Here is a 56335-nt window from a genome sequence, read left to right on the forward strand (position 1 = left end):
GCCGCGCACGCGCATCGGCGCCTTCAGCGGCAGGTACTGCGCCGCCGCGCGCTCGAACGGCGGCAGCCCGCACCCGGCGCCGCGCGCCTGCTCGTACGCCCAGCGCGCGGCCGACGGATCGACGAACCACGCGCCAGGCGCGGGCGCCAGCCGGTCGTCCGCATCGGGCAGCACGAGCGCGACGCGCACGCCGAGCAGCGGCGCGATCGTACCGGTGCAGATCGACGCGATCTGCTCGGTCTCGATCGCGGCCGACAGGTCGTGCGCGACGCGCGCGAGCGCCGCCGAGCGTTTCTCGTTCGCGCGCGCGGCACGCGCCTCCGCGCGCAGCCGCGCCGCGAGCTGGCCGATCGCGAGCGCGACGGCCAGCATCAGCGCGAACGTGAACACATACTGCGTATCGGACACCGCGAACGACAGCCGCGGCTCGACGAAGAAGAAGTCGAAGCAGCCGACGCAGACGAACGCGGCCCACGCGCCGGCCAGCCGGCCGAGCCGCAGCGCGATCAGCACGACGGTCATCAGGAACAGCATCACGACGTTCGACAGATCGAACACGCGCAGCAGCGCGCTCGCCGCGAGCGTCGCCAGCGCGCACACGAGCGTGGCCAGCAGCAGCGGCACCGCGTATTGCGACAGCCACACGCGCGTGCGCGGGCGCGCCTCGCGCACGGCCAGCGCCGGCCGCGTGTCCGGCCCCGCGCCCGCGATGCGGTCGGCCATCGCCGCGCACGCGCGCAGCGCGGTCCGCCAGCGGTCGCGGCGCGCGCCGGCCCCATCGCGGCGGGCGGCGGTGTCCCGCCGGCCCGATGCCCGTCGATTCGCTTCGTTCACGTTCACATCCATGATCGCTTCCGGCAATTGAAACGCCGAACGGCCCCGCGCGCGCCACGAGGGCGCGCGCGGGGCCGCGACGGCGCGTTCGGTCAGATAAACGGCGTCAACAGCATGTCGATCAGCTTGATCCCGATGAACGGCGCGACGATCCCGCCCACGCCGTAGATCAACAGGTTGCGCCCCAGCAGCTTCTCGGCCGGCTCGGCACGATACTTCACGCCCTTCAGCGCCAGCGGGATCAGCGCGACGATGATCAGCGCATTGAAGATCACCGCCGACAGGATCGCCGACGTCGGGCTGTGCAGCCCCATCACGTTCAGCGCGCCGAGCGCCGGGTAGGTCGCGACGAAGGCGGCCGGGATGATCGCGAAATACTTCGCGAGATCGTTGGCGACGCTGAAGGTGGTCAGCGCGCCGCGCGTCATGATCATCTGCTTGCCGACCTCGACCACCTGCATCAGCTTCGTCGGGTTGCTGTCGAGGTCGACCATGTTGGCCGCCTCCTTCGCCGCCTGCGTGCCGCTGTGCATCGCGACGGCCACGTCGGCCTGCGCGAGCGCCGGCGCGTCGTTGGTGCCGTCGCCCGTCATCGCGACGAGATGACCCAGCGCCTGGTGCTCGCGGATCAGCCGCAGCTTGTCCTCGGGCGTCGCTTCGGCGAGGTAGTCGTCGACGCCGGCTTCCGCCGCGATCGCGGCCGCGGTGAGCCGGTTGTCGCCGGTGATCATCACGGTCTTCACGCCGACCTTGCGCAGCTCGGCGAAGCGCGCGGCGATCCCGTGCTTGACGATGTCCTTCAGCTCGATCGCGCCGAGCACGCGGGCGCCGTCGGCCACGACGAGCGGCGTGCCGCCGCGCCGCGCGATCTCGTTGACGGCCGTCTCGACCGCCTGCGGAAACGCGCCGCCGAGCGCATCGACGTGCGCCCGGATCGCCGAGGCCGCGCCCTTGCGCACCTGCCGCTCGCCGATGTCGAGGCCGCTCATCCGCGTGCGCGCGCTGAACGGCACGGCTACGCCGCCGTCGATCGACGCGCCGCCCAGCGAGAAACGCTGCTTCGCGAGCGCGACGATCGAACGGCCCTCGGGCGTCTCGTCGGCCAGCGACGACAGTTGCGCGGCCTCGGCCAGCACGCGCTCGTCCACGCCCGGCGCCGGCCGGAACTGCACGGCCTCGCGGTTGCCGAGCGTAATCGTACCGGTCTTGTCGAGCAACAGCACGTCGACGTCGCCGGCCGCCTCGATCGCGCGGCCCGAGGTCGCGAGCACGTTCGCGCGCATCATGCGGCTCATCCCCGCGATGCCGATCGCCGACAGCAGCGCGCCGATCGTCGTCGGGATCAGGCACACGAGCAGCGCGATCAGCACGGTGAGGCTCACGGCCGAACCCGACGCGTTCAGCAGCACGCTGAACTGCGAGAACGGCAGCAGCGTCACGCACACGAGCAGGAAGATGATGGTCAGCGCAACCAGCAGGATCGTCAGCGCGATCTCGTTCGGCGTCTTGCCGCGCTTCGCGCCTTCGACCATCGCGATCATCCGGTCGAGGAACGCCTCGCCCGGCTGCGCGGTGATCTTCACGACGATCCAGTCCGACAGCACGCGCGTGCCGCCCGTCACCGACGAGAAATCGCCGCCCGACTCGCGGATCACCGGCGCGGATTCGCCGGTGATCGCCGATTCGTCGACCGACGCGACGCCGTCGATCACCTCGCCGTCGGCGGGAATCGTGTCGCCGGCCTCGACCAGCACGATGCTGCCGGCCACGAGTTCGTCGCTCGGCACGCGATGGCTGGTGCTGCCGTACTGTTTCGGCTCGTCGAGCACCTTCGCGTACACGCGCTTGCGCGCCGCGCGCAGCGCGTCGGCCTGCGCCTTGCCGCGCCCCTCGGCCAGCGCCTCGGCCGCGTTCGCGAACAGCACGGTGAACCACAGCCAGCAGGCAACCGCGAAGATGAAGCCGGCCGGCGCGTCGGCGGCGCCGGTCAGCGCCTGCAGCCACAGCACGGTCGTGACGATGCTGCCGAGATAGACGACGAACATCACCGGGTTCTTCAACTGCACCTGCGGCGCGAGCTTGCGGAACGCCTCGCGCAGCACGGCCGTCCACCGCATCGGCGGCACGCCGCCGACCGGCAGGGCCGTCGGGTTGATCGGGGTTTCGATATGGGACATGAGTGACTCCGTGGTTCCTGCCGTTACCGCGCGCCGGCCGTCTGGCCGAACGCGCGATCGAGCGCGAGATTCAGGTCGAGCACGCGCACGCGCGGCTCGCCGAGCACGCCGAGCTGGCGCGGCGCGGCGATCCGGTCGACCAGCGCCGCGACCTTCCCGGCCTCGACGCCGCGCGCCCGCGCGACCCGCGCCGCCTGCAGCCGCGCGTTCGCGACCGAGATCTCCGGATCGAGCCCCGACGCGGACGCGGTGACGGCATCCGCCGGCACCGGCGTGCCGTCGGCCAGCGCGTTCTCCTGCCGGTACGCGCGCACGCGCCCGGCGATATCGGCGAGCAGCTTCTTGCTGGTCGCCCCCTGGTTGCTCGCGCCGCTGCCCGCCGCGTTGTACGGCTGATCGACCGTCTTCGACGGATCGGCCGGATCGGTGCCGGTCGTCGCGCTCGGCCGCGCATGGAAATAGCCGGCGTGCGTGAAGAGTTGCCCGATCACCGCCGAGCCGACGGTCTTGCCGTTGCGCTCGACGAGACTGCCGCGCGCCTGCGACGGGAACAGCAGGTTCGCGACGCCCGTGGTGGCCAGCGGATACGCGAGGCCCGTGACGAGCATGAACAGCACCGACGATGCGATCACGGGCCGCACGAGGCCGCGCGTCGCCGCGCCGAACGAGGAACCGGGTGCCGGCGCGGCGACGGCCGCGGCCTGGCGATTGCGTTCAATCATGATGTTTCCCTCAGAACAGTTGGCCGCCCGACATCAGCAGGTGCTCGACGACCGGGCCGAGCGCGAGCGCGGGCAGGAACGTGAGGCCGCCGACGACCAGGATCACGAAGATCAGCAGGCCGGCGAACAGGCCCGTCGACGTCGACAGCGTGCCCGCGCTTTCCGGCACGCGCTTCTTCGCGGCGAGGCTGCCCGCCACGGCGAGCATCGGCAGCAGCGTCAGGTAGCGGCCGATCAGCATCGCGAAGCCGATCGTCGTGTTGAAGAACGGCGTGTTCGCGTTGAGGCCCGCGAACGCGGAACCGTTGTTGGCCGTGCCCGACGTGTACGCATACAGCACTTCGCTGAAGCCGTGCGGACCGAGGTTCGCGAGACTGTCCATCGTCGAGTGCAGCATCGACGCCAGCGCGGTGAAGCCGAGGATGCTGAACGGATGGGCGAGCACCGCGAGCATCACGAGCTTCATCTCGCGCGCCTCGATCTTCTTGCCGAGGAATTCCGGCGTGCGCCCGATCATCATCCCGACCAGGAACACCGCGAGGATCGCGAACGTGAACAGGTTGATCAACCCGACGCCGTCGCCGCCGAACACGTTGTTCAGCATCATCTGCGCGATCGGCACGAGTCCGCCGAGCGGCGTCAGCGAATCGTGCATCGCGTCGACCGACCCGGTGGTCGCGGCCGTCGTGACGGTGGCGAACAGGCTCGTCTGCGCGATGCCGAAGCGCATCTCCTTGCCTTCCATGTTGCCGCCCGGCTGCACGGCGCTCATCTGCTGGTCGACGCCGAGGCCGGACAGGAGCGGGTTGCCGTGCTGCTCCGCCGAATAGATCACGGCCAGGAAGCCGACGAACATCACGACGAACGCGCCGAGGATCACCCAGCCCTGGCGGCGCCGGCCGATCATCGTGCCGAGCGTATAGGTCAGCGCGGACGGAATCAGCAGCATCGACAGCATGTGCAGCGTGTTGGTGAGCGGCGTCGGGTTTTCGAACGGATGCGCGGCGTTCATGCTGAAGAACCCGCCGCCGTTCGTCCCGATATGCTTGATCGATTCGAGACTCGCGACCGGCCCCATCACGATCTGCTGGCGCGCGCCTTCGAGCGTGGTCGCCCATGCATCGGACGCGAGCGTCTGCGGCATGCCCTGCCACACGTACACGAGCGCCATCGCGAAGCTGAGCGGCAGCAGCACGCGATAGGTCACGCGCGTGAAATCGACCCAGTAGTTGCCGATGTCGGCCGCGCTCTTGCGGCTCAGCCCGCGGATGAAGCCGCCCGCGGCCGCGACGCCGGTGGCCGCGCTGACCACCATCAGGAACGTGATGACGGCCATCTGCGAGAAGTTCGACAGGCTGCTTTCGCCCGCGTACGCCTGCCAGTTGGTGTTCGTGATGAACGACGCGGCCGTGTTGAACGCGAGATCCGGGCTTTGCGCGGCACGCTGCAGCGCATCGAACGGCAGCGCGTCCTGGATGCGCAGCAGCAGGTAGCCGAGCAGCATCATCCCGGCATTGCTGAGCAGCAGCACCATGCCGTAGCGCTGCCACGACATCGCTTCGTCGGGATTCACGCCGAGCAGCGCGTAGGTGCGGCGTTCGACCCACGCATGGCGCGGGCTCGTGAAGGCGTGCGCGAGCCATTTCCCGACGACGGGCACCAGCGCCAGCATGATCGCGAGGACGATCGCGAATTGAATGAGATTATTGAACATGTCGACACCCGCTCAGATCCGGTCGAGGCCGGCGATGAAACCGGCCGTCAAGGCAAAGAACGCGAGCGTGAACAGAATGAAAAGCAGATCGCTCATGACACTCACCGATATTTTTTTGAATTCCCGTTGAATCGCGCCGATCAATACCGCTCGGGCTTGATCAACGCATGAAACAGATAGGCGAAGAGCGCGAGCGATAACGCGCCGGTGATCCACAACATGGCTTTCCCCTTTATTCGTATGCGCGGCAGTGCCGCGCGATCGTCGGCGCATCGGGGCCTTGCCGCGTCGGCACGGCCCCGGATGACGCCCCCCGTGCACATCTGGCGAACGGGCTGCGACAGTGTAGAAATCCGCGTATCAAAGCGGTGTTCAATTTCTTTACGGGGAATAAAAAAGCTGTAAAGACGCAAGCCGGACCGGACGGCGTTTTTATGCGTTCTTTTCAAACGATCGGCGAGTCTATACACCGTATCGTTATCGCAATTCCTAGAATGGCGGCATGTTCCAAGACGAGATCTCCGCGGTGCGGAGCACGATGCGACCCGGGGATGCCAGCATGAAACCGACCAGAACCGAATCCGCCGCTTCACGCGATCTGCCGCCCGTTCGTTCGCGACGCCGGCACGGCGCCGACGAGCTCGTGCTGCTGTCGATCCACGTGGAATCGGACAATCTCGCCGTCGTGCGGCGCCGGCTGCACCAGGCCGTCGGCGCGGCGCTCAATTTCTATACGGCCGCGATCGACAGCCGCACCGGGCGCGCCTGCATCGAGCTCGAGGTCGCGCGGTCGCAGGCGTCGCCGGCGATCCTGTCGATCCTCCGCCTGCTGCCGGCCGCCGAGTTCGGCACGATCCGCCTGCTCCAGCACTAGCCGGCATCCGCCGCCGCGGCGCGCGCGACACGCGCCGCGCGGCCATCCCCCTTTCATCGATCCGAACGCGCGCGGCCGGCGCGAACGGGTGCGGTTCCTCGCGAGCCGCGCCCGTTCGCGCCGACGCGCGACGGATCGTCGTTCCCGTCGCTACGGGCCTTTCCAGGAAGCACACACAATGAAAAAAGCAGTCGTCGGTACCCTCTCCCTCGCGTTCTTCGGCGCCGCCGCGCATGCGCAAAGCAGCGTCACGCTCTACGGGATGCTCGACGCGGGTATCGCCTATACGAACAACCAGTCGGGCAAGAGCCTGTGGCAGCAAGGCAGCGGCCTGCTGTCGAACACGGTCTTCGGCCTGAGCGGCAACGAGGATCTCGGCGGCGGCCTGCATGCGCTGTTCCGCCTCGAAAACGGCTTCAACCTGAACAACGGCACGCAGTCCTACCGGAACACGATGTTCGGCCGCCGCGCCTACGTCGGCCTGCAGAGCGACCGCTACGGCGCGCTCACGCTCGGCCGGCAATACGACGCCGTGGTCGACTACCTCGGCCCGCTCGCGATGGCGAACAACGGCGACGGCAACAACCTCGCGTCGCATCCGTTCGACAACGACAACATCGACGATTCGTTCTACATCGACAACGCGGTGAAGTACACGAGCCCGACGCTCGCCGGCTGGCAGTTCGGCGGCCTGTACGGGTTCAGCAACGCGGCCGGCGGCTTCGCGACCAACCGCGCGTACAGCGCGGGCGTGTCGTACGCGAACGGGCCGGTCAACCTCGGTGCCGCGTACCTGCAGCTCAATCGCGGCGGGCTGACGGCCGGCGGCGCGCTGTCGACCAACGACGGGGCGAACTTCCCGGCCGTACGCCAGCGCGTGATGGGCGCGGGCGGCAGCTATGCGTTCGACCGGCTGACGGTCGGCGCGCTGTGGACGCATTCGATGTTCGACGAAACGGCCGCCTCGTCGCTGCCCGGTGCGCTGAACGCGCTGCGTTTCGACAACTACGAGGTCAACGCGCGCTACACGCTGACGCCGGCCGTCTCGTTCTCGGGCGCCTACACGTTCACCAACGGGCGCTACGACGACGCAACCGGCAGCCACCGGCCGAAATGGCACCAGGTGACGCTGATGGCCGACTACGCGCTGAGCAAGCGCACCGACGTGTATACGGAAGCCGTGTACCAGCATCAATTCGGCGTGCCGTCGGGCGCGACGCTCGGGTTCGCGAACGTCACGGGGCTCGCCGCTTCGTCGACCAACACGCAGGTGGTCGCGACGGTCGGCATCCGGCATCGCTTCTGAGCGCGCGCGGATCGTCACGGGCCGGCCGCTCTGTGCAACCCCGCATGGACGCGGGCCGGCCGAACGGGGATCATGCGGGGAATCCGGGCCCGTGCGCCCGCGAAACCGGTACACTCGGCGCCGGGCGCGCACCGGATCGGCATTCGGCGGCGGGCCGCCGCCGACTCTGGAACCGTGACCCCATGACCACACCGATCTATCAGGAAATCAAGGACTTCATCCTCGCGCGCATTCATGCCGGCGAGTGGGCGGAAGGCGACCAGGTGCCGTCGGAGAACGAACTCGCGCGCGAATTCAACGTCGCGCGCATGACCGTCAACCGCGCGCTGCGCGAGCTGACCGCCGAGCAGGTGCTCACGCGCACGCGCGGCTCGGGCACGTATGTCGCGTCGCCGAAGTACGAATCGACGCTCGTCGCGATCCGCAGCATCTCCGACGAAGTCGCCGCGCGCGGCCACGGCTATCGCGCGCAGGTGCTGCAGGTCGGCGCGGCCGTCGCCGATGCGAAGCTCGCCGACGAACTGCGGATCGACAACGGCAGCCCGATCTTTCATTCGCGCGTGCTGCACTTCGAGAACGACACGCCCGTGCAGCTCGAGGAACGCTGGGTCAATCCGGCATGCGCGCCCGAATACGCGCTGCAGGATTTCACGGCGACGACGCCGAACCAGTACCTGACGCGCGTCGCGCCGCTGCAGCGCGTCGAATACCGTATCGAGGCCGCGCTGCCCGATACCGAGACGCGCCGCCATCTGACGATGGACGACCGCGAGCCCTGCCTGCTGCTGCATCGGCGCACGTGGTCGCAAGGCATGGTCGCGTCGGTCGCCAATCTCTGGCACCCGGGCAGCCGTTACCGGTTCACCGGGCATTTCTGATGCCGGCGCGCGCCTCGCGCGCGGCCGCTCCTGTCGCTCGATCGCGCTGACGGCCCGCGTCAAGCCGTCCTCCTGCGCGATACGCGCGCCGGGTCCGATTGCGTGCGCCCGCGTCTCGCCACGGTCGGTCCATGCGATGGCCCGCGGCAGCGCCGGGCGCGGCGCGCCCGGATCACGCGCTGGATTCGCCGGATTCGCCGGTTACGGCACGGCAAGCGCCGCCCCCCGGTTTTTGCGGCAAACATACGCACCGGATGCCAAATTCCCCGCGCAGCAGTATGCTGATGTCGTACGGCTGCGCACGGTGCGTCGGGCGACCCCGTCGTTCGCACGTTCTCGCGCCGCCGTCGCGACCGCAATCATGCGTTGCAAGGAGGGTTGTGATGGCTACCACGCATCAGCACTTCCACCTCGAACTGCGGCACGCCACCGTGCCGACCTACTTCATCAGCTACCTGTTTCCCGCCTTGCTGTTCGTCTACGAACTGCTGCGCGTCGGCCAGTGGATCCGCGATCACGGGATGCAATTCGCCGCGTTCAAGCAGATGGGTTACGAGTACCTGCTGATGCTGCTGTTCGTCGGGCTGCAGATCGTCGTCGAGGCGATCTTCCTGCTCGGCGCCGCGATGCGCCGCGACAATCGCGATTTCGAGCACCGGCTGCCGAACGTGATCCTCGGCATCGGCTGCTCGATCGCGCTGCTCGCGATCGACCTCGCGATCCAGCTCGCGTTCTGACGGCCGGCGGGCGCACGCCCGCCGGTTGCAGGGGCGCTCACGCGAGCGCGTCGCGCAGCAACGCCGCCACGGCGGCCAGTACGTCGTCCGTGCGCTCGCGGTGCGGCATGTGCCCGCACGCGCCGAGCAGCAGGTACGACGCCGGCCCCGCGACGCGCGCGGCGATCCGCTTCGGATGCACGTCGGACCCGTATTCGTCGTCTTCGCCGTGAATCGCGAGCGTCGCGCATCGCACGCGCGGCAGGTCGTCGTCGAGGCTCCAGCCGGCAAACGCCGGCGACAGCCACGTGTCGACCCACGCGCGCAGCACCCATTCGGCCTTGTCGCCGTGATAGCGCGCGAGCCGGTCGAGCTGGCCCGGTTCGTCGAACTGCCGCTGCGCGTCGCGAATGCCGGCCAGCGTGCGATCCTCGGCGAACGCCTGCGCGGCGACCGTCACGAGCGCCCGGCAACGCTCCGGATGCGCGGCGGCGCAGCCCACCGCCATCCCGCCGCCGACGCTGTGGCCAAACGCGACGAACGCGTCGACGCCGAGTGCGTCGAGCAGCGTCGCGAACGCCTGACCGGCCTCGTCGCGCACGAACGTCGCGGCGAGCGCGCCGGGATGACGATCCGAGCGGCCGAAGCCGAGGCGGTCGTACGCGATCACGTCGCGCTGCGCGGCACGCGCGAGCAGTTCGGGAAAGTCGCGCCATAATTCGACACAGCCGAGCGAATCGTGCAGCAGCACGATCGGTGCGGCCGGTTCAGGCGCGGCTTGCTCAGGCGCCCCCGCCTCCCCCTGCGCGGGACGCACGCGCCAGCGTTTCGCAAAGAGGCGCCCTTGCGGCGTCTCGACGGTCGTCTCCTCGGTCACGATATCGGTCATCTGTCTGTCGTCTGCATGAAAACGGCCGCACCCGGGCGGCGGCGCAGCCCGCATGGTGTCCCGCGCCCGCGCGCGGCGTCAAGCAAGCCCCCACCGCCCGCGCGCTCATTCGGGCTGCGGCGGCAGGTACTCCATCTGCGCTTCGTCGTACAGCCGGTAGATCAGCGCCTGCATCGCGCGAATGTCCTCCGATTCGTCGAGCATCCGCATGCTCATGATGATCGGCGACACGAGGTTCGGATCGTCGAGCGGCTTGTAGCTGATGTCGTCGCGCTTGAGCCCGTACACGCTGTGCGGCACGACCGACACGCCCTCGCCCATCGCGACGAGGCCGAGCGCGATCTGCAGCTCGCGCGTCTCGTAGATCCGCCGCGGCTGCAGCGCGCGATCGTGAAAGGCCGCGAGCACCTGGTCGGCATAGCTCGGGCGCGGCGCCTGCGGAAAGATGATCAGCGTGTCGTTCACGAGATCGTGCAGCGACAGCACCGGCTTCGCGCTGTCGAGCGCATGGCCGACCGGCAGCGCGACGATCATCCGCTCCTCGCGCAGCACGACGCGCCGCACGCTCGGATCCTCGTGGCGGATGCGCCCGAACCCGACGTCGATGCGCCCTTCCTTCAGCGCCCGGATCTGGTCCATCGTCGACATCTCGTGCAGGCTCAGCTCGACGGCCGGATACTCGCCGCGAAAACGCCGGATGATCTTCGGCAGCATCCCGTACAGCGTCGAGCCGACGAAGCCGACCGACATGCTGCGCTCGATCTTGCCGACCCGCTTCGTCATCGATTCGAGCTCGGTGGCCTGCGCGAGCAGCTGCACCGCGTGCGAATAGAAGAAACGCCCCGCGTCGGTCAGCTTCAGCGGCCGCGCGGTGCGCTCGAACAGCGGCACGCCGAGCGCTTCCTCGAGCTGCTGGATCTGCCGGCTCAGCGGCGGCTGCGCGATATGCAACCGTTCCGCCGCCCGCGTGAAATTCCGCTCCTCGGCAACCGCGACGAAGTAGCGGAGGTGTCTCAACTCCATTCTCAAACCCTCCCGGACAGCGGGCCCGGCGCGCAACCGCGGCCGGATGATGCCGTCACGATACCGCAGGCGGCGCAGGCCGCGCCGCGCGGCCCCGCGCCGCCCAAAGCAAAACGGGAAGCCCGCGGGCTTCCCGTTGCCTCATCGGCGCCGCCGCGCGGCGGCGTCGCGCCCGCCCGTCACACCTCGGTCGCGTAGAGCGCGTCGCGCTGCGCGTCGCTCAGCGTGTCGAGCGGCACGTCCGGCAGCCGGTAGCAGATCATCGTGCCGTACAGCTCGGCGAGGCAGTTGCTGCCGGCATCGAGCGCGTAGCCGTCCTCGCCGTCCGGCGCCGGCGGATACACTTCGCGCCACGCGTTGATCGCGGCTTCGATTCGCACGATGGAAACGGGTCCGGCCTTCCGCTCGGCGGGTGATGCGCTCATGGATTCCTCTGGGTTGCGCGCTCCGCGGGCCGTACCGGCCCGCACGGAACGATGAAAACGCCGGACGCCGCCGGCCGCCGCGCACCGCGCGCGCCGGATGCCGATCCGCGCCGCCCGTCTCGCGCCGGCCGGGCCATGGCCCGGCTGGGTCGGGCAATATAACCGGCTTTGACCCCGTGCAGGCAAAAGCCGGGCAAAAAAAACGGGAAGCCCGCGGCTTCCCGTTTCATCGTACGACGCATACGCGCATGGCGCGCCCGCGTCAGCCCGCGGTCTCGCGGTTCGCCACCGGCTCCCGCTGCGCGCCGCGGCTCGCGGCGATCCACGGCGCAATCTCCATGTCTTCGTAGCGCACGAAACGGCTCTTCTTCAGGAACCGGAAGCCGAGCCACACGACGAGGAACAGCGGGATGCCGACATAGGTCGCGGCGACGCCCGCCCAGTCGATCCGGTTCGCGAGGAACGCCTGATAGTCCTGCCCGAGCGCGATCACGAGGCACAGCACGAACGCGAACAGCGGGCCGAACGGGAACCACTTCGACTGGTACGGCAGCTGGTCGAGCCGGTAGCCCTGCTTCACGTACCCCTTGCGGAACCGGTAGTGGCTGACCGCGATGCCGAGCCACGCGATGAAGCCCGTCATCCCCGACGTGTTCAGCAGCCACAGGTATACGGTCTTGTCGCCGTACAGCGACGTGAAGAAGCACAGCGCGCCCACGGCCGTCGTCGCGTACAGCGCGTTGCGCGGCACGCCGCCGCGCGACAGCTTCGCGAAGATCCTCGGCGCGCGGCCTTCGGTCGCGAGGTTGTAGAGCATCCGCGTGGACGCGTACATGCCCGAGTTGCCGGCCGACAGCACGGCCGTCAGGATCACCGCGTTCATCACGCCGGCCGCGAACGCGAGGCCCGCGTGGCGGAATACGAGCGTAAACGGGCTCACGCCGATGTCGGTCACGTCCGTCTTCAGCAGGTTCGGGTCGGTATAGGGAATCAGCACGCCGATCACGAAGATCGCGAACACGTAGAACAGCAGGATGCGCCAGAACACCTGGCGCACCGCGCGCGGGATCGTCGTGCGCGGGTTTTCCGATTCGCCGGCCGCGACGCCGATCAGCTCGGTGCCCTGGAACGAGAAGCCCGCGATCATCGCCACGCCCATCAACGCCGGCAGGCCGCCCGCGAACGGCGCATCGCCGATCGTCAGGTTGCCCCAGCCGTTGGCCGGCGCGCCCTTCAGAATGCCGAAGATCATCAGCAGGCCGACGCCGATGAACGCGACCACGGTGACGACCTTGATCAGCGCGAACCAGTATTCGGCTTCGCCGAAGCCGCGCACGGTCAGCGCGTTGAGCAGGAACATCACGGCGAGGAACGCCGCGCTCCACCACACGCCCGGCACGTCCGGAAACCAGTAATGCATCACGAGCTGCGCGGCGACGAGCTCGACCGCGATCGTCACGGCCCAGTTGTACCAGTAGTTCCAGCCGAGCGCGAAACCGAAGCCTTCGTCCACGTATTTCGCGCCGTAGGTCGCGAACGAGCCCGACACGGGCATGAACGCGGCCATCTCGCCCAGGCTCGTCATCAGGAAATAGACCATCAGGCCGATCAGCATGTAAGCGACCATCGCGCCGCCGGGGCCGGCCTGCGAGATCGACGCGCCGGACGCGACGAACAGGCCCGTGCCGATCGAGCCGCCGATGGCGATCATCGTCAGGTGGCGCGCCTTCAGCGCGCGATGAAGCTTGGGAGGGTTCGCGGACGAACCGGGTTGGTCGGAGTTCGGGAGTGCGGACATAAACGAGACGAACGTTGAGCGGGCCGGCATCCGTAGCCGGCGCATGCGGAATCGGAGCGCGGCGCGCGTCCTGCAATGCATTCGATGCGGCCCCGATACGCGTTGCGCGACGGGCGCCTGCGGCGAAGCGCGGATTCTACCTGATTCGGCGCGGGGGCAACTCGGGCTGGCGTCGCCCGTCGCCGCGGCGCAGCGTTCGCAGAATCAACGCGTTGGCCGCGCCGCGCCCGGCGCGACCGCGACCGTGGCCGCCCGGCGGCGCAAAAAACCGCGCGGGCGGAGCGATCGCGCGGGTTTCCGATCCGCGCGCCGCACGGGCGCTTGCGCCCGTCCGGTCGAAAGTCGCGCCGGGCCGCAAAATCGCCGGATAATCGCGCCATTATTCCGACAAAATCACCGATATCGATAATTGATTCAAATCAAATCGTTCGTGCACTTAACGGTAATGATACGTAACAGTTTTGAATCACCGGTTCGCATGCATGTTTTGCATGCACAAGCGATTTTCGGAAATTCGCGAGATAATGCGACCCAATTCGAAATAATCAGCGCGCAGACCCGTCAACGATGCGCGCATTCGCCGCCCGCCGCTCCCGAGGATGACGTCACTCCCGCTGCCCGCCACGCTGCGCCGCCATACCGCGTCGATCGTGGCACGCATTCTGTCGCCCCGCGGCGTGCTCGTCGCGGGGATCGTACTGCTGATGTTCAGCTGGGGGCTCTCCACGTCGCTTCTGATCGAGGCACGCCGCGACTCGTATGAACATGCGGTCGAAAACGCGCGCAACCTGATGCTGCTGATCGAGCGCGATATCGCACGCAATATCGAGCTCTACGATCTGTCGCTGCAAAACGTCGTCGACGGCATCGCCGATCCCGAACTGATGAGCCTGCCGCCGCGCCAGCGCCACCGGCTGTTGTTCGACCGTGCGGCGACCGGCGAGTATCTCGGGTCGATCTTCGTGATGGACGCGCACGGCAACATCGTGATCGATTCGAGCGTGTCGCCCGCGCGGCAGGGCAATTTCGCCGATCGCGACTACTTCGCCGTGCACCGCGACGGCCTTGTGCACGGCCTCTACATCAGCCGGCCGTATGCGGCCCGACTGCGCGGCGGCGCGCTGACGATCGCGCTGAGCCGCCGGATCAACCGGCCCGACGGCTCGTTCGGCGGCATCGTCGTCGGCACGCTCAGCGTCGACTACTTCCGCGCGCTGCTCGACGGCCTCGCGGTCGGCCGGCACGGCAGCGCGGCGATCGTCGAGGACAACGGCATGCTCGTGTCGCGCCTGCCGTACGATGCGCGCGTGGTCGGCCTCGACCTGCACGACGCGCCGCTGTTCATCGAGTCAAAGCGCAGCCCGGACGGCGCGCTGACCGGCACCGGCTCGATCGACGGCATCCGGCGCATCTATGTTTACAAGCATCTGGCCGGGCTGCCGCTGATCGTCGACGTCGCCCCCGCCGAGATCGACATCTATGCGTCGTGGCACCACCGGGCGATCTGGACTGTCGTGCTGATGTGCCTGTTTACCGGGTTCATCGCATGGGGTTCGCTGGCGCTGTCGCGCGAGCTGAAGCACCGGCAGATCGCCGAATCGAAGCTGTACCGGCTCGCGCATACCGATGCGCTGACGGGCCTCGACAACCGCGGCACGTTCGACACGGTGCTCGCGAAGGAGACGCAGCGCGCGGCGCGCAACGGCCGCCCGCTGTCGGTGCTGTTCGTCGACGTCGATCACTTCAAGGCGTTCAACGACGACTACGGCCACCCGGCCGGCGACGACGTGCTGCGCCGCGTCGCGCAATCCGCGTCGCGCTGCCTGCGCCGCGACAGCGATCACGTCGCGCGCTACGGCGGCGAGGAATTCGTCGTCACGCTGCCGGACACCGACGCGAAAGGCGCTGCGATCGTCGCCGAAGCGATCCGGCGCGCGATCGCCGGGCTCGCGATCGATCACGCGAAGAGCCCGTACCGGCGCGTCACCGTCAGCATCGGCAGGGCGACGGACGCCGACGGACGCATGAGCGCCGCGACGCTGGTGCGGCGCGCCGACGAGGCGCTGTACCGCGCGAAGACCGGCGGCCGCAACCGCGTGTGCGACGCCGTGACGAGCACGGCCGACGTCTGACGGCTGACGCTGCCGCGACGCGAAGCCGCACGGGCCGCCGGCCCGGCGCGAACGCCCGCGCCGTGGACAGCCCGCGCGCGTTCGGCTAGCGTTATGGCTGCTGCTGCGCATGCGGCGCGGCGCCGGCCCGCGCGGGCCGCCCTGCGCGCTCCGGCCACCCCTGCTCCGTCATGACCACCCCGCTCCCCGCCCGGCTGCCGCCACTCCTGCGCAACGCGCTCCGCCCGCTGCTCGACCCGTACCGCCGCTACCGGCACGCGAAACTGATCCACGCGGCCCGCGTCGCGCTCGCGATTCTCGCGTCGATCGCGCTGTCCAGCGGCCTGAACGTGCCGCACGGCGAGTGGTCGACGATCACCGTGCTGATCGTCGTCGGCGGGCTGCAGCACCACGGCAACATCCGCAAGAAGGCGGCCGAGCGGGCGCTCGGCACCTCGATCGGCGCGCTCGCGGGGCTCGGGCTGATCCTGCTGTATTCCGTCGTGCACGCGCCGCTCGCGATCTATCTGCTGATGGCGATCGCCTGCGGCTTCTGCGCGTATCACGCGATCGGCAAGGCCGGCTACATCGCGCTGCTGTCGGCGATCACGATGGTGATCGTCGCCGGGCACGGCGACAACGAGATCGTCGACGGCCTGTGGCGCGCGGTGAACGTGCTGGCCGGCATCGCGATCGCGCTGGCGTTCTCGTTCGCGCTGCCGCTCTACGCCACCTACTCGTGGCGCTACAAGCTCGCCGACGCGCTGCGCGCGTGCGCGGCCGTGCATGCGCGGCTCGCCGGCGACCGCCCCGTGAGCGACGACGCGCACCTGAAGGACATGGCCGCGCTGAGCGCGCTGCTCGTGCAGCTGCGCTCGCTGATGCCGTCGGTGTCGAAGGAGTGCGAGACGTCGATGGCGCAGCTCGAGGCGATCCAGCGCAGCCTGCGCCTGTGCATCGGCTATCTGGAGATCCTGTCGGGCGCGCTGCCGGCCCGCGACGATCTCGCGGCCCGCGAATACATGCGGATCGGGATGAAGGGCGTCAACCGGCGCATCCGCGACACGCTGGTCGGCGCGAGCCGCGCGCTCAAGTCCGGCACGCCCGCCCGACTCGCGCCGCGCCGCCGGCCGGCCGATCCGCCGCACGACGCGCCGCCGCCGCAGTTGTCCGGGTACGTGTCGATCACGGCCAAGCTGGCCGGCGAAGTCGATCAGTTGCGCGAGAAGCTGCTCGATACCGCGCGGGCGTGGAATATCTGACGCGCACGGCATGGCGGGTCGCGCCGTCATTCTTTCATATTGCTTTCCGGTGAACGGGACGCGATCCCGGCTGCCGCCCTCGCGCGCGCCGACCGATCCCGCCCCGGAAAACCGGCCGGCCGCGCCGGTTTCCGCCGCCCTTTCGCGTCGATCCGCGCCGCGTTCGCCGCCCGGTCGATCGCCCGCCAGGCCCGTCGCGACGGGCCGCCGCGCGAAATTGCGCGAAAATCAACCCTTGCCCCAACCTCCCGGACAGCCGATACTCGCATATTCCGCGAAATACGATCCCACCGGCTTCAATCCACGGTAATTCCTATGAGCACGATTCTCGAAAGCCTCCCGACCGGCCAGAAGGTCGGTATCGCCTTCTCCGGCGGCCTGGACACCAGCGCCGCGCTGCACTGGATGAAACTCAAGGGCGCCGTCCCGTACGCATACACGGCGAACCTCGGCCAGCCCGACGAAGACGATTACGACGCGATCCCGAAACGCGCGATCGAATACGGCGCGGCCGGCGCCCGCCTGATCGACTGCCGCGCGCAGCTCGTCGCCGAAGGCATCGCGGCGCTGCAAAGCGGCGCATTCCACATCACGACGGCCGGCGTCACGTACTTCAACACGACGCCGATCGGCCGCGCCGTGACGGGCACGATGCTCGTCGCCGCGATGAAGGAAGACGGCGTCAACATCTGGGGCGACGGCAGCACGTACAAGGGCAACGACATCGAGCGCTTCTACCGCTACGGCCTGCTCGTGAACCCGGATCTGAAGATCTACAAGCCGTGGCTCGACCAGACGTTCATCGACGAGCTCGGCGGCCGCGCCGAAATGTCGGAATTCATGAACCAGGCCGGTTTCGCGTACAAGATGTCGGCCGAGAAGGCCTACTCGACCGATTCGAACCTGCTCGGCGCGACGCACGAAGCGAAGGATCTCGAAAGCCTCGAAAGCGGCATCAAGATCGTGAACCCGATCATGGGCGTCGCGTTCTGGCGCGACGACGTGAAGATCGCCGCGGAAGAAGTGACGGTGCGCTTCGAAGCCGGCCAGCCGGTCGCGCTGAACGGCGTGGAGTTCACGGACCCGGTCGAGCTGCTGCTGGAAGCGAACCGCATCGGCGGCCGCCACGGCCTCGGCATGAGCGACCAGATCGAGAACCGGATCATCGAGGCGAAGAGCCGCGGCATCTACGAAGCCCCGGGCCTCGCGCTGCTGTACATCGCGTACGAGCGTCTCGTCACCGGCATCCACAACGAAGACACGATCGAGCAGTACCGCGAGAACGGCCGCCGTCTCGGCCGCCTGCTGTACCAGGGCCGCTGGTTCGACCCGCAGGCGATCATGCTGCGCGAAACCGCACAGCGCTGGGTCGCACGCGCGATCACCGGCGAAGTGAAGATCGAACTGCGCCGCGGCAACGACTACTCGATCCTGAGCACGAAGTCGCCGAACCTCACGTACCAGCCGGAACGCCTGTCGATGGAGAAGGTGGCATCGACGTTCTCGCCGCGCGACCGGATCGGCCAGCTGACGATGCGCAACCTCGACATCACCGATACGCGCGACAAGCTGCGCGTGTATTCGCAAGTCGGCCTGCTGACGCCGGGCGAAACATCGGCGCTGCCGCAGATCAAGGGCGACGACAAGTAAGTCGCCTCGTTCGACGCCGTGCCGCATCGCTCGATGCGGCACGGCGGGGCAGGCCGTGCGGGCGTATCCGCTTCGCGCACGCAGCCTGCCGCTCCCCCGCCTTTCCGCTTTCCCTCCCGCCATCGCATCACGCCGCGTGACGCGCCAACGGCACTGCACCGCCGCGCCAGCCATGGCAAGCTGCGAGTCCTCCGGTTCCACCACCGCTCCATGACCACCCTGACCGTCATCCACCTGAACGGCCCGATCAACAGCGGCAAGACGACGATCGGTCGCGCGCTCGCACGCGTGCTGCCCGATGCGCGCTTCATCGACGGCGACGATCACGATGCGCCCGAAGACGCACCGTTCGACGTGCAGTGGGCGATTGCGCTCGAACGTCTCGTCACGCAGATCGCGAACGCACGTGAGCGTCATCTGGTCGTCGCCTATCCGATCGGCGACACGGAATTCGAGCGGCTGCGCGCCGCCTGCGACGCCCGTGACGCGCGGTTGTTCGTCGTGACGCTCGCGCCGCCCGAAGCGGTCGCGTCGTCGAATCGCGGCGCGCGCGCGCTGACGGACTGGGAGCGGAACCGAATCGCCGAGATGTATCGCGAAGGCTATGCGTCGCGGCCATTCAGCCAGATGGTGCTCGATACGTCCGATGCGACGCCCGACGCTTGTGCGGCCCGCATCGCGCAGCACGTCGCGGCGACGAAATCATGACGCCTGCGGCCGCGCCCGCACGCGCACTTCGCGCCGACAGACGAATCGTGCCTGCCTTGCCCCCGCAGCAAGGCACGGTGTTACTCCGATAGGAAAACGTTTACTCTTGCGGCACTTCTTGCTAGGATCGTTTCCGGCCGGTCTATCCAGACGCCTGGAAAGCCGACCGAAAGCTCCAGTATTTCTCGCTTTCCGCATAGTTCCATCCGCTTCCGAGTCACACCTGCTTTCTGTATTTTGGAGTGCTTTCTACGGGAACCCGATCTCATTTCGATGATCGCGCACTCGAACAGGAAAACGTTATCCACAACGTGGCGCCCCGCCACGGACCATCAGAGAGACACCATGAAGAACAAGATCATCCCGTGCGTCGCCGCCGTTCTGTCCGTTGCGTGCCTGTCCGCCTGCGGCGGCGACGATCCGCTGGGCCCGGCCGCCGCCGCCCGCGCGCAAACCACCGCGATGGCGCTCAGCCAGTCGAACCCGCCCGGCTCCAACTTCAACCTTGCGCCGTTCACGCTGCAGTTGCCGACCGGCTCGTCCGGCAAGGTCGACACGGTGAGCGGTTCGTCGCTCGCCGGCGGCTACGTGAACCCCACCTACTTCTACACGGACGCCGGCGACGGCTCGATGGTGATGATGGACCCGACGCAGGGCTGGACGACGTCCGGCTCGCAGCATCCGCGCACGGAGCTGCGCGAGAACGCGATCTGGCCGACCTCCGGCACGAACCGGCTGAACGCGACGGTGGCCGTCACGCAGGTGCCCGACCACACGACGATCGGCCAGATCTTCCAGGGCAGCGGCCCGAGCAAGCCGCTGTGCGAGCTGCAGTTCACGTCCGGCGGCGTCGTGCAGCTGCTGCTCGAAAGCACCAACCAGGGCGGCAAGTCGACGATCACGCCGATCACGACGGTCGGCGTCGGCCAGAAGTTCAGCTATGCGCTGAGCCTGAGCGGCACGACGATCACCGTCACGGCGAACGGCACGAGCAAGACTTTCACGATGGATTCGAGCTTCGACGGCGAGAGCTTCTACTTCAAGGCGGGCGACTACGACCAGACGGCCGTGTCCGGCACGCCGCTGACCACGCCCGGCACCGTCGTGAAGTTCTACGCGCTGACGCTGACGCACGGCTGAGCGCGCGGCGCGCCGCATGACGCCGGGCCGGTACGCGATGCGCGCCGGCCCGGCGGCGCGGCCTCGACGCCGCGCCTACGAGTGACGCCGCACGCCCGGCACGACGGCGTCCGTCGCCGCCTTCCGGCTCAGCATCAGCGTGACCACCGCCGACACCGCGAGCGTGCCGGCCACCACGTAGAGCCCCGCCGCATACCCGCCCGTCACATGCTTCAGCCAGCCGATCGCGAACGGCCCGACGAACCCGCCGAGATTGCCGATCGAGTTGATCATCGCGATGCCCGCGGCCGCGCCGGCGCCGGACAGGAACGCGCTCGGCATCGCCCAGAGCGGCGCCTTCGCGGCGCTGATCCCGATGTTGACGACGACCAGCGCGAGCACGGTCAGCAGCGCGGTGCTCGCCTGCCCCGCGAACACGAAGCCGATGCACGCGAGCACGCACGGGATCACGACGTGCCACGTGCGCTCGCCGCTGCGATCCGAATGGCGCGCCCACGCGATCATCGCGACGACGGCGGCCACGCTCGGGATGCCGGTGAGCAGGCCCGTCTGCAGCGCGGTGAAGCCGAACTGCCTGACCATCAGCGGCGCCCACAGTCCGAGCGTATACAGCCCGGCCGACGTGCCGAAGTAGATCAGCGCGAGCGCCAGCACGCGCGGGTCGCGCAGCGCCTGCCACGCGCCGGCCGTATGCCCGGCATGCGTGTGGCGCAGCTCGGCCTCGGCCTTCAGCTTCGCGATCAGCCAGTCGCGCTCGTCCTGCCGCAGCCACGCGGCCTTCGACGGCGAATCGGTCAGGCGCCTCAGCACGACGAAGCCGAGCAGGACCGCCGGCAACGCCTCGACGATGTACAGCATCTGCCAGTCGGCGAGCCCGAACAGCGGCGGCATCTGCATGATCGCGCCCGACAGCGGCGAGCCGATCGCCGTCGAGATCGGCGCGGCCGCCATGAACCACGCGGCGGCCACCGCGCGCTGCTTCGCGGGAAACCACAGGCTCAGGTACAGGATGATGCCGGGGAAGAAGCCGGCTTCGGCCACGCCGAGCAGGAAGCGCAGCACGTAGAAGCTCGTCGGCCCCGTCGCGAACGCGGACACCGCCGACACGAGGCCCCACGTGATCATCACGCGCGCGATCCAGAGGCGCGCGCCGACCCGGTGGAGGATCAGGTTGGACGGCACTTCGAACAGGAAGTAGCCGATGAAGAACAGGCCGCCGCCGAAGCCGAACGCGGTCGGCGACAGGCCGATCGCCTTGTTCATCGTCATCGCGGCGAAGCCGACGTTGACGCGGTCGAGAAAACTGACGAAGTACAGCAGCATCACGAACGGGATGATGCGCCACATCAGTTTCCGCGCGACGCGGGTTTCGAGATCCGCTTGCATGTGTCTCCTCCTTCGAGGTCGAGCCGTGCTCTGTCTGTCAACACTCGCCGGCGCCGCCCGAAACGGGCGGACCGGCGCCCGGCTCGCGTCGGACGCGCGAGTCGCGGGCATCGAAACCGGGGAACGGCGAACGGGCGACGCGCGGCGGCCGGCTTCCGGTTGCGCGCACGCGCCGCCGCTGCGTCGCGGCGCGCGGCGCGCGGCGCGCATGCGCATCGTCGTGCCGATCGTCAGGCCGCGACCGCCGCGTGCGCGACGCGCTCGCAGACGGCCGCCGTCACCTGCGCGGTCGTCGCGCTGCCGCCGAGATCGCGCGTGTGCAGCGACGGGTCAGCCGTCACGGCCTCGATCGCGCGCATCACGCGCGCGGCCGCGTCCGTTTCGCCGAGATGCTCGAGCAGCATCACGACCGACCAGAACGTGCCGACCGGATTCGCGAGCCCCTTGCCCATGATGTCGAACGCGGAGCCGTGGATCGGCTCGAACATCGACGGATAACGGCGCTCGGGATCGAGGTTGCCGGTCGGCGCGATGCCGAGGCTGCCGGCGAGCGCGGCGGCGAGATCGCTGAGGATGTCCGCGTGCAGGTTGGTCGCGACGATCGTGTCGAGCGATGCCGGCCGGTTCACCATGCGGGCGGTCGCCGCGTCGACGAGCTCCTTGTCCCACGTCACGTCGGGGAATCCCTGCGCGACCTGCTTCGCGATCTCGTCCCACATCACCATCGCGTGCCGCTGCGCGTTGCTTTTCGTGATCACGGTCAGCAGCTTGCGCGGCCGCGACTGCGCGAGCCGGAACGCAAAGCGCATGATGCGTTCGACGCCGGCGCGCGTGAGGATCGACACGTCGGTCGCGGCCTCGATCGGATGGCCCTGGTGCACGCGGCCGCCGACGCCCGCGTATTCGCCCTCGGAGTTCTCGCGGACGATCACCCAGTTCAGGTCGTCCGGCCCGCAGCGCTTCAGCGGCGCGTCGATGCCGGGCAGGATGCGCGTCGGGCGCACGTTCGCGTACTGGTCGAAGCCCTGGCAGATCTTCAGGCGCAGCCCCCACAGCGTCACGTGATCGGGCACGTCGGGGTCGCCCGCCGAGCCGAACAGGATCGCGTCCTTGCCGCGCAGCGCGTCGAGGCCGTCGGCCGGCATCATCGCGCCGTGCGCACGGTAGTAATCGGCGCCCCAGTCGAAATCCTCGAACTCGAACGCGAAGCGGTCGCTGCCGCGCGCCAGCGCTTCCAGCACCTGCTTGCCGGCCGGCACCACTTCCTTGCCGATGCCGTCGCCGGGGATCGTTGCGATACGGTAGGTCTTCATGCGGACATCCTCGAATGATCGTGAGCGTGAACGCACTTTACCGAACCGGCGGTGTAGAAACCGGGGCTATACTCAAGGCATCTTTAACTTTAATTCACGAATCCCGTCATGACGGATACCGTGCAGCCGGGCGATCTCGGCTTCTTCTCGACGCTGGCCGCGTCGGGCAGCCTGAGCGCGGCGGCGCGCGAACTCGGCCTGACCGCGGCGGCCGTCAGCAAGCGGCTCACGCAGATGGAGCGGCGCGCGGGCGTGACGCTCGTCAACCGCACGACGCGGCGGATGATGCTGACGCCCGAGGGCGACGTGTATCTCGACTACGCGCGCCGGATCCTCGATCAGATGGACGAGCTCGGCGAGTTGCTCGGCAGCGCGCAGCAGCGCCCGAAGGGGCTGCTGCGCGTGAACGCGACGCTCGGGTTCGGGCGCAGCCATGTCGGCCCCGCGATCTCGCGCTTCGTCGCTCGCTACCCGGAAGTGTCGGTGCAGTTGCAGTTGTCGGTGATGCCGCCGCCGCTCACCGACGACGCGTTCGACGTGTGCGTCCGCTTCGGCGAGCCGCCCGATACGCGCGTCGTCGCGCGGCGGCTCGCGCCGAACCGCCGGCTGCTGTGCGCGGCGCCCGCGTACCTCGCGCGGCACGGCGTGCCCGGCACGCCGCACGACCTGACGCGGCACAACTGCATCGCCATCAGGCAGGGCGACGAGAGCTACGGCGTGTGGCGCCTGACGAGCGGGCGCGGCGCCGCGCGCCACACGGAGGCCGTGCGGATCAACGGCCACCTGACGACGAACGACGGCGAGATCGCGGTGAAATGGGCGCTCGACGGGCACGGGATCCTGATGCGCGCGGAATGGGATCTGCGCGACTATCTCGCCGACGGCCGCCTGGTGGTCGTGCTGCCCGACCACGAAACGCCGGGCGCCGATATCTACGCGGTATATGCGCAGCGTCACCAGATGTCCGCGCGGATTCGCGCGTTCGTCGATTTTCTGGCGGATGAGTTGGGCGGTTGAAAAGGCTGCGGGAAGGCGACCGCCCGTGATGCAGCCGGCGGGGCGCGTCAGCCCGCCGTGGGATGCCGCACGATATCCCCGCCGATGCGGCACGCCGGTATTCCGGCGAATTCGTCCGGAAATCGCCGGAATATCGGCATCACGCCGCCCCCGTCAGGCCGCCTCCACCAGCTTGCTGTCGCGCTCGACCGCCGCCAGGGCCTGCGGCGCCGGCCGCGCCCCCGCCGTCACGCGCGCTTCATGCGCCTGCGCGGCCTGCGCGAAACGCTCGGCGATCCAGTCGACGAACGCGCGCACGCCGGGCGACACATGCGGACGCTTCACGTAGACGGCCGACACCGCAACCGCCTCGGGCCGCCACTCCGGCAGCACTTCGCGCAACCGTCCGGCGTCGATCAGCGGCTGCGCGGCGATGCGCGTCGGCTGGACCAGCCCGACGCCGTGCACGCCGCACGCGAGATACGCCTGTTCGTCGTCCACGCCGACGATACTGCCGAGCCGGACCTTGCGCACGCCCCCGTCCACGACGAATTCCAGTTCGGCCGCGTGCTGGCCGGACACCAGCGCGCCGCCGACCGCGCGGTGCGCAGCGAGCGCGTCGAGCGTGCGCGGCACGCCGAAGCGGTCGAGATACGCGGGGCTCGCGCACGTCACGCGTTCGAGCGTGCCGAGACGGCGCGCGACGAGCGACGAATCGGGCAGCGCGCCGAGCCGGATGCTGCAGTCGATCGCGTCGCCGACACGCTCGCCCGCTCGCCCGGCCTCACTCAGCATCAGCACGAGATCGGGATGCCGCGCATGAAATTCATCCAGCGCCGGCAGCACGATCGCTGCCGCCGCCGACACCGGCAGCTCGACGCGCAGCGGCCCGCTCGGATGCCGCGCGGCGCCGCGAATGCTGGCCTCCAGCTCGTCGACGTCGGCCGTGATGCTCACGCAGCGCCGGTAATACGCGTCGCCTTCGGGCGTCGCCCGCAGCGCGCGCGTCGTGCGCACCAGCAACGGCGTGCCGAGCGCCGCTTCGAGCTCCTGCACGGTCCGCGTCGCGGTCGCGCGCGAAATGCCGAGCGCCTGCGCCGCGCGCGTGAAGCTGTTCATTTCGACGATGCGCGTGAAGATGCGCATCGTGCGGATCGGATTGTCCACCGGACACCTCTGCGTGGTAGCCGCATGCCGCGGCGCGCATGCGCGCGCCGTGCCTGCGTGTCGACGTCGACGACAGCCGCGCGGCCGGCGCGGCCGCCGGCTTACGCGTTCGCCGCCGCGAGGCCGCGCGCGGGCTCGGCGAGCAGCCGCTGCGCGAGCGCCAGCGCGTCGTCGCGGTCGGCCGCCGCGTTCAGCGGGTAGCCCCAGACCTTCTCGAACGCATCCGAGAACGCGTCGAGCGCCACGCGCCGCGACGCGTCGGGCTCGATCGCGATCATCGCGGGGATCCACTCGCGCGACTGCGCGCGGTTGGCCTTGCTCCACTTCGCGAGCTGCTTGCGCAGTTCGTGATCGTCGGCGCCGCGATCGTCGCCGGACGGCGCGTCGTCGGTCAGCAGCACGAAGCGCTCGCGGCGCGCGAGCAACGCGTCGAGTTCGGCGAGCAGGCAAGCGGGATTGGTGGGCGCCGCACCGCTGTAACGCAACCAGACAAACGGGAATTCAGTCGTGACGATCTGCATGTCGGCCTCCAATTGAGAACAATTCTCATTTTATGAACCGACACCCGTCGCGTCATTTCTCGTCCCGGCCAACCTCTTTTTCAATCCGGCCAATCGCGTCCGACGGGCGGCGCGCACTGCAAGGTTCAGCGTTGCCGGTCGGTCAGGAACTGCGTCGGCGACTTGCCGGTCGCCTTGCGGAACATCGTCACGAAGCTGCTCGCGCTCTCGTAGCCGAGATCGATCGCGATCTGGTGCACGCGGCGCCCGGTCGTCAGCATCCGCAGCGACAGCGCGACGTGCAGCCGCCGGCGCCAGTCGCCGAGACTCATCCCGAGCTCCCTGGCCGCAAGCCGCGTCAGGCTGCGTTCGCTGATGCCCACCCGCCGCGCGAGCTCGGACAGCGGCGACTTGTCGGCCGGATCGTCGAGCAGGTGGTCGATCAGCTTGCGCAACCGGCGGTCGGACGGCATCGGCAGGTACAGATCCTCGACCGGCGCCGCGACGAGCTCGTCGAGCAGCGTCGCCATCAGCCGCCCCTGCGGCCCGTCGACGTCGTACAGGTTCGGGAAGCTCGCCGCCTTCAGCAGCAGCTCGCGCAACAGCGGCGACACGGACAGCGTGCAGCAGCGCGCGGGCAGGTCGAGCGCGGCGTCGGGCTCGACCAGCACCGCGTAGAACGTTGCGCCGGCCGAGCCGCGCGCCGCATGCGGAACGTCGCCCGGAATCCACACCGTGCATTGCGGCGGCGCGCTCCACACGCCGCCGTCGATCTCGCAATAGACGACGCCGCTCAGCGTGTACAGCAGTTGCGCCTGCGGATGGCTGTGCCGCTCCAGCCGCCATTCGGGCTCGACGACCGAGCCGCCGAACACGACGAGCGGCCGCGGCACGTGGAATACCTCGTCATCCGCTGCGGGATCGGTGGTCGGTGGAAGCTTGCGCATGAAACGGTCGACGATGGAAAAGGCCGGACGCCCTGCCGGGGCGTCCCTTCGTGCTTATACCAGAAAGGGGGCGGCGCGGCCGGTCGGTTCGCGGGCGGCAAAAGCAGACGCGTACCGAACCGAATACAATGCCCCGATCCCCCGCCGCCGCGCCCACCTGCCGGAGCCGCCATGTTCGACCTGACCACGCTGACCACCTTCACGGCCGTCGTCCTGGGCCTGTTCCTGATCCCCGGCCCCGCCGTGCTGCTCGTGCTGAGCCGCAGCGTGCAGGGCGGGCGCAAGACCGGCGTCCTGACCGGCCTCGGCGTCGCCAGCGGCGACTTCGTGCATACGCTGTTCGCGGCCGTCGGGCTGTCCGCGCTGCTGATGACCTCGGCGCTCGCGTTCAACGTCGTGAAGCTGGCGGGCGCCGCGTACCTGCTCTATCTCGGCGTGCGCGCGCTGCTGGAGAAGCCGTCCGATCCGTCGCTGCCGAACGTGCCGCCCGTCACGCCGCTCAAGGCATACCTGCAGGCCATTCCCGCCGAAGTGCTGAATCCGAAGACCGCGCTGTTCTTCCTCGCGTTCATGCCGCAGTTCGTGCATCCGGAACGCGGCTCGACGTTCGTGCAGTTCGCGGTGCTCGGGCTGATCTTCGTCGTGCTCAGTTCGCTCTACACGACCCTGATCGCGTGCTCGGTCCGCCCGCTCGGCCGCATCGTGAAGCGGCTCACGTGGCTCACGCGCTGGCAGGGCAGGATCGTCGGCTCGATCTTCATCGCGCTCGGGCTGCGCGTGGCCGTGCAGCAGCGCTGACAAGGAGCAACCGGATGACATCCCCCGCAACGCCCGCAGGCGAAGCCCTCTATACCGATCCGCGCCTCGTCGCGGTCTACGACCTGTTCAACGCGGGCGATCGCGACTTTGCGTTTTACGCCGCCGAGATCGGCGACGCGCGGCAGCGCATCCTGGATCTCGGCTGCGGCACCGGCATCTTCGCGCGCCGGCTCGCGGCGGCCGGGCACGAGGTCGTCGCGATCGACCCGGCAGCGGCAATGATCGAGTACGCACGACGCCAGCCCGGCGCCGACGCGGTGCGCTGGCACGCGTGCGATCTGCAAGGCCTGCCGCCCGACGCACAGTTCGATGCGGTCGTGATGACCGGGCACGCATTCCAGTGCCTGCTGACCGACGACGACATCGACGCGACGTTGCGCGGCGTGCGGCGCGTGCTCGCCGACGGCGGCCGCTTCCTGTTCGAGACCCGCAATCCACGCGGCGCGCCGTGGCGGACATGGACGCCCGCGCACCCGGCCCGCAGCGTCGAATCGCTCGAATCCGGCGTGGTCGAACTCCAGCAGGCGGTGCGCGCGGTCGACGGCGCGCTCGTGACGTTCGACTCGCACTACCGCTTTCGTCGCGACGATACGCTGCTGACGCACGCCAGCCGGCTGCGCTTCATCGCGCAGCCCGAATTGCAGCGGCGCGTGGCCGCGGCCGGATTCGCATCGGCCGACTGGCGCGGCGACTGGCAGCGTGCGCCGTTCGACGAAGCGACCAGCGCGGAGATCATCGCGATCTGCCGCGCCTGAGTGCGCGCACGCGCCGTCAGCCCGCCACCGGCAGCGTATCCACCGCATACGCATGCCGCAGCGTGCGGCCCAGCACGGGATCCTCCAGCTCGACCTCGAACCGCTCGGCCGGCCGGATGCCGCCGATCGCGGCCAGCGTGCCGCACAGCATCGCGGTGCCGTCGGCAAAGCGGCCGTCGTGGCGCGCGAACTGCGCGAGCAGATCGTCCGGCGCACGCATCGCGGTCACGCCGCCTTCCTGATACAACACGCGCTCGCCGCCGATCGTCGCGTACGCGCGCAGCACGAGCCGATCCCAGTGGCCGGCCACGTCGTCGAAGCGCCACAGCGTGTTCGCGCACGGCTTGCCGCACATCTGCTTCGACACGGTGATCCCGTAGGTCTCGACTTCGCGGTCGGTGTGGTCGGACGCGATGCCGACGAAGGTCTCGCCGCCGTCGCGCACCAGCACGAACTCCACTTCGCCGCTGCTCTGCCCGCCCGTGACCTGGATCGCGGGCGACGGGTCGAGGCGGTCGGCCGCGACGCGATAGAACACCGGCGTCGTCGCCGGACGCCTGACGCCGAGCGCTTCCAGCTCGCGGATGTGCCGCTCCATGGCGACCGTATCGCGGCCGGTCCAGCCCGCGATCACGAGCGTGTCGATCGCGATCGCGCGCTCGGTGCGGCCGTCGCGACCGTCGATCGCGAATGTGATGGTTTTCATCGAATGCTCCTCGTCGCGGGCAGCGCACGCGCAATGCGCCGCGCCCGCCGTATGTCGTCGATCGGCCGGGCTCACGCCGGGTCGTAGTAGTGGATCTCCAGCAGCACGCAGCCGCCGTTCGACTTGAACGGGCCGTGCCAGGCGCCCGGCGGGCGCACCGCGTACGTGTAGCCCTTGAACGGCGTGCCGCCGTTGCCGTGCTCGTCGTTGCCGACGGTCAGGTCGCCCTCGACGAGAAACACTTCCTCCCAGTAGTCGTGCACGAACGGCTTCCTGGTGTGCAGCCCGGCCGGCAGGCGCAGCAGGCGCGTGCGGCTGCCGCGCTTGCGCTCGGGGTCGAGCGCGCCGGACAGGATCAGCTCCTGCGCGCCGGATGCGGGGTCATAGCCTTCCGGCAGTTGCCAGTCGCGCTGCATGTCCAGCGTACGGAATTCGTCGTGAAGCTTGTTGATGGCCATCTGTCTCTCCTGGATGCGATAGCGGGTAAGGTGGGGGCGCGGCGGCGCGTCAGGCGGCGCGCGGCGTCGACAGTTCCTGGTCGAGCGAATAGCTGCCGAGCATCGAATCGACGAGATGCGCGGCACGCTGCCAGTCGTAGGTGCGGTACGCATGCCCTTTCGTGACGAACGACGCGCCGGCGTAGAACAGTTCGTACTGGTTGTGGCGCGACGCGAATTCCGAGCCGACCGCGTCCCATGCGAGCTTGAAGAACTTCACGCGCTCTTCCGACGAGCACACGGGCGACTTCTGCGTCTTCTCGATGATGCGCAGCAGGTCGGGGTTCTCGAAATCGCGCACGCTGGAGGGCAGCATGATCATGCCGCCGCCGGCAAGCTCGCGCAGCGTGTTGAGCACCTTCGAATAGAGCTGCTGCGTTACCACCTGCGAGCCGTACAGCATGTTGCGGTCGGGCACGTAGAAGCCGTTGACGACGGTGCCCTTCGCCTCCATCCCGTAGACCCACGCCTCGACCATCGACGCTTCGGCCGCGAGCTGGCCCAGCGTTTCGCGCACCTGCGGGAACGCGTTCGTGCCGTTGACCTCGGAGATCTTCAGGCCGAGCCCGACAAGGAAGCGCAGCTTCGTCATCAGGCGCACCTGGCATTGGTAGTTCTGGTACACGTGCGCGGGCGTCGCATGAAACTGCTTCGCGCACATCGCCGTGTTGCCGGCAACGAAGATCCGCTCCCACGGCACCTTCACGTCGTCGAAATACAGCACCGCGTCGTTCTCGTCGAAGCGGCTCGACAGCGGGTTGTCGAACACCGACGTCGCGTTCTCCTCATAGGACTTGCGCGACAGGATCTTCATGCCCTTCGCGTTCATCGGCACCGCGAACGACAGCGCATACATCTCGTCGCCCTCGCGCAGCGGCTGGATGCAGCTGCAGAACACCTCGTTCGCCATGATGCCGCTCGTCGCGAGCATCTTCGCGCCGCGCACCGTGATGCCTTCGGCATCCTGGTCGACGATGCCGACCGCGAGGTACTTGTCCTCCTGCTCGTGCGCGGCCTTCGACTGGTTCGCCTGCGGGTTCACGATCACGTAGGTCAGGAACAGGTCGTTGTCGCGCGCATAACGGAAGTAGTCGCGCAGCGCGCCCGCCCGCGCCGGATCGTATTGCTCGAACACGTCGGCGCCCATGACCATCCCCGCCAGGCACGACGCGACGTGGTCGGGCGAGCGGCCCATGAAGCCGTAATGCAGCTCCGACCACGCTTCCAGCGCGGCACGGCGCTCGACGAGTTCGTCATAGGAGGTCGGCAACTGCCAGATCCGGCTGACGCGGTTGCCCGAATCGGGCGACACGAACGTCATCTTCCCGACGTTCTCGTCGCGGGCCTGGTAGTCGTACAGGCTCGCATAGCTGCGGATCGAGTTGCGGAATGCCGCGTGCGCGGTTACGTCGCCGACCGGCTGGCCGTTCAGGTAGACCTGCCGCCCGTCGCGCAGCGACGCGATGTGCTGAGTCCCGTTCTTGATCATGATGTCCTCGTGGGTGGAGTGAAGCGTGGGTTGCATTCAGGCGGACGGCGCACACGGGCCGTCGAGCACGCGGTAGCGACCGCCGAAGAAGATCAGCGGGCGCCCTTCGGAGCGCGCGCGGTGCCGCGTCACGCGGCCGACGAAAATCACGTGGTCGCCGCCGTCGTATTGCGCATAGGGTTCGCATTCGAACGTCGCGAGTGCATCCGGCAGCAGCACGGCGCCGTCGTCGTCGGTCGCGCCGGCACGCCAGCCCCACTTGTCGCCGTTCGCCTTCGCGAAGCAGTTCGACAGGTGCTGTTGCGTCTCGTCGAGCACGTTGACCGCGTAGCCGCCCGCGTCCGCCAGATCGCCGAGGCTCAGGCTGCGCCGGTCGACCGAGAACAGGATCAGCGGCGGATCGAGCGACACCGAATTGAACGACGCGACCGTGATGCCGATCGGCATCCCCTCCTTGCGCGGTGCGGTAATCACCGCGACGCCCGTCGCGAACATCGACAGCGCGGCGCGAAAGCGGCGCTGCTCGTCGGCGGCCGCGCCGGCTCCGCCATGGTTCTCGCTCATCTCGTCCTCCTTGGGTTGCATCGCCGGATTCCGCCACCGGAACCGGCCCAACAAAGCACCGTTAATTAGCTTTGTTATTTAGCTTTTATTAAATGTAAACACAAAGGCAGGTTCAAGCTGTCGTAAACCCTGACCTTGAAAGCTTTGTTTGAAAGACAACCCTACTGGCGGGATGGATGTTGCGCGGGGCCCCCGAATGTCCACGTACACTGCGGCTACCCTGTTCCCCGGGCTTTGCGCTCCGCGCGAGCGCCGCCATCCGGAGTCTTATCGATGCAATCCCGTCCGATCTACATGGACTACAGCGCGACGACGCCCGTCGATCCGCGCGTGGTCGAGAAAATGGTGCCGTTCCTGCACGAGCAGTTCGGCAATCCGGCCTCGCGCAGCCACAGCTACGGCTGGGACGCCGAGCAGGCCGTCGAGGAAGCGCGCGCACACGTCGCCGCGCTGCTCGGCGCCGACCCGCGCGAAATCGTCTGGACCTCCGGCGCGACCGAGGGCAACAACCTCGCGATCAAGGGCGCCGCGCACTTCTACCGCGGCAAGGGCCGGCATCTCGTCACGGTGAAGACCGAGCACAAGGCCGTGCTCGACCCGTGCCGCGAACTCGAACGCCAGGGCTTCGAGGTCACGTATCTCGACGTCCGGGAGGACGGCCTGCTCGATCCGGATGCGGTGCGGCAGGCGCTGCGCGCCGATACGATCCTGGTGTCGGTGATGCTCGCGAACAACGAAACGGGCGTGATCCAGCCGGTGGCCGAGATCGGCGCGCTGTGCCGCGCGCGCGGCATCGTGTTCCACTGCGACGCCGTACAGGCGGCCGGCAAGATTCCGGTCGACGTGAACGCGCTGAACGTCGACCTGCTGACGGTGACCGCGCACAAGGTGTACGGCCCGAAGGGGATCGGCGCGCTGTATGTGCGCCGCAAGCCGCGCGTGCGGATCGAAGCGCAGATGCACGGCGGCGGCCATGAACGCGGGATGCGCTCGGGCACGCTGCCGACGCACCAGATCGTCGGCATCGGCGAGGCGTTCCGGCTCGCGAAACAGGAAATGAAAGAGGAAAGCCGCCGCGTCGGCGCTTTGCGCGACCGGCTGCTGGCCGGCCTGTCGACGCTCGACGAGGTTTACGTGAACGGCGACCTCGCGCGCCGGATTCCGCACAACCTGAACGTCAGCTTCAATTTCGTCGAAGGCGAATCGCTGATCATGGGGATCAAGGGCGTCGCGGTATCGTCAGGCTCCGCGTGCACGTCGGCATCGCTGGAGCCGTCGTACGTGCTGCGCGCGCTCGGCCGCAGCGACGAGCTCGCGCACAGCTCGATCCGCTTCACGCTCGGCCGCTTCACGACCGAGGCCGAAATCGACAGCGTGATCGCGCAGGTGCGCGACACGGTCGGCAAGCTGCGCGAACTGAGCCCGCTGTGGGACATGCATCTCGAAGGGGTCGACCTGAATACGATCGAATGGGCCGCGCACTGAACCTGGCGGCCGCCGCGCGTCAGCCTTTTTCCCGGCGCGCGATCAGGTGCGAGAGGTCGAGCGTCGCGCGGTCGCCGTTGGCGACGAGGCGGTCGATCACCGAGCAGAGCGCCTTGAATTCGGTCTTCGTCACGCCCTCGAACAGCACGTTGTTGATGCGCTGCTGCGTGTCCGTGAGCGTCTTCAGCAGCTTCGAGCCGGCCGGCGTGACCGTGAGCCGCATCTTGCGCTTGTCGTCCGGGTCCGACCGCTTGTCGATCAGGCCGAGTTTCTTCAGCTTGCCGGTCTCGATCGTGACGAATGCGCCGCTCAGGTGCAGGTGATCGGCGAGGCGGTTGACGGTCACGACGTCGTCGTGCGACAGGTGGGAGACCGATACGAGCAGCGAATACTGGATGCCGGTGAGGCCCATCAACGAGCCGAAGCCGTCGCGCACCGACAGCAGGCGGGCCGCGAACGGCAGCAGCCCGTTGATCAGGTGACGGAATTCCGTGTCCGTGCCGTCGATCAGGCAGGCCGGGTTGGTAATGGTCAGAACGGACTCCTCTTGCTGCTTGGCCATGACTTCGACGCTCCGTACGGTCATGCGGATTTAGCTTTGAAACGAAATTATACGGCAAAGGCACATGCGCCCCTGGCCAGGCCCGGCCGGCGCGTGTGCCCCGATTTCCCGATACTGGAGGCTCGTCCATGCCCTTCCCGCTTCATCCCGCCCCGGCTCGCGCGCTGCTCGAATGCTATCTGCGCGCCAAGGACCTGAACCGGCCCGCGCTGATCATCGACTGCTTCGCGGCCGATGCCCAACTGAGCTTTTCGCTCGCGAACGACGATATCGATTTTCCGCCGCGCGTGACGGGCGCGGCCGCGATTGCACGCACGCTGGTAGAAGAATTCGGCGAACGGTTCGAGCGGTGCCGCACCTATTACGTTTGTACGGATCCCGACGTCGACCCGCACGGCGTCAGCGGGATGCCGTGGCTCGTCGTGATGCGGCAGAAGGACAACGGCGCGTTGCGGATCGGGCACGGCACGTACCGCTGGCAGTTCACGGGCGACGACGAAGGCGTCGCGCGGATTGCCGCGCTGCACATTCACATCGAACGGATGGATACGATCGACGATCCGGCGTCGACGAAACTCGATGCGCTGCACGCGGCGTTCGGATATCCGTGGCTGCCGCCGCACGCGTTTGCGCGCGGGCTGGCGGATGTCGCGTCCGCGCAGCCGGAATGGGCATTCCTGGCGCCGTTCCGGCAGGCGGCGGCAGCGGCGGCCGGTTGAAACACGGCCGGAGCGCGTCGCCGCATCACATGCGGCCGAGGAGCTGACCGACCGTCATCACGCGCGGATCGTCGATCGTCAGATCCTCGCCGTAACAGGCAATCGTTGCCCGGTCGTCGAGCAATAGCGGAACCGACACGTGCCCGAGCAGCGTGCGCTCGACCGCTTCGCCGAACGTGAATCCGCACAGATACACGCCGTCGACCACGCAATTGGTCGAGAACACACGGCCCTGCGCATCGGCATAAAACTCGGCGTACCCGAGATCGTCCTCGGCGAAGCCGATCATCGTCGTCCCGAGCGCCTGTTCCCACGCGTCGATCTGGCGATCCTTGCGCGCCAGCGCATGAAATGCGAGCCCCATTCGCGCGCAGGTTTGCCCGTTGCCGGCAGCACCCACGACCAGCCCGCCGAACTCGCGCAGGATGGCATCCCCCGGATGTTCGCCATCGCCGGATGACACGCGGCAACCGGAATCGCCACGCCAACCCGAATCGGCAAACAGCGATCTGACCGACGAAGGAATCACGACCACCACCACCCTCCCGAAATTTGCGCGCACGATACCGTACGCATGAGCCTGCACGTCCGACGCAGCGCACGCATCGTGCGCCCGTCACCGCAACGCGTCGAGCGCGCCCCTCACCCCCTCCCAGTCGAGCCCGAACCGCGCAAGATACTTGCGCAGCCGGTCCGCATCGTTCGGTTGCTTCTTGCTCTGCCGCGATACCGCGAACAGCGTGCGCCCGGCTTCCGACAGGCTTGCCGACGCGCCGCACACGTCGAGCACGCGTTCGAGCTGCGCGCGATCGAACAGGTCGAGCTCCTCGGCACGCGCGCCGAACACTGCGTCGACGCATGCGTCGGACGTGCCCGCGCCGCCCGGCGGCGACCACGTGTGCGTCAACCGTTCGACTTCCTGTTCGGCCAGCGCTTCGGTGATCCGCCCCGCATCGGCCAGCGTCGCCATCCGCGTGACCGACGCGGACAGCTCGCGGAAGTTGCCGGGCCACGCCGCACGCGGCGACGCCGCGAACGCGAGATAGCGCCGCTTCGCCTCGACGTTGAAACGCACCTGCTCGCCCTGCTCGCGGCCGAAACGGTCGAGCTCGAATTCGAGGTTGGGCTCGATGTCCTCGCGACGCTCGGCCAGCCCGGGCAGCGTGTACGTCCACAGATTGATCCGCGCGTAGAGATCCTCGCGGAACGTGCCGGCCGCCACCATCTGCCGCAGGTCGCGATGCGTGCCCGCGATCAGCTCGAAATCGCTGCTCGCCTCGGCGTCCGCGCCCACCGGCAGGAAGCGCTTCTCCTCGATCGCCTTCAGCAGCATCGCCTGTTCGTCGAGCCCGAGCTCGCCGATCTCGTCGAGAAACAGCAGCCCGCCGTCCGCCGCGCGCAACAGCCCCGCGCGCGCCGACTGCGCACCCGTGAATGCACCCTTCACATGGCCGAACAGCGTGGACATGGCCGCGTCGCCGCGCAGCGTCGCGCAGTTGATCTCGATGAACGGCCCCGCGAGCCGATGACGGCCCCGCTTCAGTTCGTACACCCGCCTCGCGAGAAACGACTTGCCGGCGCCCGTCGGCCCGACGAGCAGCATCGGCGCGCGCGACCGCACGGCCACGCGCTCCAGTTGCTCGATCAGCGCGTTGAAGCGCGCGTTGCGCGTCGCGATGCCCGCCTTCAGGAACGACACCGTTTCATCGCGCTCGCGCGTGAAGCGCTGCGCGATCAGGTTGTAGCGCGACAGGTCGAGGTCGATCACCGACATCGTGCCGGGACCGCTCGGCCCCTCGTCGGTCTTCTGCGGCGGCGCCGTCTGCGCGAGACGCGCGGGCAGGTAGCGCGCTTCCGCCAGCAGGAACCAGCAGATCTGCGCGACGTGCGTGCCCGTCGTGATGTGGATCAGGTATTCCTCGCGATCGAGATCGAACGGGTAGGCGCGCGCGAAATCGTGCAGCGTCGCGTAGACCTCCCCGAAATCCCACGGATCGCGAATCTCGAGCGGGACGAGCCGCACGTCGGTGTGCGGCGACACGCGCTCCAGGTCCTGCTTCACGCGGTTCGCGAGGCGCGCGAAGTCCGGTGAATGCAGCAGTTCGAGCCGGTCGATCGGCGTGTCGCGCTGCTCGCACAGCGAGATCGTCGGCCGCCAGTTGCGCCAGCGGCGCTGCGAGCCGCCGCCCTGGTCGAGCACCGTGCCGAGAAAACCGATCGCGACGGTCTTGCGCATGTTTATCCCACAAGATAATTGACGATCGGATTGTATCGGATTTTCCGGACATCATCTCACCCCGACATTCATGCGCCGCCCATCAGAAGAAATAATTTCCCCTTTACTTTCAACGATTTGAGAATTTCTTCGAGAGAAAAACCGCCCGCTGGCACGCTCCTCGCTATATAGAAAGCGCCGGATGTCCCGCTGGCCCGCGAGCCAGGGTTCAACAAGCCCTGCTGGTGCGCCGCCGCCGAACCTGGTTCGTCGCGGTCGCGCATGCCGCCATGGGCAGACGAAGGCAAACGGGTGCGTACTGGAACTTCGCCCGGGTTCGAATCCCGGGGCGCCCATTGTTCGGTAGCTCAATTGGTAGAGCAGCCGGCGCAAGCCGGCGTGTAGCGGGTTCGAATCCCGCTCGAACGCTGTCCGCAAGGGCAGCCTCTTAATGAAAGCAGTACCCGCCGGTGCGGGCCGCGAGGCCCGCCGCGCGTCGGACCGGTTGCGGTTCCGCGCGATCGGCCGGGCGGCCGCACGGCCCGCGCGAATGCGCACGACGACGCGATGCAGAATGCGTCGCCGTGCACGTCGACGCAGGCCGGCGCGCCGCCCGCCCGGTTGCGTCGCACCGCGATCCGCACGATGCGCGTCACCCGGCGGTCATCGAAGAAAAGGACAAGAATATGTGGATGCGACATGTAGTGAAAAAGAACGAACGCGCATTGCTGATGAACGAGGGCGATTTCGTGAAGGTGCTGGAACCGGGCGTGTTCAAGGCCTTCGATCCGTTCAAGCGCCTGTCGGTGCAGGCCGCGCGTCTCGACGCGCCGCTCGCCGACGCGGCGCTGGCCGATTACCTGCGTCACGACGCGCAGGACGTGCTGGCACGCCACTTCGTCGCGATGGATCTCGCCGACGACGAAGCGGGCCTGCGCTACGAAGACGACGTGCTGGTCGAGATCCTGCCGCCGGGCACGCGCCGGCTGTACTGGCGCGGCCTGACCGCGCACCGTCTCGAGCGCGTCGATCTCGCGCAGGGCAGCATGCTGCCGGCCGCGCTCGTGAAGCGCATCGCGCAGCCGGCGCTGCGTGCGCGCGGCGTGGCGGGCCTGACGGGCGTGCTGCTGGCGCAGGTGCCGGCATACCACGTCGGCGTGCTGAAGATCGACGGCAAGATCGAGCGGCTGCTGGATGCGGGCACGTCGGCATTCTGGCGCTTCAACCGCGACGTCGCGGTCGAACTCGTCGACCTGCGCCTGCAGGCGATCGAAGTCGGCGGGCAGGAAATCCTGACGCGCGACAAGGTCGCGCTGCGGCTGAACCTGTCGGCGACGTGGTGCTATGCGGACGTGCTGCATGCGTTCGGCCAGTTGCAGAAGCCGGTCGAACACCTGTATCGCGAGTTGCAGTTCGCGCTGCGGGCCGCCGTCGGCACGCGCTCGCTCGACGAGTTGCTGGAGGACAAGCAGTCGCTCGACGACGTCGTGATCGCGCAGGTGCGCACACGCCTCGACCGGTCGGGCGTGGACGTGCGCAGCGTCGGCGTGAAGGACATCGTGCTGCCGGGCGACATGAAGACGATCCTCGCGCAGGTGGTCGAGGCGGAAAAGGCCGCGCAGGCGAACGTGATTCGCCGCCGCGAGGAAACGGCGGCCACGCGTTCGCTGCTGAACACCGCGAAGGTGATGGAAGAAAACCCGACCGCGCTGCGGCTCAAGGAGCTGGAAACGCTCGAGCGCGTGGCCGAACGGATCGACCGCATCTCGGTGTTCGGCGGTCTCGACCAGGTGCTGAACGGACTCGTCAGCATCAAGGGCGCTTGACGGACGACACGGCGCGGCGCAAATGCGCCGGGCCGGACGAATGAATGACTGAATGACTGAATGAATCAGGTGAAGCAAATGAGTGACATGGATTACCAGGTGATGGAACTGGCGAACGGCAAGCCGGTGAAGATGTGGACGCAAGGCGTCGCCGTCGAGGACGAAGCGCGCGCGCAACTGCGCAACACCGCGCAGATGCCGTTCATCTTCCGCCACGTCGCGGTGATGCCGGACGTCCACCTCGGCAAGGGTTCGACGATCGGCAGCGTGATCCCGACGAAGGGCGCGATCATTCCGGCCGCGGTCGGCGTCGACATCGGCTGCGGGATGATGGCCGCCCGCACGACGCTGCGTGCGTCGGACCTGCCGGATTCGCTCGCGGGGCTGCGCGGCGCGATCGAACGCGCGGTGCCGCACGGCCGCGCGCCGGGTCGCCGCGATCCGGGCGCGTGGGGCGACCGCACGCCGGCCGCCGTGACCGAATCGTGGCAGTCGCTGCAGCCGCGCTTCCAGCGGATCGTCGACAAGTATCCGAAGCTGGAAAAGACGAACCACTATGCGCACCTGGGCACGCTCGGCACCGGCAACCACTTCATCGAAGTGTGCATCGACGAGGCGGACCACGTGTGGTTCATGCTGCACAGCGGTTCGCGCGGCGTCGGCAACGCGATCGGCAGCCTGTTCATCGAACTCGCGCAGGCCGACATGCGGCAGCACATCGCGAACCTGCCGGATCGCAACCTCGCGTATTTCACCGAAGGCAGCCGGCACTTCGACGATTACGTCGAGGCGGTCGGCTGGGCGCAGGACTACGCGCGGCGCAACCGGCAGGCCATGATGGATGCGGTGATCGGCGCGGCGCGCGGCGTGATCGCGAAGCCGTTCACGGTCGACGAACACGCGGTGAACTGCCACCACAACTACGTGCAGCGCGAACGCCACTTCGGCGAAGACGTACTCGTGACGCGCAAGGGCGCGGTGTCCGCGCAGAAGGGGCAACTCGGGATCATTCCGGGCTCGATGGGTGCGAAGAGCTTCATCGTGCGCGGGCTCGGCAACCCGGAAAGCTTCTGCTCGTGCAGCCACGGCGCGGGCCGGACGATGAGCCGCACCGAAGCGAAGCGCCGCTTCACGGCCGACGACCAGGTCAAGGCGACGCAGGGCGTCGAATGCCGCAAGGACGCGGGCGTCGTCGACGAAATCCCGATGGCCTACAAGGACATCGACGCGGTGATGGCGGCCCAGCGCAGCCTCGTCGAAGTGGTGCACACGCTGCGCCAGGTGGTGTGCGTGAAAGGATAGCGCGGTGCGCGGCCGAAGGCCGGCGGCCGCGCGCAACGAAAAGGAATACGACAATCATGAAAACCGACAAGACACTGGCCGCCGTGCGCAGCGCGCATCCGGTCGACCCGGGCGTGCGGGCGCGCGTGATGGCGGAACTCGCCGACGTCGAGCGCCGCCACGACGTGCACGTGCTGTTCGCCTGCGAATCGGGCAGCCGCGGCTGGGGATTCGCGTCGCCGGACAGCGACTACGACGTGCGCTTCGTCTACGCGCACCGGCGCGACTGGTACCTCGGCGTCGAACCGCAACGCGACGTGATCGAGCGGCCGCTCGACGACGAGCTCGACGTCAGCGGATGGGAGCTGCGCAAGGCGCTGCAACTGCTGCACCGCTCGAACCCGACGCTGCTCGAATGGCTCGACTCGCCCGTCGTGTATCGCGAAGATGCGCGCTGGGCGCCGCGGCTGCGCACGCTGGCGGCGGCGTTCTTCTCGCCGATGCGCGGGCGCCACCACTACCTCGCGATGGCGAAGAAGAACTTTCGCGGCTACCTGCAAGGCGACACGGTGCGTTACAAGAAGTACCTGTACGTGCTGCGGCCGCTGCTCGCGGTGCGCTGGATCGACTCGGGGCTCGGGATGCCGCCGATGCGCTTCGCGGATCTCGTCGCCGGCACCGTGCACGAGCCGGCGGTGCGCGCCGAACTCGATGCGCTGCTCGCGCTGAAGATGAGCGCGAACGAAAGCGAGTACGGAGCGCGCCGGCCGGCGATCCACGCGCTCGTCGAGACGATGCTCGCCGACGCCGAACACGATCGTGAATACAAGCGGCCGTGGGGCGACGTGTCGATGCTCGACACCTTCCTGCGCGACGTGGTCGACGGCCGATGAACGGCGCGCGGCGCGGCGCCTGCGGGCGTCGCGCCGTTCGCGCATCCGGGCCGGCCCGGCCGCGGCCTGACGGCGGCGTCCGGCCCCGCACGCCGGGCAGCATCGCGAGAAGCGCGCCGCACGACCACCCGCGTGCGCCGCCGCGCCGCGTTACGCGCCGACGATCGAAATCGAGAAGCCGTCCCAGCCCTTCTGCCCGACCGTCTGCACGGCGGTGGTCGTGAGGTTCCGTGCGGCCGCGAGCAGCGCGAACCCGTCGCGTACGCCGACCACATCGGGATCGCGATTGTCCGGATCGGCCACGCGCCCGCCGCGCACGACGTTGTCGACGACGATCACCGTGCCGGGCCGCGACAGCTTCAGCGCGGCCTCGAGATAGACCGGGTTGTTGTCCTTGTCCGCATCGATGAAGATGAAATCGAACGGCGCCTCGCCGGCTTCGACGAGCCGCGCGAGGCTCTCCTTCGCGCTGCCCACCACCACCGTCACGGCTTCCGCAAACCCGGCGCGCGCGATGTTCCGCGTCGCGACCTGCGCATGGCCCGGGTCCAGCTCGAGCGTCACGAGCGTGCCGCCCGGCGGCAACGCCCGCGCGAGCCAGATCGTGCTGTAGCCGCCGAGCGTGCCGACCTCGAGGATCCGGCGCGCGCCGCGGATCGTCGCGAGCAGCTGCAGCAGCTTGCCCTGGTTCGGCGCGACATTGATCGCGGGCAGCCCGGCCGCATCGCTCGCCGCCAGCGCGGCGTCGAGCGCGTCGTCGGTCGGCACGAGCGTCGCGGAGAAATACGCATCCACCTGGTTCCAATGATCCTGACTCATCGAGTACCCCTTGTTTGCGGAAAATGCCATTTTATGCAGGGTCTTGCCATAAGCAACAAACCATTCGTTCTAAGGATGGCAGCGCGCGTGCTTCTATAATCGCTCGACCATCACAACAACAGACGGAGCACCCATGACCGATCAGGCCTCTTCGAACTGGCGTCTCGAAACCATCGCCGTGCACGGCGGTTATCGTCCCGACCCGACCACGCGCGCGGTCGCCGTACCGATCTACCAGACCGTTGCGTACGCATTCGACGACACGCAGCACGGCGCCGACCTGTTCGACCTGAAGGTCCAGGGCAACATCTACACGCGCATCATGAACCCGACGACGGACGTGCTCGAAAAGCGGATCGCCGCGCTCGAGGGCGGTATCGGCGCGCTCGCGCTCGCATCGGGGCAATCGGCCGTCACGTACGCGATCCAGACGATCGCCGAGGCCGGTGACAACATCGTGTCCGCGAGTTCACTGTACGGCGGCACCTACAACCTGTTCGCGCACACGCTGCCGCAATACGGAATCACGACGCGCTTCGCCGATCCGCGCGACCCCGCGTCGTTCGAGCCGCTGATCGACGCGCGCACGAAGGCGATCTTCGCGGAATCGGTCGGCAACCCGCTCGGTAACGTCACCGACATCGCCGCGCTCGCCGAAGTCGCGCATCGCCACGGGATTCCGCTGATCGTCGACAACACGGTGCCGTCCCCGTACCTGCTGCGCCCGTTCGAGCACGGCGCGGACATCGTCGTGCACTCGCTGACGAAATATCTCGGCGGGCACGGCACGAGCCTCGGCGGCGCCGTCGTCGATTCGGGCAAGTTCCCGTGGGCCGAGCATGCCGACCGCTTCAAGCGGCTGAACGAGCCGGACGTCAGCTATCACGGCGTCGTCTACACCGAGGCGTTCGGGCCGGCCGCCTATATCGGCCGCGCGCGCGTGGTGCCCCTGCGCAACATGGGCGCGGCGATCTCGCCGTTCAACGCATTCCAGATCCTGCAGGGCATCGAGACGCTCGCGCTGCGCGTCGAACGGATCAGCGACAACGCGCTGAAGATCGCGCAGCATCTCGCGCGCCACGAGCACGTCGAATGGGTGAACTACGCGGGCCTGCCCGATCACCCCGACCACCCGCTCGTCGCACGCTACCTGTCGGGCCGCGCGCCGGGCATCCTGACGTTCGGCGTGAAGGGCGGCCGCGACGGCGGCGCGAAGTTCCAGGACGCGCTGCAGCTGTTCACGCGGCTCGTCAACATCGGCGATACCAAGTCGCTCGCGACGCACCCGGCCTCGACGACCCACCGCCAGCTCTCGCCGGCCGAACTCGCGAAGGCCGGCGTGAAGGAGGAAACGGTGCGGCTGTCGATCGGCATCGAGCATATCGACGACCTGCTCGCCGATCTCGACCAGGCGCTCGCGCAGCTCTGAGCGCAACGGGCGCGCCGGCGCGCCCCGCATCGAACGGCTTGACCTTGAAGCGGCTTCAGGGTGTTCAATCCCGGGGGAGCGCCGGGGCCCCGCCCGGCGCGTGTGCCCCGTATCATGCGGCCGGGCGGCGCAACGCCGGGCCCGGCGCGGCATGCCGACCGTTCGAGAGGCCTCATGACACCGACCGCCAAGCTTGCGCTGCTGACGTTACCGCCCGTGCTGGCGGCCTGTTTCGGCGCCCTCGCGGCCGCGTGGCGCGCGCCCGGCCCGAACACGTCGAGCGTCATCCAGCACTTCACCGGCGGCATCGTGTTCGCGGCCGCGGCGCTCGAATTGCTGCCGCAGGACCGCGCGCATGCGCTGTTTCCGGTCGTCGTCGGCTTCGTGCTCGGCATCGCGCTGATGCTCGCGATCCGCGCGCTGTCGAGCGCGATCGAAACGCGCTTCGAAGCCGCGCGGCTGCCCGTGAGCCTGATCGTCGTCACCGCGATCGACCTCGTGGTCGACGGCCTCGTGCTCGGCATCGCATTTTCCGCGAGCGACGAAAGCGGCATCATCCTCACCGTCGCGCTGACGCTCGAAGTGCTGTTCCTCGCGCTGTCGGTCAGCGCCGCGCTCGCGGCGGCCGGCATCGGCCGCGTGCTGTCGATCGTCGTGCCGGTCGGGCTCGCGGCGCTGCTGGGCATCGCGGCCGTTGCCGGCAACGCGGCGTTTGCCGGCCTGCCAGCCAATCTTTACGCCGCGCTGCTCGGGCTCGGCACCGTCGCGCTGCTGTACCTCGTGACCGAGGAACTGCTGGTCGAAGCGCACGAGGTACCCGAAACGCCGTTCGCGACGGCCGCGTTCTTCATCGGCTTCATCGTGTTCTTCCTGATCGAAGGATCGGTGAAGGCCGGATAGGCCGCGCGCGGCGACGCATCGGCTACCACGTCGTTGCGCCCGCCGGATACGTGTCGACGATGCGCGCGCCGTTGACGGGCGTCACGCCCGCGTCGCGCAGCGCGGCCCACAGGTCGATCGCATGCTCGCGCGACTTGCGGCTGCCGTCGTCGGTCAGCACGTTCAGCGCGATCACCTCGTCGCGCATCGTCAGTTGCAGTTGCTCCTTCAGCTTGCGCGACTGATGCGACGCGGTACGGACGTCGCCGAGCGGAATCCGCTGCGACGAAGCGCCTGACCCGCCGCCCGCCTCGGCCGGCACGAACGTCAGCCGGCCGTCGTCGACCGCGCATTGCCCGCGCGTGAACGTCGCAGTCCACTGGCCGGCCGGCACGGTCGCGAGCTCGCAGCGCATCCGCTCGTTCGCGCGGCGCCCCCCGTCGTGCACCGGCGCATGCGACAGCGCCCGTTCGGGCCAGCCGGCCGCCAGCGCGGCCGTCGACAGCAGGCACGCGGCCAGCACGATTCCTTTCGCCACCTTGCGCATGACACGCTCCTTTCCACGGATGAACGCGGCCGCCGCGCATCGTGCCGGCCGGCCGCGAATGAACGGTCAACGAGCCGCGAAGCGGTTGTCGTGCGCGTCGACCACCGGCGCCCGCTCGCCGCGATGCACCGTCGCGCGGTGGATGTCCTGATTGCGCGCGACGGTGGCCGGACTCGCCGGATAGTCGTGATTGGGGCTCGGGATCACGCCGTCGTGCCGTGCGCGCACCAGTTCCTGACGCACCTCCTGGCGCGTTTTCGGCTGCGCGGCCAGCGCCTGCGAGACGGCCGCAATCGACAGGGCGGCCAGGGATGCGGCGATCATCGGTCGCGATAGATTCATGTTGTTCGCTCCTTGCTGGAAATCCGTGACAGGAGCCTTCACTTTGATCCGTCGGCGGTGCGGCATCGTGATCGCGCCATGACGGTTTCGTCACCGACTCCGAACCGCTTGTGTCGCACTGCTAATCAGATTCGTCGCGCGATGCATCCTCCATGACGCGGTGATGACATTTTCCTCATTTGTCCCTCACCTTCACGATCCGAACGCTTCCCAGAATCGCCAGCGCGATCGCGACATTTCCAGTCCGCCCCGCATGACGCGCGGCGCCGGCGTCGACCGATGCACGAAACGCTCATCTTGATCTCCAGGGACACACCATGAAAACTCCAGTTCGGCTTGCCATGATGTCGGGTGCGCTGCTCGCGGCCGCCCAGGCTGCGCATGCAGCGGAAGTCTCCCTCTACGGCCTGTTCGATACGTCGCTGACGTACGTGTGGAACGCCGGCGCGGACGGCGGGAACCTCGTCGGCCTCGGCAACGGCAACCTGCTCGGCAACCGCTTCGGGGTGACGGGCTCGGAGGATCTCGGCGGCGGGCTGAAGGCGATCTTCACGCTCGAAAACGGCTTCAATCCGAACACCGGCGCGCTCGGCCAGGGCAACCGGATGTTCGGCCGGCAGGCCTTCGTCGGCCTCGACAGCACGCGCTGGGGCACCCTGACGTTCGGCCGCCAGTACGACCCGCTCGCGGATCTCGTCTGGCCGGTGACGGGCGACTTCTACTTCGGCAGCGTCTACGCGACACCCGGCGACGTCGACAATTACGACACGTCGTCGCGCACCGACAACGCGGTGAAATACACGTCGCCCGCGATCGGCGGCTTCCGGTTCGTCGGCATGGTTGCGCTCGGCGGCGTGGCCGGCAAGAGCGGCGCCGGGCAAACCTGGTCGGCCGGCCTGTCGTACGGCAACGGCCCGCTCGACATGGCGGGCGGCTACTACCATGCGGCCAATCACGCGACGCTCGCGAACGGCATCCGCACCGGCTGGAGCGGCACCTCCGACGGCACGTTCGACGGCTCGCTGGTCAACGGCGGCTATCTCTCCGCGAAATCGATCGGCATCGCTCGCGGTGCATTGCGCTACAGCTTCGCGCCGTTCGCGGTCGGCGTCGACTACAGCAACGCGCTGTACAAGGCCGACGCGATGTCCGCGTTTCGCGGCACGCAGAAATACGACACGGTGCGCGGCTTCTTCAACTATCAGGCCAGCCCCCGCCTGCTCGTCGGCGCCGGCTACAGCTACACGCGCGCCAGCGGCGACACGGGCGCGGCCTACCATCAGGTGTCCGCCGGCGCCGACTACGTGCTGTCGAAGCGCACCGATCTCTATGCGGTCGGCGCATGGCAGCGCGCGAACGGCGAACAGCGCACGCCCGACGGCGGCACGCAGGCCGCGCAGGCGTCGATCGGCTCGTACGGCTATGGCGGCACGCGCACGCAGGGCATCGTCAATCTCGGGTTGCGCCACCGGTTCTGATCGCACCGGCCGACCGGGCGCGCGGGTGACGGAAATCTCATGTCCCGATCAGGTTCGCGACGCGTCGCGCCGCTACGATCGGAACCGTCACGGGCAACGCCCGTTGCCGACCACGCAAGCGGGCCGCTGCCGCACGGCACGATCCGCATTGGGCCCGGACACGTCGCGTGCCGGGCCGTTTTTTTTGCGGCGGCAGGCCCGACGATCAGGGTGCGAGGTTGCGCTTCGGGAACAGGCAATTGTGCGTTTTCACGTACAGGTTCGGGTTGCCGCAGCGATGCCCGGCGTAATCGATCTGTTCGCCGGGCATGAGGTCGGCCGGCGGCGGCTTGCGCGCGGCAACCGGCGCGGTCGGAGCGGTGCCGGAACGTGTCGATGCGCAGCCCGCGAACAGCGGAACGATCAGGACTGCGATCAAGTCGAGGCGAAGGGCGGGACGATGCACTTTTCGGTCCGGAAGGAAAGTCTGAACGAGGCCGCCCGCGTTCCATGCTGCTGTCGCGAACGGCGCGAATGCCGCCGGCCCACTCGGCCATCGGCAGACTTCATGTTCCGCCGCACGCGCATCGCGCCCATGACGCGAACATGACGATTCCGTCATGGCGATCGGGCGCCGACGGCGGCGCCCCGCGTCGCTCAATCTGACGTATTTCTCATCTGCGGATCACGATCACGCACGGCCGCTTTCGCATACTGGGTCCATGGATCGCCACCCGGCGGCCCTGATCTAGGAGAGCACTCGATGAAAACCGCACAACTCGCCACTCTGTTCGTCACCGCCGCGCTGTCGCTCGGCATGGCCACCCCGGCCGCGTTCGCGCAAACGCAGACGCAAACCCAAACGCAAGGCAAGACCCGCACGCAGGTCGTCAACGAACTGAAGCAGGCGCAGCACGACGGCGTCGTGCCGATCAGCAAGACGCAGTACCCGCCGAGCGGCGAGGTCGTCGCACGCAACAAGGAACTGCACGGGATCTCGGTGCATGGCGGCGAGAAGAAGCCGCAGACCGACAACCACGACAGCCTGGCGACGCGTTGATGCTGCCCGCTCGCACGATCGCGGGCGACCTGCCGCGCGCCGCCGCCCCGCGGCGATTGCGCGGCCGGTCCCGCCCGCGCTGTCAGACGGGGGTGGCGGCCGGCCGCGCCGGCTCGGCCGGCAATCGCGGGAAGCGCAGCCAGAACGTCGTGCGCCGGCCCGGTTCGCTGTCGACGCCGCATTCGCCGCCGTGATTGTCCATGATCGACCGGACGATCGCGAGGCCGAGCCCCGTGCCGGACGCCGAATTGTGCCGTGACGGATCGACGCGATAGAAGCGCTCGAAGATCCGCCCGACATGCTCCGCGGCGATGCCGGGCCCGGTATCCGACACGGCGATCGTCGTCGCGCCGCCCTGCTCCACGCAGTCGATCGTCACGACGCTGCCGCGCGGCGCGTAGGCAAGCGCGTTCGACAGCAGGTTGCTCAGTGCACGCTGGTACAGCGTCAGGTCCGCATCGACCCACGCATGGCCGTCCACCTTCACCGTCACGCCCGCATCCTCCGCGAGCGGCTCGTAATAGCCCGCGACGCGCCCCGCCTCCGCCGCCGCATCCAGGCGCCGCAAGCCGATCGACGCGCCGGCCTGTTCCGAACGCGCGAGAAACAGCATGTCCTCGATCATGCGCGACAGCCGCTGGTACTCGTCGATGCTCGACTCGATCACGTTCCGGTATTCGTCCGCGCTGCGCGGCTGCGACAGCACGACCTGCGCGGCTGCCTGCAGGTTCGTCAGCGGCGTGCGCATGTCGTGCGCGAGATTCGACGAGAACTGGCTCAGCCGCGTGAACGATTCGTTCAGCCGCTCGAGCATCCCGTTGAACGCGTGTTCCAGCTCCTTCAGTTCGCCGGACGTATCGAGCGCCGGCAGCGGATGCGCAAGCCGGCTCGTCGACATCTGCTCGGCGCGCGCCGCGAACCGCCGCAGCGGGCTCAGTCCGAGCGCCGCGATGCCGTATGCGAACGCGGCCGCCAGCACCACGCCGAACACCTCGATCACGACGATCGTGTACGCATGCGTGCGCAGCAGCTGCACGTCGGCGCTGCCGTCGTACTGCACCGCGACGCGCACCGCACCCGCCCCCGCGCCGGCAAGCGGCACGGTCGTCACCAGATAGCGGTGCGGCGCGCCGGGCGGCGCGACGCCGACCGGCACGCGCCCGGCATCCAGCGACAGCAGCGGCGCGTACGGGCGGAAACCGGGCGTGCCGACGAGGCGCGTGCCCGCCGCGTCGAAGATCGCGAGATCCATGTTCGGATGGCCGTGCAACTGGTCGATCCAGAGGTCGCGGTTGCGCGCGACGTCGGCCGTCGTGCGCGCTTCGGCCAGGTGCGCGCCCAACGCGGCGGACGTGCCGGCCATCTGCTCGGCCGCCGTCGTCGCGACGCGATTGCCCAGCGCCTCGTAGAGCGCGACGCCGCTCGACGCGAGTATCGCCGACGTCGACAGGATGATCAGCGCGGTCAGGCGTCCGCGCAGCGTGCGCGGCAGCAGGCGCGCGATCATGCCGCGGCGGCGCCGCGCGCCTCGAGCACGTAGCCCATCCCGCGCACGGTGTGGATCAGCTTCGGGTCGTACGCGTCGTCGATCTTCGAGCGCAGGCGCCGGATCGCCGAATCGACGACGTTCGTGTCGCTGTTGAAATTCATGTCCCATACCTGCGACGCGATCGTCGCGCGCGGCAGGATCTCGCCTTCGCGGCGCATCAGCAGCCACAGCAGCGCGAACTCCTTCGCGGTGAGCAGGATCGTGTCGCCCTGCCGCGTGGCCTTGCGGCGCGTCAGGTCGAGTTCGAGATCGGCCACGCGCAGCGTGTTCGCGTCGCGCGGCTGGCCGCGCCGCAGGATCGACTTGATGCGCGCGGTCAGCTCGACGAAATCGAACGGCTTGGCGAGATAATCGTCGGCACCGAGCTCGAGCCCCTTCACGCGATCGCCGACGTCGTCGCGCGCGGTCAGGAACAGCACCGGCGTCGACTTGCTGCGCCGCAGGTTCTGCAGCAGCGTCCAGCCGTCCTGCCCCGGCAGCATCACGTCGAGCACGAGCAGGTCGTACTCCTCGGTCTCGGCCTGGTGCTGGCCCGTGACGCCGTCCTCGACCCAGTCGACGACATAGCCGGCCTCGGTCAGGCCCTTGCGCAGATACGCGCCCGTCTTCGGTTCATCCTCGACAATCAGAATTCGCATCACGCTCGACCCTTGAAAAAACCCAGCCGGCGCAGCACGCCCGCGCCGAAACCGCCGCGCAACGCGGCGCGCCACGACACCGCCTGGCTCGCCCGGTACAGCACGGGCAGCACCAGCAGCGTCAGCGCCGTGGACGACAGGATACCGCCGATCACGACGGTCGCGAGCGGGCGCTGCACCTCCGCGCCGGTGCCGGTCGCGAACGCCATCGGCAGGAACCCGAGCGACGCGACGAGCGCGGTCATCAGCACGGGCCGCAGCCGCGTGAGCGCGCCCTCGCGCACGGCGGCGTCGAGCGGCACCCCTTCGTCGCGCAGGTTGCGGATGAACGAGATCATCACGAGGCCGTTGAGCACGGCGACGCCGGACAGCGCGATGAAGCCGACCGCCGCCGTGATCGACAGCGGAATCCCGCGCAGCCACAGCGACACGACGCCGCCGCTCAGCGCGAACGGAATGCCGGTGAACACGAGCAGCCCGTCCTTCACGTTGTTGAACATCACGAACAGCAGCACGAACACCATGAACAGCGCGAGCGGCACGACGAGCTTCAGGCGCTCGCTGGCGCTCTGCAACTGCTCGAACTGCCCGCCCCACGACACCCAGTAGCCGGCCGGCACGCGCACGTCCTGCTGCAACTGCTCGCGCGCATCGGCGACGAACGAGCCGACGTCGCGGCCGCGCACGTTCGCGCTGACGACGACCCGCCGCTTGCCGTCCTCGCGGCTGATCTGGTTCGGCCCCGGCGCGACGTCGATCGTCGCCAGTTCGGCGAGCGGCACGTAGGGCGCCGCCGCGAGCGGTGCGCCGGCGCCCGCAACTGATGGCGGCAGCGCGATCGGCAGCCGCTTGATCGCCTCGATGTCCGAGCGCAGCTCGTCGGGCAGCCGCACGACGATGTCGAACCGGCGGTCGCCCTGGAACAGCGTGCCGGCCTTCTGCCCGCCGACGGCCGCGGCCACCGAGTCCTGCAGATCGGCGACGCTCACACCGTAGCGCGCGAGCTTGTCGCGATCGAGATTGACGGTCAGCACGGGCAGGCCCGTGGTCTGCTCGACCTTCACCTCCGACGCGCCCGGCACCTTCTGCAGCGCGGCCGCGATCTGCTCGCCGGTCTGGTTCAGCACGGCCATGTCGTCGCCGAAGATCTTCACCGCGACGTCGCTGCGCACGCCCGAGATCAGCTCGTTGAAGCGCAGCTGGATCGGCTGCGAGAATTCGTATGCGTTGCCCGGCAGCTCCGCCAGCGCCGCCTCGATCTCGCGCACGAGCCGCTCGCGCGGCTTCTTCGGGTCGGGCCACCGGTCCGCCGGCTTCAGCATGATGTAGCCGTCCGACAGGTTCGGCGGCATCGGATCGGCCGCGATCTCGGCGGTGCCGGTGCGCGCGAACACGCGCTCGATCTCGGGAAAGCGCGCCTTCAGCGTCTTCTCGATCGACTTCTGCATCTCGACCGATTGCGACAGGCTCGTGCCGGGAATCCGCAGCGCGGAGACGGCCAGATCGCCTTCGTTCAGGCTCGGAATGAACTCGCTGCCGAGCCGCGTGGCGAGACCGAGCGTGACCAGCACGATCGCGCCCGCGCCGATCATCACGCGCGCGGGGCGCGTCATGAACGCGGCGAGCACCGGTTCGTACGCGCGCCGCGCCCAGCCCATCAGCCGGTTTTCCTTCTCCTCGACGCGCTCGCCGATGAACAGCGCGACGGCCGCCGGAATGAACGTGACGGTCAGCACCATCGCGGCGGCGAGCGCCATCACGACGGTTATCGCCATCGGGTGGAACATCTTGCCTTCGACGCCGGTCAGCGCAAAGATCGGCAGGTACACGACCATGATGATCAGTTGCCCGAAGATCAGCGCGCGGCGCGCTTCCTGCGACGCGCCGAACACCTCCGCGAAGCGCTCGTCGCGCGTCAGCGGCCGGCCGGCGGCGGCCTGCGCATGCGCGAGCCGCCTCACGCAGTTCTCGACGATCACCACCGCGCCGTCGACGATGATCCCGAAGTCGAGCGCGCCGAGGCTCATCAGGTTCGCGCTCACCTTTGCGTTGACCATGCCGGTGAAGGTCATCAGCATCGACAGCGGAATCACCAGCGCGGTGATCAGCGCCGCCCGGATGTTGCCGAGGAACAGAAACAGCACCGCGATCACCAGGATCGCGCCTTCCAGCAGGTTCTTCTTCACCGTGGCGACGGCCTTCTCGACGAGCACGGTGCGGTCGTACACGGGGATCGCCTTCACGCCGGCCGGCAGCGTGCGGTTCACGTCCGCCATCTTCGCGGCGACGGCCTTCGAGACCGTCCGGCTGTTCTCGCCCATCAGCATGAAGACGGTGCCGAGCACAACCTCCTCGCCGTTCGACGTCGCCGCGCCGGTGCGCAGTTCGCGGCCGATGTCGACCAGCCCGACGTCCTTCATCCGCACCGGCACGCCGCCGACGTTGGTCAGCACGATGTTCGCGATGTCGTCGACGGTGCGCGCCTGGCCCGGCACGCGCACGAGATACTGCTCGCCGCGCTTCTCGATGTAGCCGGCGCCGACATTGTCGTTGTTGCGCTCCAGCGCGCGCACGACATCGGCGAGCGTCAGCCCGTACGACATCAGCTTCGCCGGATTCGGCGCGACGCGGTATTCCTTCACGTAGCCGCCGATCGAGTTCACCTCGGTCACGCCGCGCACGTTCCTCAACTGCGGCCGGACGACCCAGTCCTGCAGTTCGCGCAGGTCGGCGGCCGTATAACGCGTGCCGTCGGGCTTGCGCGCGGCCGCGTCGGCCTCGACGGTCCACAGGTAGATCTCGCCGAGGCCCGTCGACGTCGGCCCCATCGCGGGCGCGATACCGGGCGGCAGCTTGTCCTTCGCCTCCTGGATGCGCTCGTTGACGAGCTGTCGCGCGAAGTAGATGTCGGTGCCGTCCTTGAAGATCACGGTGACCTGCGACAGCCCGTAGCGCGAGATCGAGCGCGTCTGCTCGAGGCCCGGCAGGCCGGCCATCACGGTTTCGACCGGATAGGTGATGCGCTGCTCGGCCTCGAGCGGCGAGTAGCCGGGCGCGGACGTGTTGATCTGGACCTGCACGTTCGTGATGTCGGGCACCGCGTCGATCGGCAGCTTCTGGTAGCTGAACACGCCCAGCGCGGCCACGGCCGCGATCGCCAGCATCACGAGCCAGCGATGCGCAATCGCAAAGCGGATCAGGCGCTCAAACATGACGGGATTCCTTGAAGCGGAGAACGGCCGCCCGCACCGGGCGGGCCGCCCGGCCGCTCGCGCGGCGAGCGGGAAAGCGGGTTGCGAATCGGGCCGAAAATCGGGCTGCGAATCGGGCTGCGAGTCGGGCTGCGAATCGGGTTGCGAATCGGGCCGCGAATCGGGCCGCGAGTCGGGCCGCGAGTCGAGGTGCGAATCGGCGCGCGAATCGGGCGTGGATTCCCGCCGCCCTTTGCGGCGCCGCGTACATGCCCCGGTCATTCATGTTCCGCGCTCCCCTTGCCGAGTTCGGCCTTCAGCACGAAGCTGTTCGACGCCGCGTATTCCTGGCCGGGCTTGAGCCCCTTCAGCACCTCGGTCGCGCGTTCGTCGCGCCGCCCCGTTTCGACGGCCTGCGCGACGAACCCTTGCCGCGCGCGCACGAACACCGACGGCGCGCCGTCGACGTCCTGCAACGCGTCGCTCGCGACCGCGAGCGGCACGCGCTGCCTGCCCGCGTCGACCGACACGTTCACGAACATCCCCGGCCGCCACACGCCTTCCGGGTTCGGCAGCACGACGCGCGCCGGCGCGGTGCGCGTCTGTTCGCCGAGCAGCGAACCCACGTACGCGATCGGGCCGCTCGAGCGCGATTCGAACGCGGTCGCGATCACGGTCGCGTCGCGGCCGACGCGCACGTCGTTCAGCCGCTGCGCGGGCACCGCCATTTCGGCCCACACGGTCGACAGGTCGGAGATCACGAACATGCTCGCATCGGCGGCGATCGCCTCGCCGGGCGTCGCATGCTTCTCGACGATCGTGCCCGCGAACGGCGCGCGCAGCACGTAACGGTTCAGCGCCCCTCCGCCGGCCGGCGCGTTCAGCGCGGCCAGTTTCTGCCGCGCGTTCTGCACCGCGATCTCGGCTTCGCGCAACTGCACCTGCGCCTGCTGGTAGTCCTGCTCGGCGGAGATGCGCTCCTGCCACAGCGTGCGTTCGCGTTCGTAGGTGGCCCGCGCGCCCGACAGCCGGCGCTCGGCCGTCAGCAGCTCGCTGCGCCGGTCGGCGACGTCGGTGCTCGCGATCACGGCCAGTTCCTGCCCCTTCGCGACGTTCTGTCCGAGCGACACCGACACCTGCTCGACGATGCCAGCCACGCGGGGCACCACGTGCGCGGTGCGGTCCTCGTTGAACCTGATCTCGCCCGGCAGCTGGAACGGCGTCGCAATCTGCACGGGGCCGGCCTTCGCGAGCGCGATCCTCGAGGTTGCCAGTTGCGCATCGGTCAACGCGAGCGCGCCGTCGGCGCGTGCGAACGGGAACGATGCGGCTTCCTTGCCCGCCTTGACGTCGATCGTCACATCGAACACGTGCGGCTTGGCAATCGACTGCGCGGACACGAACTTCTGGCCGGCCGCGTCGAAACGCAAGGGCTCGTGCGTGCTGTCGTAGCGAACCAGCGTGCCGGACACCGTGACGCCCTTGTCGGCCGGCTTGCCGTCGACGAACGGATAGACGATGAGGCGCGCATCGCCGGGCTTCTCCGTCATCACGATTTCGACGGACAGTTTGCCGCGCCGGAGCACGACACCGCCGCGCTCGCCGGCGGCTTCGGCGGATGAAGCGGCTTCGGCCGCCGCCGACGCGGACGTGCCGTTGCCGCCGCCGTTGCGCGTGACGCCGAGTGCGCCGAGGACGATCCCGGCACTGCCGAGTACGACCGCCGCGATGATCAGGATTCTGCTGCGTGACATGATGATCCTTCAGGTAATGGAGGCGCCTGTTGCGCTATTGCACGAGCGATGCGAGCGGCGTACCGACGAGCCGGCCGATGTCGGCACGCGCCGTGTGGGCATCGGCGAGCGCGCGCACGTATTGCGACTGGCCCTGGAACAGCGTGCGCTGCGCGTCGAGCACGTCGAGGAAGCTGAACTTCCCGAGTTCGTAGCCGCGCGACATCGCATCGAGCGCGAGGCGCGCGCCGGGCAGGATGTCGGTCTTCAGGCGCCGCGCCTCCTGCGCGGCCGCCTCGAAATTCGCATACGCCTGCGTCAGTTCGAGCCGCAGCCGCGCGCGTTCGCGATCGAGATTCGCGTTCGCGCGCTCGGCCTTGTGCGTCGCTTCGAGCAGCGCGCCCTTGTTCGTGTTGAACAGCGGAATCGGGATCGACACGCCGACCACCGCCTGGTTGTCCGGCACGCCGCCCGTGGTCACGCGTTTTGCCCCCGCGCTGATCGTCATGTCCGGAATGCGCCGCGCGCGTTCGAGCGACACGGTCGCGTTCGCGCGCAGCATCTCGGCGCGTGCGATGCGCGTGAGCGGCGCGTCGTCGAGCTGCGCGGTCAGCGCGGACAACGGTTCGACCGGCGGCACGACTTCGAGATCTCCAGTCGCATCGCGCCGGTCGGCGCGCGCGCCGCCCATCACCGCGTTCAGTTTCTCGCGGGCGACGTCGACGCGGCCGCGCGCCGTCGCGACTTCGATCTGCACGGCCGCCGCGGCCACCTGCGCCTTGGTCGCCTCGACCGGCGACACCTTGCCGGCCTGCGCGCGCCGCCCGGCGAGATCCGCCGAGCGCGCGGCGATCGCCGCCGATTCCTCGGTCACCTGGAGTTGCCGCTGCGCGGCGAGCAGGCCGTAGAACGCGGCGATCACGTCGGCGCGCACGGCCGCGCCCTGCTCATCGAGCGATGCATCGGCGGATTGCCGTCCGTACGACGCGACGTCGAGCCGCGCGCCGCGCTTGCCGCCCAGCTCGATCGTCTGGTTGAGCAGCACTGTCGACGTGCGCTCCGCGCGACGAAAGCCTTCCTGCAGGAACGACACTTCGGGATTGGGGCGCGCGCCGGCCTGCATCAGCGCGCCGGCCGACGCATCGACGTCGGCGCGCGCGCCACGCAGCGCCGGATTGTTCCGGGCCGCGACCGAGAGCGCATCGGAAAGCGTCAACGAGGTGGAAGAGAGCGCGTCGGGTGGCGGTGCGCCGATCGGCCCGGTGCTGCCGGAGGCAGCAGGAGCCGGCCCCGGCGACAGCGACGGCTGCGCATGAGCCGTCGCGGCCATCGCGAAGACGACGGCCACGGCGAGGTTGAGCTTGAGCATGTTCGGTTCTGCGGTAACGGTTCGCGACCGATGCTACGGTCCGGCCGCAGTGTGAACATGAGGCGAAGATGATATTTCCGTCATCTTCGGCATGTTGTACTCGCCGGACCAGCGTCCATATCTGCCCAGATGACCATCTGTACGCGTCGTCCGAGCATTCGCGTGCGCCCCAACGAAGCCGTCAAAGTTCGCCAGAACGATCGCTTAACTTTCGATCATTCAATTCGGCAACGTAAAAATCATAGAAAGTCGCTTTGCATTCCAAAATTTCGAACTAGTTCTATGGACACGCCCACTTTAAAAGACGATTGTTCGATGTTCCGAAAACACAAACTTAACCATTCCGTTCCATGACTATTGAAGCGTAACGGATACCGCACATATCCTCATCTGCAACACTGACAGCGCCGGGAAAACACGCATCTTCGTTACTGATGCAACAAAACTCTTGAAAATCGACACGACGGGACCTTGAAGCCATGAATAATTTTTCCGACAACAATCGATACAATTTTGATGCCGACGAAGACAAAGATTGGTTTCTCGTTCACTCTGGAGCAGTCACCAACACAAATCCGGGCTCAACGGTTGACGTTTACATCAACACAACGCCAATTTGCCCCAACATGACCAATAAAGAATTCAGAATCATGGTAGCGCGGCTACTTAAATGGTCCATCATTCTTGTCGAACGACGGATTGCCGACCTGAATCGGCATGACAAGACCGTCAAGAATAGAATGACTTATTGGTTCAATCGATGCGACGAGAATACACGGCGATATCTTATCAACGGCTTCTCACGACATCTCTCCGTACTGAAGACGCTAACACCACACAACTTCGTCCGAACCGATCCGAACCTCGACCGAATGTTAGACTGCGTCCCGAATATGAGTGACATCGATAACGAGGCCGCTCACGTTTGCGGACCTAATACAGAGCGGAAACTTATAAGTATCGCCATGAAATTCT

54 protein-coding genes and 1 tRNA gene (2 of these 55 running past the window's edge) are annotated in these 56335 nt (G+C 68.3%); 24 read left to right on the plus strand and 31 right to left on the minus strand.

Going from position 1 to position 56335, the window contains the following annotated elements; all coding sequences use genetic code 11:
• The 4 genes from GQ56_RS0112715 to kdpA form a co-directional block, all read right to left on the minus strand.
• Positions 1 to 846: the start of a DUF4118 domain-containing protein gene (locus tag GQ56_RS0112715; RefSeq protein ID WP_031399017.1), read on the minus strand. Its footprint begins 855 nt before the window's first position; only the first 846 of its 1701 coding nucleotides appear in the window; it begins with the start codon at positions 844 to 846; its stop codon lies off the left edge, out of view.
• Positions 847 to 926: 80 nt separating this feature from the next.
• Positions 927 to 2951 carry a potassium-transporting ATPase subunit KdpB gene (kdpB, locus tag GQ56_RS0112720; RefSeq protein WP_052001369.1) on the minus strand — a complete coding sequence of 675 codons (2025 nt, stop codon included), beginning with the start codon at positions 2949 to 2951 and terminating at the stop codon, positions 927 to 929.
• An 83-nt stretch (positions 2952 to 3034) separates the two neighbouring features.
• The gene (kdpC, locus tag GQ56_RS0112725) at positions 3035 to 3733 is read right to left on the minus strand and encodes a potassium-transporting ATPase subunit KdpC (RefSeq protein ID WP_081894898.1); all 699 of its coding nucleotides are present in this window, start codon (positions 3731 to 3733) and stop codon (positions 3035 to 3037) included.
• 10 nt (positions 3734 to 3743) lie between these two features.
• A complete protein-coding gene (kdpA, locus tag GQ56_RS0112730; RefSeq protein ID WP_031399020.1) occupies positions 3744 to 5447 on the minus strand; it encodes a potassium-transporting ATPase subunit KdpA in 1704 nt (567 codons plus the stop codon).
• Here kdpA and GQ56_RS44220 point away from each other — a divergent pair.
• Complete coding sequence (locus GQ56_RS44220; protein WP_152601743.1) at positions 5427 to 5618, plus strand: hypothetical protein; 192 nt, start codon at positions 5427 to 5429, stop codon at positions 5616 to 5618. The genes kdpA and GQ56_RS44220 overlap by 21 nt on opposite strands.
• Here GQ56_RS44220 and kdpF read toward each other — a convergent pair.
• Complete coding sequence (gene kdpF / locus GQ56_RS46225; protein WP_200877987.1) at positions 5588 to 5917, minus strand: K(+)-transporting ATPase subunit F; 330 nt, start codon at positions 5915 to 5917, stop codon at positions 5588 to 5590. The genes GQ56_RS44220 and kdpF overlap by 31 nt on opposite strands.
• A gap of 89 nt (positions 5918 to 6006) precedes the next feature.
• Here kdpF and GQ56_RS0112745 point away from each other — a divergent pair, with 89 nt between their 5' ends.
• The 4 genes from GQ56_RS0112745 to GQ56_RS0112760 all read left to right on the plus strand — a co-directional run bounded on the left by GQ56_RS0112745 (position 6007) and on the right by GQ56_RS0112760 (position 9242).
• A complete protein-coding gene (locus tag GQ56_RS0112745; RefSeq protein ID WP_075122933.1) occupies positions 6007 to 6321 on the plus strand; it encodes a hypothetical protein in 315 nt (104 codons plus the stop codon).
• Positions 6322 to 6499: 178 nt separating this feature from the next.
• Complete coding sequence (locus GQ56_RS0112750; protein WP_031399022.1) at positions 6500 to 7627, plus strand: porin; 1128 nt, start codon at positions 6500 to 6502, stop codon at positions 7625 to 7627.
• A 182-nt stretch (positions 7628 to 7809) separates the two neighbouring features.
• Complete coding sequence (gene hutC / locus GQ56_RS0112755) at positions 7810 to 8505, plus strand: histidine utilization repressor (RefSeq protein WP_031399023.1); 696 nt, start codon at positions 7810 to 7812, stop codon at positions 8503 to 8505.
• Positions 8506 to 8888: 383 nt separating this feature from the next.
• Complete coding sequence (locus GQ56_RS0112760; RefSeq protein WP_031399024.1) at positions 8889 to 9242, plus strand: hypothetical protein; 354 nt, start codon at positions 8889 to 8891, stop codon at positions 9240 to 9242.
• A 37-nt stretch (positions 9243 to 9279) separates the two neighbouring features.
• On the opposite strand, the gene GQ56_RS0112765 is transcribed toward GQ56_RS0112760, so the two are convergent.
• The 4 genes from GQ56_RS0112765 to GQ56_RS0112785 form a co-directional block, all read right to left on the minus strand.
• Complete coding sequence (locus tag GQ56_RS0112765; protein ID WP_031399025.1) at positions 9280 to 10110, minus strand: alpha/beta fold hydrolase; 831 nt, start codon at positions 10108 to 10110, stop codon at positions 9280 to 9282.
• A gap of 105 nt (positions 10111 to 10215) precedes the next feature.
• Complete coding sequence (locus tag GQ56_RS0112775; RefSeq protein WP_031399026.1) at positions 10216 to 11133, minus strand: LysR family transcriptional regulator; 918 nt, start codon at positions 11131 to 11133, stop codon at positions 10216 to 10218.
• Positions 11134 to 11312: 179 nt separating this feature from the next.
• On the minus strand, positions 11313 to 11558 hold the full coding sequence (locus GQ56_RS0112780; RefSeq protein ID WP_031399027.1) for a DUF3717 domain-containing protein: 246 nt from the start codon (positions 11556 to 11558) through the stop codon (positions 11313 to 11315).
• A gap of 262 nt (positions 11559 to 11820) precedes the next feature.
• Positions 11821 to 13356, minus strand: a complete 1536-nt coding sequence (locus GQ56_RS0112785) for an amino acid permease (RefSeq protein ID WP_031399028.1) — start codon at positions 13354 to 13356, stop codon at positions 11821 to 11823.
• Between the two features lie 599 nt (positions 13357 to 13955).
• Here GQ56_RS0112785 and GQ56_RS0112790 point away from each other — a divergent pair.
• The 5 genes from GQ56_RS0112790 to GQ56_RS0112810 all read left to right on the plus strand — a co-directional run bounded on the left by GQ56_RS0112790 (position 13956) and on the right by GQ56_RS0112810 (position 20227).
• Positions 13956 to 15488, plus strand: a complete 1533-nt coding sequence (locus tag GQ56_RS0112790) for a sensor domain-containing diguanylate cyclase (protein ID WP_031399029.1) — start codon at positions 13956 to 13958, stop codon at positions 15486 to 15488.
• Positions 15489 to 15658: 170 nt separating this feature from the next.
• Complete coding sequence (locus GQ56_RS0112795) at positions 15659 to 16729, plus strand: FUSC family protein (RefSeq protein WP_031399030.1); 1071 nt, start codon at positions 15659 to 15661, stop codon at positions 16727 to 16729.
• Positions 16730 to 17044: 315 nt separating this feature from the next.
• On the plus strand, positions 17045 to 18379 hold the full coding sequence (gene argG, locus GQ56_RS0112800; protein WP_031399031.1) for an argininosuccinate synthase: 1335 nt from the start codon (positions 17045 to 17047) through the stop codon (positions 18377 to 18379).
• A 210-nt stretch (positions 18380 to 18589) separates the two neighbouring features.
• Positions 18590 to 19087 (plus strand): shikimate kinase, encoded by a 498-nt coding sequence (locus tag GQ56_RS0112805; RefSeq protein ID WP_031399032.1) that lies wholly within the window; start codon positions 18590 to 18592, stop codon positions 19085 to 19087.
• A 345-nt stretch (positions 19088 to 19432) separates the two neighbouring features.
• On the plus strand, positions 19433 to 20227 hold the full coding sequence (locus GQ56_RS0112810) for a polysaccharide lyase family 7 protein (protein WP_034198597.1): 795 nt from the start codon (positions 19433 to 19435) through the stop codon (positions 20225 to 20227).
• 75 nt (positions 20228 to 20302) lie between these two features.
• Here the strand turns inward: GQ56_RS0112810 and GQ56_RS0112815 are convergent, their stop codons facing one another.
• On the minus strand, positions 20303 to 21613 hold the full coding sequence (locus tag GQ56_RS0112815; RefSeq protein ID WP_031399034.1) for an MFS transporter: 1311 nt from the start codon (positions 21611 to 21613) through the stop codon (positions 20303 to 20305).
• A 230-nt stretch (positions 21614 to 21843) separates the two neighbouring features.
• A complete protein-coding gene (locus GQ56_RS0112820) occupies positions 21844 to 22926 on the minus strand; it encodes a tartrate dehydrogenase (protein ID WP_031399035.1) in 1083 nt (360 codons plus the stop codon).
• A 108-nt stretch (positions 22927 to 23034) separates the two neighbouring features.
• On the opposite strand from GQ56_RS0112820, the gene GQ56_RS0112825 reads away from it, so the two are divergent.
• A complete protein-coding gene (locus GQ56_RS0112825; RefSeq protein WP_031399036.1) occupies positions 23035 to 23943 on the plus strand; it encodes a LysR substrate-binding domain-containing protein in 909 nt (302 codons plus the stop codon).
• Positions 23944 to 24096: 153 nt separating this feature from the next.
• On the opposite strand, the gene GQ56_RS0112830 is transcribed toward GQ56_RS0112825, so the two are convergent.
• From GQ56_RS0112830 to GQ56_RS0112840, 3 genes are all read right to left on the minus strand, one after another.
• Positions 24097 to 25089: a LysR family transcriptional regulator gene (locus tag GQ56_RS0112830; protein ID WP_031399037.1), complete on the minus strand. Its 993-nt coding sequence runs from the start codon at positions 25087 to 25089 to the stop codon at positions 24097 to 24099.
• Between the two features lie 101 nt (positions 25090 to 25190).
• Positions 25191 to 25610 (minus strand): ATP--cob(I)alamin adenosyltransferase, encoded by a 420-nt coding sequence (locus GQ56_RS0112835; protein WP_031399038.1) that lies wholly within the window; start codon positions 25608 to 25610, stop codon positions 25191 to 25193.
• A 125-nt stretch (positions 25611 to 25735) separates the two neighbouring features.
• Positions 25736 to 26536: an AraC family transcriptional regulator gene (locus GQ56_RS0112840; protein ID WP_031399039.1), complete on the minus strand. Its 801-nt coding sequence runs from the start codon at positions 26534 to 26536 to the stop codon at positions 25736 to 25738.
• 171 nt (positions 26537 to 26707) lie between these two features.
• On the opposite strand from GQ56_RS0112840, the gene GQ56_RS0112845 reads away from it, so the two are divergent.
• Both GQ56_RS0112845 and GQ56_RS0112850 read left to right on the plus strand, forming a co-directional pair.
• Complete coding sequence (locus GQ56_RS0112845) at positions 26708 to 27334, plus strand: LysE family translocator (RefSeq protein WP_031399040.1); 627 nt, start codon at positions 26708 to 26710, stop codon at positions 27332 to 27334.
• Between the two features lie 14 nt (positions 27335 to 27348).
• Positions 27349 to 28110 carry a class I SAM-dependent methyltransferase gene (locus GQ56_RS0112850; protein WP_031399041.1) on the plus strand — a complete coding sequence of 254 codons (762 nt, stop codon included), beginning with the start codon at positions 27349 to 27351 and terminating at the stop codon, positions 28108 to 28110.
• Positions 28111 to 28126: 16 nt separating this feature from the next.
• On the opposite strand, the gene GQ56_RS0112855 is transcribed toward GQ56_RS0112850, so the two are convergent.
• The 4 genes from GQ56_RS0112855 to GQ56_RS0112870 all read right to left on the minus strand — a co-directional run bounded on the left by GQ56_RS0112855 (position 28127) and on the right by GQ56_RS0112870 (position 31387).
• Positions 28127 to 28816, minus strand: a complete 690-nt coding sequence (locus GQ56_RS0112855; RefSeq protein ID WP_031399042.1) for a DUF2848 domain-containing protein — start codon at positions 28814 to 28816, stop codon at positions 28127 to 28129.
• Between the two features lie 71 nt (positions 28817 to 28887).
• Positions 28888 to 29274, minus strand: a complete 387-nt coding sequence (locus GQ56_RS0112860; protein WP_031399043.1) for a hypothetical protein — start codon at positions 29272 to 29274, stop codon at positions 28888 to 28890.
• A gap of 49 nt (positions 29275 to 29323) precedes the next feature.
• Positions 29324 to 30802 carry a 4-hydroxyphenylacetate 3-hydroxylase family protein gene (locus GQ56_RS0112865; protein ID WP_031399044.1) on the minus strand — a complete coding sequence of 493 codons (1479 nt, stop codon included), beginning with the start codon at positions 30800 to 30802 and terminating at the stop codon, positions 29324 to 29326.
• Between the two features lie 36 nt (positions 30803 to 30838).
• Positions 30839 to 31387 carry a flavin reductase family protein gene (locus GQ56_RS0112870; RefSeq protein WP_031399045.1) on the minus strand — a complete coding sequence of 183 codons (549 nt, stop codon included), beginning with the start codon at positions 31385 to 31387 and terminating at the stop codon, positions 30839 to 30841.
• 252 nt (positions 31388 to 31639) lie between these two features.
• On the opposite strand from GQ56_RS0112870, the gene GQ56_RS0112875 reads away from it, so the two are divergent.
• Positions 31640 to 32851: an IscS subfamily cysteine desulfurase gene (locus GQ56_RS0112875; protein WP_031399046.1), complete on the plus strand. Its 1212-nt coding sequence runs from the start codon at positions 31640 to 31642 to the stop codon at positions 32849 to 32851.
• 19 nt (positions 32852 to 32870) lie between these two features.
• Here GQ56_RS0112875 and GQ56_RS0112880 read toward each other — a convergent pair whose 3' ends face one another.
• Positions 32871 to 33413, minus strand: a complete 543-nt coding sequence (locus GQ56_RS0112880; protein WP_031399047.1) for a MarR family winged helix-turn-helix transcriptional regulator — start codon at positions 33411 to 33413, stop codon at positions 32871 to 32873.
• Positions 33414 to 33541: 128 nt separating this feature from the next.
• Here GQ56_RS0112880 and GQ56_RS0112885 point away from each other — a divergent pair, with 128 nt between their 5' ends.
• Positions 33542 to 34132 (plus strand): nuclear transport factor 2 family protein, encoded by a 591-nt coding sequence (locus GQ56_RS0112885; RefSeq protein ID WP_031399048.1) that lies wholly within the window; start codon positions 33542 to 33544, stop codon positions 34130 to 34132.
• Between the two features lie 25 nt (positions 34133 to 34157).
• Here the strand turns inward: GQ56_RS0112885 and GQ56_RS0112890 are convergent, their stop codons facing one another.
• The 3 genes from GQ56_RS0112890 to GQ56_RS44235 form a co-directional block, all read right to left on the minus strand.
• A complete protein-coding gene (locus tag GQ56_RS0112890) occupies positions 34158 to 34595 on the minus strand; it encodes an SUKH-3 domain-containing protein (protein WP_235212690.1) in 438 nt (145 codons plus the stop codon).
• A gap of 153 nt (positions 34596 to 34748) precedes the next feature.
• Positions 34749 to 36368, minus strand: a complete 1620-nt coding sequence (gene rtcR, locus GQ56_RS0112895) for an RNA repair transcriptional activator RtcR (RefSeq protein WP_031399050.1) — start codon at positions 36366 to 36368, stop codon at positions 34749 to 34751.
• A 68-nt stretch (positions 36369 to 36436) separates the two neighbouring features.
• Positions 36437 to 36631 (minus strand): hypothetical protein, encoded by a 195-nt coding sequence (locus tag GQ56_RS44235; protein WP_152601744.1) that lies wholly within the window; start codon positions 36629 to 36631, stop codon positions 36437 to 36439.
• Between the two features lie 73 nt (positions 36632 to 36704).
• Here GQ56_RS44235 and GQ56_RS0112900 point away from each other — a divergent pair.
• From GQ56_RS0112900 to GQ56_RS0112915, 4 genes are all read left to right on the plus strand, one after another.
• A tRNA-Cys gene (locus GQ56_RS0112900) sits at positions 36705 to 36776 on the plus strand.
• A 257-nt stretch (positions 36777 to 37033) separates the two neighbouring features.
• Entirely contained in the window at positions 37034 to 38173 is a 1140-nt protein-coding gene (locus tag GQ56_RS0112905; RefSeq protein WP_031399051.1) for a slipin family protein, read from the plus strand.
• Positions 38174 to 38251: 78 nt separating this feature from the next.
• Positions 38252 to 39475, plus strand: coding sequence for an RtcB family protein (locus tag GQ56_RS0112910; RefSeq protein WP_031399052.1), 1224 nt, complete (start codon positions 38252 to 38254; stop codon positions 39473 to 39475).
• 56 nt (positions 39476 to 39531) lie between these two features.
• Positions 39532 to 40347 carry a nucleotidyltransferase domain-containing protein gene (locus GQ56_RS0112915; protein ID WP_031399053.1) on the plus strand — a complete coding sequence of 272 codons (816 nt, stop codon included), beginning with the start codon at positions 39532 to 39534 and terminating at the stop codon, positions 40345 to 40347.
• Between the two features lie 150 nt (positions 40348 to 40497).
• Here the strand turns inward: GQ56_RS0112915 and GQ56_RS0112920 are convergent, their stop codons facing one another.
• Positions 40498 to 41166, minus strand: coding sequence for an O-methyltransferase (locus tag GQ56_RS0112920; protein WP_031399054.1), 669 nt, complete (start codon positions 41164 to 41166; stop codon positions 40498 to 40500).
• A gap of 133 nt (positions 41167 to 41299) precedes the next feature.
• Here GQ56_RS0112920 and GQ56_RS0112925 point away from each other — a divergent pair, with 133 nt between their 5' ends.
• On the plus strand, positions 41300 to 42595 hold the full coding sequence (locus GQ56_RS0112925) for an O-acetylhomoserine aminocarboxypropyltransferase/cysteine synthase family protein (protein ID WP_031399055.1): 1296 nt from the start codon (positions 41300 to 41302) through the stop codon (positions 42593 to 42595).
• A gap of 174 nt (positions 42596 to 42769) precedes the next feature.
• Entirely contained in the window at positions 42770 to 43495 is a 726-nt protein-coding gene (locus GQ56_RS0112930; RefSeq protein ID WP_031399056.1) for a ZIP family metal transporter, read from the plus strand.
• 22 nt (positions 43496 to 43517) lie between these two features.
• Here GQ56_RS0112930 and GQ56_RS0112935 read toward each other — a convergent pair whose 3' ends face one another.
• The gene (locus GQ56_RS0112935; RefSeq protein WP_031399057.1) at positions 43518 to 44021 is read right to left on the minus strand and encodes a hypothetical protein; all 504 of its coding nucleotides are present in this window, start codon (positions 44019 to 44021) and stop codon (positions 43518 to 43520) included.
• A gap of 66 nt (positions 44022 to 44087) precedes the next feature.
• The gene (locus tag GQ56_RS0112940; protein WP_031399058.1) at positions 44088 to 44363 is read right to left on the minus strand and encodes a DUF4148 domain-containing protein; all 276 of its coding nucleotides are present in this window, start codon (positions 44361 to 44363) and stop codon (positions 44088 to 44090) included.
• Between the two features lie 317 nt (positions 44364 to 44680).
• Here GQ56_RS0112940 and GQ56_RS0112945 point away from each other — a divergent pair, with 317 nt between their 5' ends.
• Complete coding sequence (locus GQ56_RS0112945) at positions 44681 to 45841, plus strand: porin (protein WP_031399059.1); 1161 nt, start codon at positions 44681 to 44683, stop codon at positions 45839 to 45841.
• A 205-nt stretch (positions 45842 to 46046) separates the two neighbouring features.
• Here the strand turns inward: GQ56_RS0112945 and GQ56_RS46500 are convergent, their stop codons facing one another.
• Entirely contained in the window at positions 46047 to 46481 is a 435-nt protein-coding gene (locus tag GQ56_RS46500; RefSeq protein WP_235212691.1) for a hypothetical protein, read from the minus strand.
• A gap of 102 nt (positions 46482 to 46583) precedes the next feature.
• On the opposite strand from GQ56_RS46500, the gene GQ56_RS0112955 reads away from it, so the two are divergent.
• Positions 46584 to 46880, plus strand: a complete 297-nt coding sequence (locus GQ56_RS0112955; RefSeq protein WP_031399061.1) for a DUF4148 domain-containing protein — start codon at positions 46584 to 46586, stop codon at positions 46878 to 46880.
• An 82-nt stretch (positions 46881 to 46962) separates the two neighbouring features.
• Here GQ56_RS0112955 and GQ56_RS0112960 read toward each other — a convergent pair whose 3' ends face one another.
• The 5 genes from GQ56_RS0112960 to GQ56_RS0112980 form a co-directional block, all read right to left on the minus strand.
• Entirely contained in the window at positions 46963 to 48387 is a 1425-nt protein-coding gene (locus tag GQ56_RS0112960; protein WP_031399062.1) for a heavy metal sensor histidine kinase, read from the minus strand.
• Positions 48384 to 49067, minus strand: coding sequence for a heavy metal response regulator transcription factor IrlR (gene irlR, locus GQ56_RS0112965; protein ID WP_031399063.1), 684 nt, complete (start codon positions 49065 to 49067; stop codon positions 48384 to 48386). Before irlR ends, GQ56_RS0112960 begins: the two co-directional genes overlap by 4 nt.
• Positions 49067 to 52279 (minus strand): efflux RND transporter permease subunit, encoded by a 3213-nt coding sequence (locus GQ56_RS0112970; RefSeq protein ID WP_031399064.1) that lies wholly within the window; start codon positions 52277 to 52279, stop codon positions 49067 to 49069. The genes irlR and GQ56_RS0112970 overlap by 1 nt, the downstream gene beginning before the upstream one ends.
• Before the next feature lie 257 nt (positions 52280 to 52536).
• Positions 52537 to 54012 carry an efflux RND transporter periplasmic adaptor subunit gene (locus GQ56_RS0112975; protein WP_031399065.1) on the minus strand — a complete coding sequence of 492 codons (1476 nt, stop codon included), beginning with the start codon at positions 54010 to 54012 and terminating at the stop codon, positions 52537 to 52539.
• 34 nt (positions 54013 to 54046) lie between these two features.
• A complete protein-coding gene (locus GQ56_RS0112980; RefSeq protein WP_031399066.1) occupies positions 54047 to 55360 on the minus strand; it encodes a TolC family protein in 1314 nt (437 codons plus the stop codon).
• A 479-nt stretch (positions 55361 to 55839) separates the two neighbouring features.
• Here GQ56_RS0112980 and GQ56_RS41205 point away from each other — a divergent pair, with 479 nt between their 5' ends.
• Positions 55840 to 56335: the 5' portion of a M35 family metallo-endopeptidase gene (locus GQ56_RS41205; protein ID WP_075122935.1), read on the plus strand. 221 nt of this gene lie beyond the right edge of the window; the window shows 496 of its 717 coding nt (coding positions 1-496); its start codon is at positions 55840 to 55842; its stop codon lies beyond the right edge, outside the window.

It is taken from the genome of Burkholderia paludis, from assembly GCF_000732615.1.
Taxonomy (GTDB): domain Bacteria; phylum Pseudomonadota; class Gammaproteobacteria; order Burkholderiales; family Burkholderiaceae; genus Burkholderia; species Burkholderia paludis.

Coding starts and splice junctions, on each gene's coding strand:
- argG (WP_031399031.1), top strand. CDS start 17,045: ATGAGCACGATTCTCGAAAGCCTCCCGACCGGCCAGAAGGTCGGTATC.
- GQ56_RS0112810 (WP_034198597.1), top strand. CDS start 19,433: ATGAAGAACAAGATCATCCCGTGCGTCGCCGCCGTTCTGTCCGTTGCG.
- GQ56_RS0112840 (WP_031399039.1), bottom strand. CDS start 26,536: ATGCGCAAGCTTCCACCGACCACCGATCCCGCAGCGGATGACGAGGTA.
- irlR (WP_031399063.1), bottom strand. CDS start 49,067: ATGCGAATTCTGATTGTCGAGGATGAACCGAAGACGGGCGCGTATCTG.
- GQ56_RS0112760 (WP_031399024.1), top strand. CDS start 8,889: ATGGCTACCACGCATCAGCACTTCCACCTCGAACTGCGGCACGCCACC.
- GQ56_RS0112875 (WP_031399046.1), top strand. CDS start 31,640: ATGCAATCCCGTCCGATCTACATGGACTACAGCGCGACGACGCCCGTC.
- GQ56_RS0112880 (WP_031399047.1), bottom strand. CDS start 33,413: ATGGCCAAGCAGCAAGAGGAGTCCGTTCTGACCATTACCAACCCGGCC.
- GQ56_RS0112885 (WP_031399048.1), top strand. CDS start 33,542: ATGCCCTTCCCGCTTCATCCCGCCCCGGCTCGCGCGCTGCTCGAATGC.
- GQ56_RS0112930 (WP_031399056.1), top strand. CDS start 42,770: ATGACACCGACCGCCAAGCTTGCGCTGCTGACGTTACCGCCCGTGCTG.
- GQ56_RS0112955 (WP_031399061.1), top strand. CDS start 46,584: ATGAAAACCGCACAACTCGCCACTCTGTTCGTCACCGCCGCGCTGTCG.
- GQ56_RS0112925 (WP_031399055.1), top strand. CDS start 41,300: ATGACCGATCAGGCCTCTTCGAACTGGCGTCTCGAAACCATCGCCGTG.
- GQ56_RS0112775 (WP_031399026.1), bottom strand. CDS start 11,133: ATGGAGTTGAGACACCTCCGCTACTTCGTCGCGGTTGCCGAGGAGCGG.
- GQ56_RS0112850 (WP_031399041.1), top strand. CDS start 27,349: ATGACATCCCCCGCAACGCCCGCAGGCGAAGCCCTCTATACCGATCCG.
- GQ56_RS0112785 (WP_031399028.1), bottom strand. CDS start 13,356: ATGTCCGCACTCCCGAACTCCGACCAACCCGGTTCGTCCGCGAACCCT.
- rtcR (WP_031399050.1), bottom strand. CDS start 36,368: ATGCGCAAGACCGTCGCGATCGGTTTTCTCGGCACGGTGCTCGACCAG.
- GQ56_RS0112940 (WP_031399058.1), bottom strand. CDS start 44,363: ATGAATCTATCGCGACCGATGATCGCCGCATCCCTGGCCGCCCTGTCG.
- GQ56_RS0112855 (WP_031399042.1), bottom strand. CDS start 28,816: ATGAAAACCATCACATTCGCGATCGACGGTCGCGACGGCCGCACCGAG.
- GQ56_RS0112820 (WP_031399035.1), bottom strand. CDS start 22,926: ATGAAGACCTACCGTATCGCAACGATCCCCGGCGACGGCATCGGCAAG.
- GQ56_RS0112870 (WP_031399045.1), bottom strand. CDS start 31,387: ATGCAACCCAAGGAGGACGAGATGAGCGAGAACCATGGCGGAGCCGGC.
- GQ56_RS0112905 (WP_031399051.1), top strand. CDS start 37,034: ATGTGGATGCGACATGTAGTGAAAAAGAACGAACGCGCATTGCTGATG.
- GQ56_RS0112750 (WP_031399022.1), top strand. CDS start 6,500: ATGAAAAAAGCAGTCGTCGGTACCCTCTCCCTCGCGTTCTTCGGCGCC.
- GQ56_RS0112745 (WP_075122933.1), top strand. CDS start 6,007: ATGAAACCGACCAGAACCGAATCCGCCGCTTCACGCGATCTGCCGCCC.
- GQ56_RS0112970 (WP_031399064.1), bottom strand. CDS start 52,279: ATGTTTGAGCGCCTGATCCGCTTTGCGATTGCGCATCGCTGGCTCGTG.
- GQ56_RS0112835 (WP_031399038.1), bottom strand. CDS start 25,610: ATGCAGATCGTCACGACTGAATTCCCGTTTGTCTGGTTGCGTTACAGC.
- GQ56_RS0112825 (WP_031399036.1), top strand. CDS start 23,035: ATGACGGATACCGTGCAGCCGGGCGATCTCGGCTTCTTCTCGACGCTG.
- GQ56_RS0112780 (WP_031399027.1), bottom strand. CDS start 11,558: ATGAGCGCATCACCCGCCGAGCGGAAGGCCGGACCCGTTTCCATCGTG.
- kdpB (WP_052001369.1), bottom strand. CDS start 2,951: ATGCGGTGGACGGCCGTGCTGCGCGAGGCGTTCCGCAAGCTCGCGCCG.
- GQ56_RS0112910 (WP_031399052.1), top strand. CDS start 38,252: ATGAGTGACATGGATTACCAGGTGATGGAACTGGCGAACGGCAAGCCG.
- hutC (WP_031399023.1), top strand. CDS start 7,810: ATGACCACACCGATCTATCAGGAAATCAAGGACTTCATCCTCGCGCGC.
- GQ56_RS0112915 (WP_031399053.1), top strand. CDS start 39,532: ATGAAAACCGACAAGACACTGGCCGCCGTGCGCAGCGCGCATCCGGTC.
- GQ56_RS0112765 (WP_031399025.1), bottom strand. CDS start 10,110: ATGACCGATATCGTGACCGAGGAGACGACCGTCGAGACGCCGCAAGGG.
- GQ56_RS0112845 (WP_031399040.1), top strand. CDS start 26,708: ATGTTCGACCTGACCACGCTGACCACCTTCACGGCCGTCGTCCTGGGC.
- GQ56_RS0112935 (WP_031399057.1), bottom strand. CDS start 44,021: ATGCGCAAGGTGGCGAAAGGAATCGTGCTGGCCGCGTGCCTGCTGTCG.
- GQ56_RS0112795 (WP_031399030.1), top strand. CDS start 15,659: ATGACCACCCCGCTCCCCGCCCGGCTGCCGCCACTCCTGCGCAACGCG.
- GQ56_RS44235 (WP_152601744.1), bottom strand. CDS start 36,631: ATGCGCGACCGCGACGAACCAGGTTCGGCGGCGGCGCACCAGCAGGGC.
- GQ56_RS0112980 (WP_031399066.1), bottom strand. CDS start 55,360: ATGCTCAAGCTCAACCTCGCCGTGGCCGTCGTCTTCGCGATGGCCGCG.
- GQ56_RS0112815 (WP_031399034.1), bottom strand. CDS start 21,613: ATGCAAGCGGATCTCGAAACCCGCGTCGCGCGGAAACTGATGTGGCGC.
- GQ56_RS0112805 (WP_031399032.1), top strand. CDS start 18,590: ATGACCACCCTGACCGTCATCCACCTGAACGGCCCGATCAACAGCGGC.
- kdpC (WP_081894898.1), bottom strand. CDS start 3,733: ATGATTGAACGCAATCGCCAGGCCGCGGCCGTCGCCGCGCCGGCACCC.
- GQ56_RS0112790 (WP_031399029.1), top strand. CDS start 13,956: ATGACGTCACTCCCGCTGCCCGCCACGCTGCGCCGCCATACCGCGTCG.
- kdpA (WP_031399020.1), bottom strand. CDS start 5,447: ATGTTCAATAATCTCATTCAATTCGCGATCGTCCTCGCGATCATGCTG.
- GQ56_RS0112975 (WP_031399065.1), bottom strand. CDS start 54,012: ATGTCACGCAGCAGAATCCTGATCATCGCGGCGGTCGTACTCGGCAGT.
- GQ56_RS0112860 (WP_031399043.1), bottom strand. CDS start 29,274: ATGGCCATCAACAAGCTTCACGACGAATTCCGTACGCTGGACATGCAG.
- GQ56_RS0112920 (WP_031399054.1), bottom strand. CDS start 41,166: ATGAGTCAGGATCATTGGAACCAGGTGGATGCGTATTTCTCCGCGACG.
- GQ56_RS0112945 (WP_031399059.1), top strand. CDS start 44,681: ATGAAAACTCCAGTTCGGCTTGCCATGATGTCGGGTGCGCTGCTCGCG.
- GQ56_RS0112865 (WP_031399044.1), bottom strand. CDS start 30,802: ATGATCAAGAACGGGACTCAGCACATCGCGTCGCTGCGCGACGGGCGG.
- GQ56_RS0112960 (WP_031399062.1), bottom strand. CDS start 48,387: ATGATCGCGCGCCTGCTGCCGCGCACGCTGCGCGGACGCCTGACCGCG.